The sequence below is a fragment of the Actinopolymorpha sp. B9G3 genome, from assembly GCF_040120725.1.
Taxonomy (GTDB): Bacteria; Actinomycetota; Actinomycetes; order Propionibacteriales; family Actinopolymorphaceae; genus Thermasporomyces.
Genome location: NZ_JBEEAB010000005.1, coordinates 343,460 through 400,704, shown reverse-complemented (window position 1 = coordinate 400,704; position 57,245 = coordinate 343,460). Strand labels below are relative to the sequence as shown.

General features: G+C 69.6%; 52 protein-coding genes and 2 riboswitches (2 of these 54 running past the window's edge). Of the genes, 25 read left to right on the top strand and 27 right to left on the bottom strand.

The genetic code is table 11. The annotated features are described in order from the left end of the window. A protein-coding gene (locus ABNF93_RS12400) for a substrate-binding domain-containing protein (RefSeq protein WP_349328103.1) crosses the window boundary here: on the top strand, positions 1-1,557 show its 3' portion. It extends 141 nt beyond the left edge of the window; 1,557 of the gene's 1,698 nt are visible here — the last part of the coding sequence; its start codon lies off the left edge, out of view; the stop codon is at positions 1,555-1,557. Between the two features lie 49 nt (positions 1,558-1,606). Here the strand turns inward: ABNF93_RS12400 and ABNF93_RS12395 are convergent, their stop codons facing one another. Further along, a complete protein-coding gene (locus ABNF93_RS12395) occupies positions 1,607-2,416 on the bottom strand; it encodes a TrmH family RNA methyltransferase (RefSeq protein ID WP_349328102.1) in 810 nt (269 codons plus the stop codon). 249 nt (positions 2,417-2,665) lie between these two features. Between ABNF93_RS12395 and fdhD the strand changes: the two genes are divergently transcribed. Next, the gene (gene fdhD, locus ABNF93_RS12390; protein WP_349328101.1) at positions 2,666-3,589 is read left to right on the top strand and encodes a formate dehydrogenase accessory sulfurtransferase FdhD; all 924 of its coding nucleotides are present in this window, start codon (positions 2,666-2,668) and stop codon (positions 3,587-3,589) included. On the opposite strand, the gene ABNF93_RS12385 is transcribed toward fdhD, so the two are convergent. From ABNF93_RS12385 to ABNF93_RS12375, 3 genes are all read right to left on the bottom strand, one after another. Then, positions 3,586-4,152, bottom strand: coding sequence for a GNAT family N-acetyltransferase (locus ABNF93_RS12385; RefSeq protein ID WP_349328100.1), 567 nt, complete (start codon positions 4,150-4,152; stop codon positions 3,586-3,588). The two genes, fdhD and ABNF93_RS12385, sit on opposite strands and share 4 nt — an antisense overlap. A gap of 29 nt (positions 4,153-4,181) precedes the next feature. Further along, positions 4,182-6,836 (bottom strand): ATP-binding protein, encoded by a 2,655-nt coding sequence (locus ABNF93_RS12380; RefSeq protein ID WP_349328099.1) that lies wholly within the window; start codon positions 6,834-6,836, stop codon positions 4,182-4,184. 61 nt (positions 6,837-6,897) lie between these two features. Next, positions 6,898-8,073, bottom strand: coding sequence for a metallophosphoesterase family protein (locus ABNF93_RS12375; protein WP_349328098.1), 1,176 nt, complete (start codon positions 8,071-8,073; stop codon positions 6,898-6,900). Positions 8,074-8,221: 148 nt separating this feature from the next. Between ABNF93_RS12375 and ABNF93_RS12370 the strand changes: the two genes are divergently transcribed. The 8 genes from ABNF93_RS12370 to ABNF93_RS12335 all read left to right on the top strand — a co-directional run bounded on the left by ABNF93_RS12370 (position 8,222) and on the right by ABNF93_RS12335 (position 17,541). Then, the gene (locus ABNF93_RS12370; protein WP_349328097.1) at positions 8,222-8,767 is read left to right on the top strand and encodes a phosphatase domain-containing protein; all 546 of its coding nucleotides are present in this window, start codon (positions 8,222-8,224) and stop codon (positions 8,765-8,767) included. A 162-nt stretch (positions 8,768-8,929) separates the two neighbouring features. Continuing rightward, positions 8,930-9,093, top strand: a riboswitch (cyclic di-AMP (ydaO/yuaA leader). A gap of 4 nt (positions 9,094-9,097) precedes the next feature. After that, the gene (locus tag ABNF93_RS12365) at positions 9,098-9,826 is read left to right on the top strand and encodes a transglycosylase family protein (RefSeq protein ID WP_349328096.1); all 729 of its coding nucleotides are present in this window, start codon (positions 9,098-9,100) and stop codon (positions 9,824-9,826) included. Between the two features lie 269 nt (positions 9,827-10,095). Further along, entirely contained in the window at positions 10,096-11,238 is a 1,143-nt protein-coding gene (locus tag ABNF93_RS12360; protein ID WP_349328095.1) for a LacI family DNA-binding transcriptional regulator, read from the top strand. After that, positions 11,235-12,530 carry an ABC transporter substrate-binding protein gene (locus tag ABNF93_RS12355; RefSeq protein ID WP_349328094.1) on the top strand — a complete coding sequence of 432 codons (1,296 nt, stop codon included), beginning with the start codon at positions 11,235-11,237 and terminating at the stop codon, positions 12,528-12,530. The genes ABNF93_RS12360 and ABNF93_RS12355 overlap by 4 nt, the downstream gene beginning before the upstream one ends. A gap of 38 nt (positions 12,531-12,568) precedes the next feature. Next, the gene (locus ABNF93_RS12350; protein WP_349328093.1) at positions 12,569-13,450 is read left to right on the top strand and encodes a carbohydrate ABC transporter permease; all 882 of its coding nucleotides are present in this window, start codon (positions 12,569-12,571) and stop codon (positions 13,448-13,450) included. 4 nt (positions 13,451-13,454) lie between these two features. After that, positions 13,455-14,357, top strand: coding sequence for a carbohydrate ABC transporter permease (locus ABNF93_RS12345; RefSeq protein WP_349328092.1), 903 nt, complete (start codon positions 13,455-13,457; stop codon positions 14,355-14,357). Then, the gene (locus ABNF93_RS12340; protein WP_349328091.1) at positions 14,354-15,475 is read left to right on the top strand and encodes a glycoside hydrolase family 130 protein; all 1,122 of its coding nucleotides are present in this window, start codon (positions 14,354-14,356) and stop codon (positions 15,473-15,475) included. Before ABNF93_RS12345 ends, ABNF93_RS12340 begins: the two co-directional genes overlap by 4 nt. Next, positions 15,472-17,541, top strand: coding sequence for a hypothetical protein (locus tag ABNF93_RS12335; RefSeq protein ID WP_349328090.1), 2,070 nt, complete (start codon positions 15,472-15,474; stop codon positions 17,539-17,541). The genes ABNF93_RS12340 and ABNF93_RS12335 overlap by 4 nt, the downstream gene beginning before the upstream one ends. Before the next feature lie 9 nt (positions 17,542-17,550). Here the strand turns inward: ABNF93_RS12335 and ABNF93_RS12330 are convergent, their stop codons facing one another. Beyond that, positions 17,551-18,507, bottom strand: a complete 957-nt coding sequence (locus tag ABNF93_RS12330) for a LysR family transcriptional regulator (protein ID WP_349328089.1) — start codon at positions 18,505-18,507, stop codon at positions 17,551-17,553. Between the two features lie 71 nt (positions 18,508-18,578). Between ABNF93_RS12330 and ABNF93_RS12325 the strand changes: the two genes are divergently transcribed. The 5 genes from ABNF93_RS12325 (at position 18,579) to ABNF93_RS12305 (ending at position 24,142) form a co-directional block, all read left to right on the top strand. Beyond that, the gene (locus ABNF93_RS12325) at positions 18,579-19,055 is read left to right on the top strand and encodes a hypothetical protein (protein WP_349328088.1); all 477 of its coding nucleotides are present in this window, start codon (positions 18,579-18,581) and stop codon (positions 19,053-19,055) included. Next, complete coding sequence (locus tag ABNF93_RS12320; protein ID WP_349328087.1) at positions 19,052-19,828, top strand: class I SAM-dependent methyltransferase; 777 nt, start codon at positions 19,052-19,054, stop codon at positions 19,826-19,828. The genes ABNF93_RS12325 and ABNF93_RS12320 overlap by 4 nt, the downstream gene beginning before the upstream one ends. Before the next feature lie 79 nt (positions 19,829-19,907). Then, complete coding sequence (locus ABNF93_RS12315) at positions 19,908-21,419, top strand: TldD/PmbA family protein (RefSeq protein WP_349328086.1); 1,512 nt, start codon at positions 19,908-19,910, stop codon at positions 21,417-21,419. Beyond that, positions 21,416-22,819, top strand: coding sequence for a metallopeptidase TldD-related protein (locus tag ABNF93_RS12310; protein ID WP_349328085.1), 1,404 nt, complete (start codon positions 21,416-21,418; stop codon positions 22,817-22,819). Before ABNF93_RS12315 ends, ABNF93_RS12310 begins: the two co-directional genes overlap by 4 nt. A 156-nt stretch (positions 22,820-22,975) precedes the next feature. Then, positions 22,976-24,142: an alpha/beta hydrolase gene (locus ABNF93_RS12305; protein WP_349328084.1), complete on the top strand. Its 1,167-nt coding sequence runs from the start codon at positions 22,976-22,978 to the stop codon at positions 24,140-24,142. A gap of 6 nt (positions 24,143-24,148) precedes the next feature. Here the strand turns inward: ABNF93_RS12305 and ABNF93_RS12300 are convergent, their stop codons facing one another. Beyond that, positions 24,149-24,928, bottom strand: coding sequence for a dihydrodipicolinate synthase family protein (locus ABNF93_RS12300; RefSeq protein WP_349328083.1), 780 nt, complete (start codon positions 24,926-24,928; stop codon positions 24,149-24,151). Between the two features lie 164 nt (positions 24,929-25,092). On the opposite strand from ABNF93_RS12300, the gene ABNF93_RS12295 reads away from it, so the two are divergent. The 4 genes from ABNF93_RS12295 to ABNF93_RS12280 all read left to right on the top strand — a co-directional run bounded on the left by ABNF93_RS12295 (position 25,093) and on the right by ABNF93_RS12280 (position 29,480). Further along, positions 25,093-26,919, top strand: coding sequence for a S9 family peptidase (locus ABNF93_RS12295; protein ID WP_349328082.1), 1,827 nt, complete (start codon positions 25,093-25,095; stop codon positions 26,917-26,919). A gap of 90 nt (positions 26,920-27,009) precedes the next feature. Beyond that, positions 27,010-27,903, top strand: a complete 894-nt coding sequence (locus ABNF93_RS12290; RefSeq protein ID WP_349328081.1) for an NAD(P)-dependent oxidoreductase — start codon at positions 27,010-27,012, stop codon at positions 27,901-27,903. A gap of 27 nt (positions 27,904-27,930) precedes the next feature. After that, positions 27,931-29,154 carry an SAM-dependent methyltransferase gene (locus ABNF93_RS12285; protein ID WP_349328080.1) on the top strand — a complete coding sequence of 408 codons (1,224 nt, stop codon included), beginning with the start codon at positions 27,931-27,933 and terminating at the stop codon, positions 29,152-29,154. An 89-nt stretch (positions 29,155-29,243) separates the two neighbouring features. Beyond that, on the top strand, positions 29,244-29,480 hold the full coding sequence (locus ABNF93_RS12280; RefSeq protein WP_349328079.1) for a GntR family transcriptional regulator: 237 nt from the start codon (positions 29,244-29,246) through the stop codon (positions 29,478-29,480). 50 nt (positions 29,481-29,530) lie between these two features. Here ABNF93_RS12280 and ABNF93_RS12275 read toward each other — a convergent pair whose 3' ends face one another. Continuing rightward, on the bottom strand, positions 29,531-29,809 hold the full coding sequence (locus ABNF93_RS12275; RefSeq protein WP_349328125.1) for a DUF6221 family protein: 279 nt from the start codon (positions 29,807-29,809) through the stop codon (positions 29,531-29,533). Between the two features lie 226 nt (positions 29,810-30,035). Here ABNF93_RS12275 and ABNF93_RS12270 point away from each other — a divergent pair, with 226 nt between their 5' ends. Genes ABNF93_RS12270 through ABNF93_RS12260 form a run of 3 tightly spaced genes read left to right on the top strand, consistent with a single transcriptional unit; the run spans position 30,036 to position 31,699 of the window. Further along, on the top strand, positions 30,036-30,374 hold the full coding sequence (locus tag ABNF93_RS12270) for an ArsR/SmtB family transcription factor (RefSeq protein ID WP_349328078.1): 339 nt from the start codon (positions 30,036-30,038) through the stop codon (positions 30,372-30,374). Then, on the top strand, positions 30,371-31,195 hold the full coding sequence (locus ABNF93_RS12265) for a VOC family protein (protein WP_349328077.1): 825 nt from the start codon (positions 30,371-30,373) through the stop codon (positions 31,193-31,195). Before ABNF93_RS12270 ends, ABNF93_RS12265 begins: the two co-directional genes overlap by 4 nt. A gap of 48 nt (positions 31,196-31,243) precedes the next feature. Further along, entirely contained in the window at positions 31,244-31,699 is a 456-nt protein-coding gene (locus ABNF93_RS12260; RefSeq protein ID WP_349328076.1) for a CoA-binding protein, read from the top strand. A gap of 132 nt (positions 31,700-31,831) precedes the next feature. Here ABNF93_RS12260 and ABNF93_RS12255 read toward each other — a convergent pair whose 3' ends face one another. From ABNF93_RS12255 to ABNF93_RS12195, 13 genes are all read right to left on the bottom strand, one after another. Then, positions 31,832-32,326 carry a hypothetical protein gene (locus tag ABNF93_RS12255; protein WP_349328075.1) on the bottom strand — a complete coding sequence of 165 codons (495 nt, stop codon included), beginning with the start codon at positions 32,324-32,326 and terminating at the stop codon, positions 31,832-31,834. Between the two features lie 594 nt (positions 32,327-32,920). Then, positions 32,921-35,818: an aminomethyl-transferring glycine dehydrogenase gene (gene gcvP / locus ABNF93_RS12250; protein ID WP_349328074.1), complete on the bottom strand. Its 2,898-nt coding sequence runs from the start codon at positions 35,816-35,818 to the stop codon at positions 32,921-32,923. Between the two features lie 78 nt (positions 35,819-35,896). Then, positions 35,897-36,026, bottom strand: a riboswitch (glycine riboswitch). A 240-nt stretch (positions 36,027-36,266) separates the two neighbouring features. Beyond that, positions 36,267-36,854, bottom strand: a complete 588-nt coding sequence (locus ABNF93_RS12245; RefSeq protein WP_349328124.1) for a MerR family transcriptional regulator — start codon at positions 36,852-36,854, stop codon at positions 36,267-36,269. A 306-nt stretch (positions 36,855-37,160) separates the two neighbouring features. After that, positions 37,161-37,631, bottom strand: a complete 471-nt coding sequence (locus tag ABNF93_RS12240; RefSeq protein ID WP_349328073.1) for a bifunctional nuclease family protein — start codon at positions 37,629-37,631, stop codon at positions 37,161-37,163. A gap of 47 nt (positions 37,632-37,678) precedes the next feature. Then, the gene (gene ftsR, locus ABNF93_RS12235) at positions 37,679-38,419 is read right to left on the bottom strand and encodes a transcriptional regulator FtsR (protein WP_349328072.1); all 741 of its coding nucleotides are present in this window, start codon (positions 38,417-38,419) and stop codon (positions 37,679-37,681) included. A 52-nt stretch (positions 38,420-38,471) separates the two neighbouring features. Further along, entirely contained in the window at positions 38,472-39,035 is a 564-nt protein-coding gene (locus ABNF93_RS12230) for a zinc-ribbon and FHA domain-containing protein (protein ID WP_349328071.1), read from the bottom strand. Between the two features lie 172 nt (positions 39,036-39,207). Next, positions 39,208-39,597, bottom strand: a complete 390-nt coding sequence (gene gcvH, locus ABNF93_RS12225; RefSeq protein WP_349328070.1) for a glycine cleavage system protein GcvH — start codon at positions 39,595-39,597, stop codon at positions 39,208-39,210. A 78-nt stretch (positions 39,598-39,675) separates the two neighbouring features. Further along, positions 39,676-40,479, bottom strand: coding sequence for a DUF881 domain-containing protein (locus tag ABNF93_RS12220; RefSeq protein ID WP_349328069.1), 804 nt, complete (start codon positions 40,477-40,479; stop codon positions 39,676-39,678). Next, entirely contained in the window at positions 40,479-40,811 is a 333-nt protein-coding gene (locus ABNF93_RS12215; protein ID WP_349328068.1) for a small basic family protein, read from the bottom strand. The genes ABNF93_RS12220 and ABNF93_RS12215 overlap by 1 nt, the downstream gene beginning before the upstream one ends. After that, a complete protein-coding gene (locus ABNF93_RS12210) occupies positions 40,808-41,737 on the bottom strand; it encodes a DUF881 domain-containing protein (protein WP_349328067.1) in 930 nt (309 codons plus the stop codon). Before ABNF93_RS12210 ends, ABNF93_RS12215 begins: the two co-directional genes overlap by 4 nt. A 157-nt stretch (positions 41,738-41,894) precedes the next feature. Then, positions 41,895-44,378 carry a sugar phosphate nucleotidyltransferase gene (locus ABNF93_RS12205; RefSeq protein ID WP_349328123.1) on the bottom strand — a complete coding sequence of 828 codons (2,484 nt, stop codon included), beginning with the start codon at positions 44,376-44,378 and terminating at the stop codon, positions 41,895-41,897. 35 nt (positions 44,379-44,413) lie between these two features. After that, the gene (clsA, locus tag ABNF93_RS12200; RefSeq protein WP_349328066.1) at positions 44,414-45,037 is read right to left on the bottom strand and encodes a cardiolipin synthase ClsA; all 624 of its coding nucleotides are present in this window, start codon (positions 45,035-45,037) and stop codon (positions 44,414-44,416) included. Positions 45,038-45,186: 149 nt separating this feature from the next. Continuing rightward, complete coding sequence (locus ABNF93_RS12195) at positions 45,187-47,505, bottom strand: HelD family protein (RefSeq protein ID WP_349328065.1); 2,319 nt, start codon at positions 47,503-47,505, stop codon at positions 45,187-45,189. A 266-nt stretch (positions 47,506-47,771) separates the two neighbouring features. Between ABNF93_RS12195 and ABNF93_RS12190 the strand changes: the two genes are divergently transcribed. Further along, entirely contained in the window at positions 47,772-48,155 is a 384-nt protein-coding gene (locus tag ABNF93_RS12190) for a phage holin family protein (RefSeq protein WP_349328064.1), read from the top strand. A gap of 18 nt (positions 48,156-48,173) precedes the next feature. Continuing rightward, positions 48,174-49,304 carry a mandelate racemase/muconate lactonizing enzyme family protein gene (locus ABNF93_RS12185; protein WP_349328063.1) on the top strand — a complete coding sequence of 377 codons (1,131 nt, stop codon included), beginning with the start codon at positions 48,174-48,176 and terminating at the stop codon, positions 49,302-49,304. A 27-nt stretch (positions 49,305-49,331) separates the two neighbouring features. Here the strand turns inward: ABNF93_RS12185 and ABNF93_RS12180 are convergent, their stop codons facing one another. Next, positions 49,332-50,150 (bottom strand): class I SAM-dependent methyltransferase, encoded by an 819-nt coding sequence (locus ABNF93_RS12180; protein ID WP_349328062.1) that lies wholly within the window; start codon positions 50,148-50,150, stop codon positions 49,332-49,334. Between the two features lie 138 nt (positions 50,151-50,288). Here ABNF93_RS12180 and ABNF93_RS12175 point away from each other — a divergent pair, with 138 nt between their 5' ends. Continuing rightward, a complete protein-coding gene (locus ABNF93_RS12175; protein WP_349328061.1) occupies positions 50,289-50,639 on the top strand; it encodes a hypothetical protein in 351 nt (116 codons plus the stop codon). A gap of 18 nt (positions 50,640-50,657) precedes the next feature. Here ABNF93_RS12175 and ABNF93_RS12170 read toward each other — a convergent pair whose 3' ends face one another. The 6 genes from ABNF93_RS12170 to ABNF93_RS12145 all read right to left on the bottom strand — a co-directional run. Next, positions 50,658-52,664, bottom strand: a complete 2,007-nt coding sequence (locus ABNF93_RS12170; protein WP_349328060.1) for a hypothetical protein — start codon at positions 52,662-52,664, stop codon at positions 50,658-50,660. Positions 52,665-52,698: 34 nt separating this feature from the next. Next, a complete protein-coding gene (locus ABNF93_RS12165) occupies positions 52,699-52,905 on the bottom strand; it encodes a hypothetical protein (RefSeq protein ID WP_349328059.1) in 207 nt (68 codons plus the stop codon). Positions 52,906-52,951: 46 nt separating this feature from the next. Beyond that, positions 52,952-53,755, bottom strand: a complete 804-nt coding sequence (locus ABNF93_RS12160; protein ID WP_349328058.1) for an inositol monophosphatase family protein — start codon at positions 53,753-53,755, stop codon at positions 52,952-52,954. 268 nt (positions 53,756-54,023) lie between these two features. Next, positions 54,024-56,132, bottom strand: a complete 2,109-nt coding sequence (gene uvrB, locus ABNF93_RS12155) for an excinuclease ABC subunit UvrB (protein ID WP_349328057.1) — start codon at positions 56,130-56,132, stop codon at positions 54,024-54,026. A gap of 63 nt (positions 56,133-56,195) precedes the next feature. Continuing rightward, on the bottom strand, positions 56,196-56,819 hold the full coding sequence (gene coaE, locus ABNF93_RS12150) for a dephospho-CoA kinase (RefSeq protein ID WP_349328056.1): 624 nt from the start codon (positions 56,817-56,819) through the stop codon (positions 56,196-56,198). A 41-nt stretch (positions 56,820-56,860) separates the two neighbouring features. Next, positions 56,861-57,245 carry the 3' portion of a hypothetical protein gene (locus tag ABNF93_RS12145; RefSeq protein WP_349328055.1) on the bottom strand. 185 nt of this gene lie beyond the right edge of the window, so 385 of the gene's 570 nt are visible here — the last part of the coding sequence; its start codon lies beyond the right edge, outside the window; the stop codon is at positions 56,861-56,863.

The following is a 57,245-nucleotide window of genomic DNA, read 5'->3' as shown; positions in this document are numbered from 1 at the left end:
GATCCCTGCAGTGGCACTCTCCGAGTTCACCTCGCCGCGCCGCCGGAGATCGCGGGACCGTTGAAGCGGATCGCCATGCGGGTCGAGAACGACCGGGTTCCGGTGGACGGCGCCTGCGTGACCTACTCCGTGACCCCCGCGGCCTCGCGCGACGTCTACGCCCGACTCTCCGGGGACAGCGCGACGAAGACGCCTGACCTGTGGATCCCCGACACCTGGGAATGGGTGGCGCGCACCGGCATCCCCAAGGACCGGCTGCTCTCCCTCAGCCCGTCCGTCGCCACGTCACCGCTGGTCCTCGCCACCAGCCAGACCCAGGCCGACGACCTGCAGGACGACGCGGGGAGCTGGGCCACCCTGGCGACCGCCGGCCGGATGGCCCTCGGCGACGCGGAGGAGTCAGGGGTCGCGCTCAGCGCCCTGCTCGCCCTCCGGCGATCGTTCACCGACGAGCCAGCGACGGCCCGGACCAACCTCGGCACCAGCATCCTCGCGCTGACCAAGGAACGCGTCGACGATCTCGACGTCGAGCTCGACCGTGCCACCGGTGACGGTCTGATCCGTGGGGTCCCCGCCACCGAGCAGCAGGTACTCAATGTGCGGCGCCAGAACCCGAAGGCCGACATCGTCCCGGTCGTACCCGCTGGTGGAACCGTCCACCTGGACTATCCCCTGGTGGCCGTCCTGCACGAGAAACGGAACGGTGCGCGGTTGATCGAGGCCGGCGCCACCCTGATGCGGTACGCCGACGCCACGAGCGGCCGGGCGGAGTTCCGCAAGGCCGGCTTCCGCGACTACCGCGACCAGGCACCTCCCCCAGACGCCGACGCCGCGGGCGAGGTCACCGTCCTGCCGCCCAGCACCCTGGACGACGCCGACGAGGTGCTCAGAAGCTGGGCCGCCATGAGCCTCGAGTCGCGCCTCCTCACCGTGGTCGACGTGTCCCACTCGATGGTGGTCGAGGCTGGCGAGCGCACCCGGATCGAGCTGGCCCGCGATGCCGCCAAGACGGCGTTCACCTACCTGCCGAACACCGCGGCAGTCGGCCTGTGGCAGTTCTCCGAGAACCGCGACGGTGCCCGGCCCTACCTCCAGCTGTCGCCCACCGAACCGCTCACCCCGCAGCACCGCGCCGACCTCAACGCCGACCTCGACGCGTTGCCTGGACAGACCGGAGGGAGCGGCGCGCTCTACGACACGGTCCTCGCCGCCTACCGGACCGTCCAGGCCGGCTACGACCCGACCCGCGTCAACTCTCTCGTACTCCTCACCGACGCCTGCCCGGGTGCCTCGGCAGAGACCGAGGCCTGCCGGAACGAAGCGGCCACCGGCATGACGATCACGCAGCTGCTCAGCACCCTGGACGCCGAGGCAGACCCTGACCGGCCGGTCGCCCTCACCCTGGTCGGCATCGGAGCGCAGGCCGACCTCGCCGCACTCGACCAGATCGCCGAGGTGACGAACGGCAGGGCCCACCGCGCCAAGAACGCCGGCGAGGTGGAAGGGATCATCATCGACTCGCTCCTACGCCGGCAGTGCGGTCCAGCCTGCGGCTGACGTGGCTGACGTGAACGGACGTGGCTGACGTGAACGGACGTGGCGGACGTCACCAGCCAGCTCGGCGGGCACGCGCCTCGAAGAGCAGGATCGCCGCGGATGCCGCGACATTGAGCGAGTCAGCGGCGCCGAGCATCGGAATCGACACCGCGGTGACGTTCGGCTCCGACCACTCGTGGGACGGGCCCCGACCCTCCGACCCCACGACCACGGCCGTCCGCGGGGTTCGATACCCGCAGTCGCGATAGGTCCGGGCCGCGCGCGGGTCGGCAAGGATGATCTCGAAACCCTGCCGGCCGAGCCATTCCGCCACCTCCCATCCGTCGGCGAACTCCAGGACCGGCATCGACAGAACCGTCCCGCGACTCGCTCCGAACACCCGCCGGTGCGTGAGCCGGACGCGGCGGTTCACCAGGACAAGGCAGTCGGCCCGGCACGCGTCGGCCGTACGGATCAGGGTGCCCAGGTTCCCCGCGTACTCGATGCCGTCAGCCACCAGGACGAGTGCGGACTCGCCGAACTCCCAGGTCCCGGCGTCCCAGTGCGGGAGCTGCGCGAGTGACACCAGGCCGTCCGGCTTCTCGCGGTCGCTCAGGCGGGCGAGGACCTTCTCCGAGATCTCGTACGCAGTGCTGGCCGTCGCGCACATCCGGTCGGCGCAGACGCGGGCCCGGGTGGTCCGCGTGGCGCCGGGGCACCACAGGAACGTGTCGGCCTTCGTACCGGAGGCGAGCAACATCTCGTGCGCCCAGGCTCCCTCCACGACGATGGAGCGAGGCGGGGCGGCGGTGGAGTTCTTCGCTGTCGCCAGGGTGAGGCGCACCTGGGGATGGTGGAGACCGACGCGTTGCAGCGTCATCGTCGTACTCCGGACGTGGGGCGGCGGCGCGCCAAGATCCGCGCGGCCGCGGGGAGACGGGGACACAGCTGGACGCCTGAGGGCCAGCACGACGAACCTGGCCCGCGTGATCCTTCGTCGTCGAGGAACCGGCAGGCCGACAGTCAGGCAGAGGCGCTAGGTCCCCCACATCTCCATGGGCGTGATGCTAGGACCGCGGTCCTACGTTCGGCACCTGATTTTTCCCCGCGGGGAAGGGAGGATGGGGTCATGCAGGAGGAGGGCAGGGACGCGTCCAGGCGACGGCCCGGCAGCACGGTGCGGGTCCGCGTGCGCGACCTCGACGGCGCCTCGACCCGTGACCGCGACGACCGGCTCGCCACCGAGGAACCCCTGGAGATCCGGGTCGCCTGGCCGGGTGCCGCACCCCGGCCGATCGTCGTGACCATGCGGACGCCCGGCGCCGACTTCGAGCTCGCGGCCGGGTTCCTCCGCTCGGAAAGTCTCGTTACCAGGGCCGACGATGTGGTCCGGCTCGCGTACTGCACCGATGCCAGCCTCACCGCCGAGCAGCTGTACAACGTCGTGACGGTGGACCTCGCACGGGCGCCGGCCGAACCGCCGTCGGCGAGGTACGGCGCCGCCACGGCCGCATGCGGGGTGTGCGGCAAGGAAAGCCTTGCCGAGCTGGAGATCCGCGGCTGTCAACCTGTCCTTGCGGGACCCGTGGTCGAGGCGTCGACGCTGTGTGCCCTGCCGGATCGGCTCCGTGCGGCGCAGGATGTCTTCAGCCGGACCGGCGGACTCCATGCGGCGGGCCTCTTCTCGCCCGATGGCGAGCTTCTCTGCGCCCGCGAGGACATCGGCCGCCACAACGCGGTCGACAAGGTGGTTGGCTGGGCGTTTCTGCAGGATCTCCTCCCGCTGTCTGGCCAGCTGCTCGTCGTCAGCGGACGAGCGGGATACGAGATCTGCCAGAAGGCCCTCGCGGCCGGGCTACCGTTCGTCGCCGCCGTCGGCGCACCGTCCAGCCTTGCCGTCGACCTGGCCGAACGCTTCGAGATGACCGTGGTGGGATTCCTGCGCGGCGAGCGCTTCGTGGTCTACAGCCATCCCGAACGCACGACCGGCCTGCCCGCCGATGCCGATGACCGCCGTGAGGCCGGTGGCGAAGGCGGGACCCGGCCGGTCTAGCCGTCCGCTGAGATCGCCCCGTCAGAGGTCGTGAAGGTGAGTTGGGTGCAGGGATGGTCCACCTCGGGTGGTCCGAGATCGCGGCTACCCATCGGACCGTCCGCCACCTCGGCCACCACCGCGGGCCAGAACTGACCGGCCGCGGCGTTCGCCTGGTCGAACTCCAGGCACCATCGGCCGGGGAACCGCCGGAGCAGTGCGCGGGCGGCCGCCCTGCCGACACCGTGCCGGCGATGCGCCCTCAGGACGAAGAACTCCGCCACCTGGTTGGTCCCGTCGTCCAGTCGCCGCATCAGAGCGAAGCCCGCGATCTGGTCGCCCGCCACGATGAACGACGCATGCCGCCCGGCCTCGACGAAGTAGTGGTCGAGATAGCGGTACGGGTACGTGCCGTGCGGAGTCAGCTCCAACGTCCGGATCTCGGAGAAGTCGTAGAGGTACAGCTGCAGCAACCTGTCGAGGACCGGCTTGTGGCCTTCCCTGACCGCGACCAGCCGAACTTCGGGCGGTGCCGGTGTGCCCGAGGTTCGGCCGCCCGGTGCCTCGACCGCGTCCTCGCTCATGGGGCGGAAGCCTGCCACGCGACTCGCGCTCAGGTGTCGTCCACCCGGACGATGCGGGCGCCGGCGACCGTTCCGGCGTAGCGATCGGGTACGCAGGTGAGAAGGATGACCTGGTTGCTCTCCCCCGCCCTGGCCAGCAGCGACCCCATCGCCTCGAGCCGGGTCGGGTCCGACCAGCCGAGCGCGTCGTCGAGCACGACGGGGACGCCGCTCCCGTCCGTGGCGGTGAGCCCGGCGATCGCCAGGCGTACGACGGTCGCGAGCTGCTCCCGTGCGCCGGTCGACAACGACGACACGGGCACGGTCACCCCGTCACGGGTCCGGGTCCGCACCTCGAGGTCATCGCCCAGCGCGATCCCGAACGACGGGCCGTAGACGACCCGGCCCAGAGTCTCGATCCGCTCGCGCAGTGGGGCGGAGTAACGCCGGCGGGCTTCGGTACGGTGCCGCACGAGCGTCTCGCGGAGTCGACTGGCCGCCAACGCACGGCGTTCGACGGCCTCGGCGCGGGTCTCGGCGTGGGCGAGTTCGGCGTGCGCGCGCTCGACCGCGGACGCCAGCCCTTGGACACCTGCCATCTCGAGCCGACCCTCGACCCGCCGCAGTTGGCCGGCGAGATCGTCGACCTGGCTGGCGAGCTGCCCACGTAGGGCGGCCGCCTCGACCAGGCGCTCCTCCAGCCGGTCGACGCCGCTCGCGGCCAGCGCGTCCTCAGCCTGGGCGAGCTGGCCGGCGAGGACGGCGAACTCCGACTCGACCTCCGCTACCGCCGCACTCAGGTCGTCGTCGGAAGCCGTCTCGCGGGCGGCCGCTACCGCCGCGTGGAGATCGTCGCGACGTTCCAGCTCCTGTTCGGCGCGGACCCGGGCGGCGGTCGCCTCGCCACTCGCCGTTTCGTACTGCTTGCGGGCCTGCGCCTCGCGCTCCTCCACCTCGGCGAGGTCCCGGGCGCCTGCCGCCTCAGCCTCCTGTGCCCTGACCAGAGCGGCACGCAGCTCGTCGGAGGACTCCGCCGCCGACCCGTCCGCGTCGGGCGCGGCCCCACCGTCGTCCTGGCCCGCCACCGCGGCGTCCAACCGCGCGCGGAGCAGGTCGCGGTCCGCGATCAGGTCGTCGGCCGATGCACCGTCGAGCCGGCGGGCCAACGCGTCGCGGGCCGCGGCCAGGGCCTGTGCAGACTCCGCACGGGCGCGTGCCGCCCGGCGGACGTCGGTGATGTCGGACACACCGAGATCGGCGAGCAGGTCCCGCTCGTGATGTTCGGCGTCGGCGCACGCGGCGGCCAGCTCGGCGGCACCAGCCCCGGGCCGTACCGTCACCTCCACGATGCCGCGCACCGCGACCGTCGTGTCTCGCTCGACGACGACGTCGACCGTCGGATCGGTGAACGGGTCGCCCCCGACCTCGACCTCGCCGGCGCCCAGCCGCTCCACGACGAGCTTCGGCGAGCCCGCGTGCAGGGCCGCCCGGGCGGTGAGAACGTCGCGATGCGCGGCCTCGGCCGCTTCGAGGACGCCGTCGTCGATCGTGGCCTGGGCCAGCTGGGAGGCCAGCCGACGCTCGTCGGCGCGGGCCGCCTCGACTTCGGCCAACCGCCCTTCCAGAGCTGCGAGGTCGGCCCGGTCGCGTAGCCGGGCCAGGTCCGCTTCGAACCGGCGTACGGTCGCGCGGCGGTTCGCCAGGTCCTCCCGGGCCGTGCGCAACGCCGCGGTCCGCTGGTCGAGCTCGTTCTCGGCCGTACGCAGGACACCGCCGGCCTGGCGGGCGACCTCCACGGCTGCCGCCGCAGTCTCCTCGCGCTTCGCCGCGTCGTGACGGAGCTGGTGACGGCGCGACAGCTCGCCACGGGCCGCGATACGACGCTCCCTCGCGAGATCGGCGTCCCGGCGCAGCCGTTCGACCCGTCCGATCAGCTCCGAGGCGGAATGCCGGCGGGACTCGAGCTCGCCGACCCGTGCCGCCTGCTCGGTCAGCCGAGACGCGAGGACCTCCCGGTCGCGGCCGAGACGCTCGGCCCGTTCCACGTCCTGCTCGACCTCGCCGAGCTTTGCTTCCGCGTCCGCCACCGCCACCCGAGCCCTGTCGCGGTCGTCGAGCACGTGGGCGTATTCGCCGGTCGGGCGGCCGGTCGGGGTGAAGTAGCGCAGGAACTCTGCCTCGACGGCACCGACCAGAGGGACCGCGGCGCCGTGGTCGACCTCGCCTCCGGCCACGTCGTCCAACGCGGTGAGCACGGCCGTGACCCAACCGGCGACCGGAACGGCGAGGCTGTCCTCCTGCCCGACGGACAGTGCGGCCCAGAGCGTCCGGTCGACGTGCTCGCCGAACAACCGGGCCGCCTCGTCGTGGGCCTCCCGACCGGTCAACGCCCGGTCGTCCGGCTCGACCCTGAGCTCGGTCGCGCGTTGCCGGAACCATTGTTTGCGATAGTGCAGGCGGACATCGCCGAAGCTGACCTCGGCGGCGACCTCAGTGCCGACGTCCCGCCCCACCGGCTGCACGGCGCGTACCTTCGCCGCCTTCGAATCGTCCGGCAGCTCGAACAGCAACGCGAGCGCTTCCAGCAGGCTCGACTTCCCGGTCTCGTTGTCGCCCACGATGACCGTGACCCCGGAGGTGTCGAAGGCGAGCTCGCGTTCGGTGACGCCCCGGAAGTGCCGCAACGAGATCCGGTGCAGTCTCACCCGGCGCCTCCTGTCGTGCGTCCTGCCCGTGCGGGCCGATGCGTCCGCCCAGAGCCGTGGCTCATGCGACACCACCCGCGAGCCGGTGGAGCAACGCGAGCGCGTCGGCCGCCTGGGTGTCCCCGCCACCTGTCGCGATCCGAAGCTCCTCCAGGGCCGCCCGCGCGGGGCCCGTCACCGGTAGCTCGTCCAGGTCGCCGTCGTCGGGGAGAACCGTCACCGCCCAGTGCCGGTTCCAGCGCTGGATGGCAGCGTAGACCTCCTCCTGCGCCTCGAGCAGCATCTCCAACCTGGTGAGACCGCCGACCGTCAGGCTGCCCTGGACACCAAGGCGTACGACGGTGCGAGACTTGTCCGGCTGTGCTCCCAGCCACGCGGCGAGCTCGTCGAGACCGTCGTCGACGTCGACGTCCACCACGTGGGACCGAAGCCGCCAGGTGCCGACTGACACGGGCGTGACGGTGCACGCGTCGCCAGGACCGACCTCGACCACGAGGACCTCGCCTGGCCGTTCCTCTTCCGGCCGGGTCGGCTCCGGGGTGCCGGAGTACCAGATCCGCCCCGTCTCCCCGACCGACGTGAGCGAGTGCCGGTCCCCGAGCGCGACGTAGTGCAGCCGACCCTCCTCGATCGCCTGCTGCAGCGGTTCCAACCGGATCAGGGCCGGGTCACCCGAGCTGGCCGCGAGCGACTCGACCTGGCCGTGACCGACGAGAATCCGCACGGCGCCGGCGTCCGGAACCTCCGCCCACCCCTCCACCGCGCCCAGCGGATCGCTCACCGACCGGCGCGTACGCCAGGGAACACCGACCACCTCGACACCGGCGACCGGCCGGCGGGGTGTGGAGTCGGTGAGGATCTCGACCTGGCTGGGAAGGTGCGCCGCCAGCATCGGGCTGGACCAGACCGTGCCGGGCTCGAGGGAGTCATGGTTGCCCGGCACCATCAGCACCGGACACGCGATGGCGCGAAGGGCGTCACAGGCGCGCGAGACCACCTGCCGGTCGACCTGGTTGGCGTCGAAGACGTCGCCGGCCACCACCACGAATGCGGCCTTGTGCTCGCGCGCCACGGCACCGATCCGCTCGATGGCGTCGATGCGGGCCTGGCTGTAGCGCGCGCCGGCCTCGGGACCGAGAAACCGCCGCATCATGCCGAGCTGCCAGTCGCTGGTGTGCACGAAGGTGACAGGCGTGCCCTGCGGGCCGGGACGAGTCATCGCAGAGGTGATCGCCATGATGTACCGCACGCTAGCGGGGACCGCCGACGATGCGCGCGCCGCCACGCCCGCAACCGGCGGCACGAGCGGCTCCGAACTCCCGAGCGCCAGCCCAAGGGGTCAGCGCGGGTACGAAGCGGCTGGCCGACCTGGAAGGCTTCTCCGCATGCCGGACCAGCAGCCCACTCCGCCGGACGTGCCTCCCGCCTCCGGACGTGCGTACGCCGTCGTCGACATCGACGGTGTCCTGGCCGATGTCCGACATCGGCTACGGCATGTGGAACGACGGCCGAAGGACTGGGACGCGTTCTTCGCTGCCGCGGCCGGCGACCCGCCGTTCGCCGAGGGTCTTGCCGTCGCCCGGAGGCTCGCCTCCGAGCACGAGGTGGTCTACCTGTCCGGCCGTCCCGAACGGCTCCGGCATACGACCGAACGGTGGCTGGCCAGGCACGACGCACCGTCGGGGCCCCTCCACCTGCGCCGTGACGGGGACCGCCGCCCGGCCCGACAGGTCAAGCTCGGAGTGGTCCGCCGGCTCGCCGCGGCCGCTCCCGTGGCTGTCGTCGTCGACGACGACCCGGAGGTGTGCGCCGCGGTGAAGGCCGCAGGATTCTCCGTCTTCCAGGCGAGCTGGGCATTTGTCGACGGAACGGATGACAACGGTGCGAAACGGACTTTGCGTGAGGCCCAGGAGGGCGACGGACGAACCTGACGCACAGCCCGGATCGCCCGATTTTCCATGGGTTTCGGTGGTAATGACCGCGCCAATAGTCCGCGATCGGTGATTGTTAACGAATTGGCCACACCGTTAGAGTCTGTCCGGTCGCGCCGCGCCAGGCGCGATTACGACCCGCTTCGCCGAGCTCCGCCCAGCGGTGTCGTAAGGCCGATTTCCATCGAGAGGGCGGAGTCGGAGGAACCAACGACGGACCCGCGCAGGCTACGAGGGTCCTTGGGGTGAAGCCGCTTTCGTGCGGCCGGGCATTCCTCTCGCCCGAACCCGACAGCTCACTCCGCAGGCGACGAGAGGGAGCACTCCAGCATGCCCAAGAACGCACGACATCGCGGCGCGAGCCGACCCAGCAGGACCGCAAAGAAGGTGACGAAGACCGCCGCGCTCACCGGTGTGGCGGCCGCCGTGCCCGTCGTCGGATTCACCGGCCTGGCTCAGGCCGCGACGACCGACACCTGGGATCGTCTCGCTCAGTGCGAGAGCAGCGGTGACTGGCAGATCAACACCGGCAACGGCTACTACGGCGGCCTGCAGTTCGCCCAGACGACCTGGGAGGAGTTCGGCGGTACGACCTACGCCGAACGTGCGGACCTCGCCACCAAGGCGGAGCAGATCGAGATCGCGGAGAAGGTGCTGGACGTTCAGGGGTGGAACGCCTGGCCCGCCTGCTCGGCCGAACTCGGTCTCGATGAGAGCGACAAGGCCGGCGACTCGACCACCTCGACGGACACCAGCGAGGACACCGCCAGCCAGGACACCACCAGCGACGACTCCGCTGACCAGGATGCCGCTCGCGACGAGGCGGCTGACCGGACAACCCGCAGCGGGGAGCGCACCGCGGTCTCGGAGGGCACGACCGCGACCAAGCCTTCCGAGCGGGAGACCTACACGATCCGTACCGGCGACACGCTCTGGGACATCGCGATCTCCCACGACGTCGACGGCGGATGGCCGTCGCTGTGGTCGCTCAACCGGGACTCCCTCTCGAGCGGCGACCCGGACCTCATCTTCCCCGAGGAGAAGGTTCGGCTGCGTTGATCCGGCGCCGCTAGCGGCCCCACAGACCGAGCGCCCCGCCTGTCCCCCCGCAGGTGGGGCGCTCGCCTTTCCTGGCCAAGGTTCCCGGCCCCGGGACGGGCACAGGTCGGTCGAGGTCCACCCCGGCCGGCCAGCAGCCAGCTCCCCCTCGACAACTGACCCTTCGCCGACGACAGACGCACGCCCTTGACAACTGGTTCCTGAACCGGTTTAGATCTGAACCGGTTTTGTGAACGACAGATGTCCGGATCCTCACCTCGGGATGTGTGATGGCCAAGCGGCGCCCCACGATCGCGGACGTGGCGCGCCGTGCCGGCGTCTCCAAGGGGGCCGTGTCGTTCGCTCTCAACGACCGGCCCGGCGTCGCCGAAGCCACCCGCGTACGTATTCTCGAAGCAGCTGACGCGCTGGGGTGGCGACCGAGCCAGCGGGCGCGGTCGCTCTCGGTCTCCCGGGCGTTCGCTCTGGGGTTGGTCATCGCACGGGAGCCGGCACTTCTCGGGTCCGACCCGTTCTTCCCCGCGTTCATCGCCGGCGTCGAGACGGTGCTCGCCGGTCAGGGCCAGGCGCTCGTCCTGCAGGTGGTCGGTGCCGGCCCACCGGAGGAGGAGGGCTACCGGCGCCTCGCGCAGGACGCCCGGGTGGACGGCGTGTTCCTCATCGACCTCCGTCGGGGTGATCCGCGGATCGCGCTGGTGGAGGACCTCGGTCTGCCCGCCGTGACGCTCAACCGCCCGGACACCCCGTCCTCGTTTCCAGCAGTGTGTCTCGACGACCGGCCGGGCATCACCGCGGTGGTCGACCACCTCGCCGGGCTCGGTCACACCAGGATCGCGCACGTCGCCGGTCCGGATGACTTCCTGCATGGGCACGGACGCCGGCAGGCGTTCGTCGACGCGCTCGAGACCCACGGTCTGCCGGAGGCTCCGATCGAGGTCGGCGACTTCACCGCCGCCGGCGGTACCGCCGCCACCCGCCGCCTGCTGGAACTCCCAGACCCACCTACGGCGATCGTGTACGCCAACGACCTGATGGCCATCGCCGGCATCAGCGCGGCCCATGGCCTCGGCCGCACCGTGCCGGACGACCTGTCGGTCACGGGCTACGACGACACCGAGTTGTCCGCCCACATCCACCCGTCCCTCACGACCGTACGTACGGACGTCTTCGGCTGGGGCCAGGTCGCGGCCCGCACCCTGCTCGCCCTCGTCGACGGCGAGCCCGCGAGCGACGTCGCGCTCGACCCGGCCGAACTCGTCGTACGGAACTCGACCGCACAGTGCCGATCAGCAGGCAGACCATCAACGGGCAGCCGATCAGCAGGCAGACCATCAACGGGCAGCCGATCAACGGGCAGACCATCAACGGGGAATCCACCAGCGGAGCACAGCTCTACTCCGGAGGACTCATGAAGCGCACCACCCTCGCCACGACATCCGCCGCAGCGCTCGCCGCGACCCTGCTGGCGGCCACCGCCTGCGGTGGCGGCGACACGACGAACTCGGACGCGGCCACCGCCCGCGGACCGATAAAGGTCTGGTACTCCAACAACGAACAGGAAGTCGCCTGGGGCAAGCAGATGGTTGCGGCCTGGAACTCCGCCCATCCGAAGGAGAAGGTCACCGCGCAGCAGATCCCGGAGGGCAAGAGCTCGGAAGAAGTGATCGGTGCCGCGATCACCGCGGGCAACTCACCCTGCCTGATCTTCAACACCGCGCCCGCCGCCGTGCCGCAGTTCCAGAAGCAGGGCGGCCTGGTGCCGCTCGACGACTTCGACGGGGCGACGGACTACATCGAGGAGCGCACCGGCGACCGTGCCGAGCAGTACCGCTCCCCCGACGGCAAGTACTACCAGCTGCCCTGGAAGTCCAACCCCGTGATGATCTTCTACAACAAGGAGATCTTCGCCAAGGCCGGGATCGACGCCGACAACCCGCCGCTCCAGACCTACGACGAGTTCCTCCAGACCGCCAGGACCATTGTGAAGAGCGGCGCGGCCGACTACGCCATCTGGCCCTCACCGACGGCGGAGTTCTTCCAACCCTGGTTCGACTTCTACCCGCTGTTCGCGGCCGAGACCGGAGGCGAGCAGTTGGTCGACGACGGCAAGGCGACGTTCGCCTCCGACGAGGGCAAACAGGTCGCGGCCTTCTGGAAGAGCCTCTACGACGAGAAGCTCGCCTCGCAGGAGACCTACAACGGCGACTCGTTCGGCGAGGGCAAGGCGGCGATGGCGATCGTCGGGCCGTGGGCGATCGCGTCGTACAAGGACTCGATCGACTGGGGCGTCGCCCCGGTGCCGACCTCCGGGGGCACCTCGCCCGAGGACACCTACACGTTCGCCGACGCGAAGAACGTCGCGATGTACTCCGCCTGCAAGAACCGCGGCACCGCCTGGGACCTGCTGAAGTTCGCCACAGCGGAGGAACAGGACGGCAAGCTGCTCGAGATGACCGGCCAGATGCCGATGCGGGCCGATCTCTCGGAGGTATACCCGGACTACTTCGCCGCGCACGAGGAATACGCCACCTTCGCCGCACAGGCCGACCGCACGGTCGAGGTGCCCAACGTCGCGAACTCCATCGAGATCTGGCAGGCGTTCCGCGACGCGTACTCGCGTTCGGTGATCTTCGGCAAGCAGCCGGTGGACGCCGAACTCGACCAGGTGGCAACAAAGATCGACGGCCTCGCCGGCCAGTCCTGATTCAGGACCGGGGCAGGGTCGGACAGGATCGGGCCGTCATGATGATCGGTAAGCCCAGTGGGCGAGCGTCGTTGGGGGCGGTGTTCGTCGCGCCCTACGTCGTGTTCCTCGCGGCGGTCTTCGCCTACCCGCTGGGCTTCGCGGTCTACATGTCGTTCCACGACTACTTCTTCGCCGCACCCGGTGCGATCGTGGAGCGGCCGTTCGTCGGGTTGGCCAACTACGCCACGGTGCTGGGCGATCCGGCGGTGTGGCGGTCGTTCCGGAACGTCGGGGTCTTCCTGGTGATCAACGTCCCGCTCACGGCGGCGCTCTCGCTGGTGCTGGCGACCGCGCTCAACGCCAGCATGCGGTTGCGGGCGTTCTTCCGGGTGAGCTACTACGTCCCCTACATCACCGCGAGCGTCGCCGTGGTCGGCGTGTGGCTGTTCCTGTTCAATTCCGGCGGGCTGGTCAACAAGGTGCTCGGCCCGCTCGCACCCGACCCGTCGTGGCTCGTCAACGAACGGTTGGCGATGCCGACGATCGCGTTGTACGTCACGTGGAAGGGGCTCGGCTTCTTCATTCTTCTCTACCTCGCGGCCCTGCAGAACGTGCCGACCGAGTTGTACGAATCGGCCGCAGTCGACGGTGCGGGTCGGTGGCGGTCGTTCTGGGTGGTGACGGTGCCGGGAGTTCGGCCGGCCACGACGCTGGTGGTGCTGCTGGCGACCATCACCGGGGCGAACCTCTTCACCGAGCCGTACCTCCTCACCGGGGGCGGCGGACCCGACGGAGCCTCGGCCTCACCGGTGCTGCTGATGTACCAGCGCGGCATCGAACAGGGCAATCCTGACATCGCCTCGGCGATCGGCGTCATCCTCGTCGTCGCCGTCCTGCTCGTCGCGCTGCTGCAGCGCCGGCTGCTGGACGAGAGGTGAGAGCATGACCGTCAAGGACACCTTGACGCCCGGTCGGCATCGTACGGCCAGTGCCATGCGGGACCGTCGCACGAGGTCCCGCCGGCCAGCGGTGCTGCGGTTCGTCCTCCTGCTGGTCGGGGCGTTCGTATTCCTGTTTCCCTTCTACTACATGCTGGTCGGCAGTCTGCAGGACGAGCCCGACACCTCTCCCGCGGGCGCGTTCCCGGCGCCGGGCAACCTCACCCTCGCCAACTACCGCGAGATCGACGGGGCCATCGACCTGCTCCGCTCGCTCGTGAACTCCGGCCTCTTCACCGGCGGAGTCATTCTTGCCACGGTGGTGTTCGGCGTCCTGGCCGGCTATGCCCTGGCCCAGTTGGAGTTCCGCGGCCGCGGTGTCGTCTTCCACGCGATGCTGCTCGTCCAGGTCGTGCCGTTCCAGCTGCTGATCATCCCGCTCTACGTCCTGATCGCCCGCAACTACGGGCTGGCCGACAACTACCTGGGAATGATCCTTCCGTTCGCGATCAACTCGACGGCGGTCTTCATCTTCCGGCAGTACTTCCTGCAGCTCCCCGCCGAACTCTTCGACGCGGCACGCATCGACGGGGCCGGCGAGTTGGCGATCCTCGTCCGGATCGCTGTTCCCCTTGTCAAGCCCGCCTTGCTCACCGCGGTGCTCCTGACCTTCATCGGTCCGTGGAACGAGTTCCTGTGGCCGTTCCTCATCACCAAGGAAGCGGACATGCAGCCGCTCGCGGTCTCCTTGGCCAGCTACATGGACAGCGTCGCGGCCCGGGCGGCCAACCCGTTCGGCGCGATCCTGGCTGGTGCGTGCGTGCTGGCCGCTCCGGCCGTGGCGCTGTTCCTCGCGTTCCAGCGCCACTTCGTCTCCACCAACCTCGGCAGCAGCGTGAAAGGTTGAGCAGTTTGACACAGCAGGACACCTCCCCCGTTTCCACGAACGGCCCCGCCCTTTCGGCGACATCGGTTCCGTACACCCTCACCCGCCTGGGCGTGGTGATGGCGCCCGAACCTGGCAACGACCTCGAAGCCGACGGCGTACTCAACCCCGCCAGCGGTCGTACGCCGGACGGCCGGCTGCACCTGCTCCCCCGGCTGGTCGCGTCCGGCAACGTGTCGCGGGTGGGGCTCGCCGAGGTGGTGCTCAAGGACGGCGTACCGGTCGGCGTCGAGCGCCGCGGCGTCGTACTCGCCCCCGACCAGGGATGGGAACGCGGCCTCGCCAACGCCGGCGTCGAGGATCCCCGCACGACGTGGATTCCACGGCTCGGCGTGCACCTGATGACCTACGTCGCCTACGGCCCCCTCGGCCCGAAGCTCGCGCTGGCCGTGTCGGAGGACCTGTGCCAGTGGCGGCGGCTCGGGCCGCTGCACTTCTCCTATCAACCTGACCTTGACACCGACCTGAACCTGTTTCCGAACAAGGACGCGGTCTTCTTTCCCGAGCCCGTACCAGGTCCTGACGGCGAGCCGGCGTACGCGATGTTGCACCGCCCGATGTGGGACCTTGGCTGGTTCCGCCCGGGCGAGGGCGTCCACCTGCCGGCGGGGGTCACCGACGAGCGTCCCGGGATCTGGGTGTCGTACGTCCCGGCAGCGGCGGTGGAGCGCGACCTCGGCGCCCTGGTGCACCTGCGCGACCACCGGCTCGTCGCGCTGTCGGAGTACGCGTACGAGGAACTCAAGATCGGCGCGGGTCCACCGCCGATCCGGGTCGAGGAGGGCTGGCTGCTCCTCCACCACGGCGTCGCCGGACATATTCCGCCCGGCTGGGACCCGACCACCCAGCAGGTGCGCTACGGGGCGGGCGCGATGCTGCTGGACCCGTCCGACGTCACGAAGGTCCTCGCCCGCACACCCACGCCGATCCTCGAACCCGAGACGGCGGACGAACTGACCGGCACCGTCGCGAACGTCGTCTTCCCCACCGCCGTCGAGGAAGTCGACGGCGTGCGTTACGTCTTCTACGGCATGGCGGACGCCAAGATCGGCGTCGCCCGGTTAGAGCGGATCCCATGAACCTACGCACGGCCCCGCGCGTACGCACGGCCCAGCAGGTACGAAGGAAGCTCCTTGCCGGCATCGCCGTCGCCGGAGTCCTGGCGGTCGGAGCGGTCGGAGCGATCGCCGGCGCACCCGCCACCGCACCTGCCCGTGCGGCCGAGCCGCTGACCAACCTCGCGCATCTGGACTGGCTCCGCGACGAGGTGGCCCCGCCACGGCAGGCGCGGCACACCACCTACCGGCTCGGCGAGGAGCCCGACCTCGGAGTGCTGTGGACCTACGCCGACCGCCAGGCGGACGGTACGTACAAGCGGATCGGCGGCGGCACCTACGACCCGGCGACCGACACCTACGGGCAGGGTGCGTACAACGCCGACGACATCAGCCGCGCCGCCGTCGTCTACCTGCGGCACTGGCGGCAGACCGGGGCGACGTCCAGCCGAGACGCGGCGTACGACCTCCTGCGCGGGCTCACCTACCTGCAGACCGAGACCGGGCCCGACGCCGGCAACGTCGTGCTGTGGATGCAGCCCGACGGCACCCTCAACCCGAGTGCCGAGCCCAAGGAGGAGCCGGACCCGTCCGACAGTGCCGATTCGTACTGGCTTGCCCGGACCCTCTGGGCGCTGGGCGAGGGATACGCGGCGTTCGAAGGCTCGGACGATCAGGAAGACTCCGCCTTCGCCGCGTTCCTGCGCGACCGGCTCGAACTCGCGCTGGACGCAGTCGACCGTGAAGTCCTCAACCACCACGGCGACTGGCTGGACATCGACGGCACCCGCGCACCCGCCTGGCTCATCGCCGACGGGGCCGACGCCACCGGGGAGGCGCTCCTGGGCCTTTCCGCGTACGTGCGGGCGAGTGGTGACCCGCACGCCCGCGGAGTCCTCGCGAAACTGGCCGAAGGCGTCGCCGCGATGCGGGCCGGTACTCCGCGCACGTGGCCGTACGGAGCGGTCCTTCCCTGGTCCCTGTCCCGCGCCGTGTGGCACGCCTGGGGTGGACTCGCCCCGGCGGGTCTTGCCCAGGCGTACGACGTGCTCGGCGAGAAGCGCCTACGTGACGCCGCGCTGTCCGACACTGCGTCGTTCACGCCGCACCTGCTGATCGCCGCCGGCCCGCAGAACGGCTGGCTGCCCACGCCTGCCGACCAGGTACAGATCGCGTACGGCGCACAGTCGCGGGTGGGGTCGCTCCTGGCCGCGGCCGACGCCGGACGCCGGCCAGCCCTGCGGACCGTCGCCGGCGTCGCGGCCGCGTGGTTCTTCGGGAACAACCCCGCGAGGACGCCGATGTACGACCCTGCGACCGGCCGCACCTTCGACGGCGTGGACGGCACCGGCACGGTCAACCGGAACTCCGGAGCCGAGTCCAGCATCCACGGCCTGCTCGCAATGCTCGCCCTCGACGCCGCACCCGAGGTGGCCGCAGTCGCCCGGTCAGCCGATGTCGCCGAACGCCACACCTGGCAGCTGGTCGAGGCCGAGTCCGGCGTCCTGGCCGGCGACGCGAGCCGGCACGAGCCGGCCGAGGCCTGGACCGGCGAGAGCCTGTGGAGCGGAGGCGCAGGCGTACGCCTGGGCCGGGGTGGCAGCGTCACGTTGGACGTCGCGATCACCGGGCCGAGCGTCCTGATGCCGGTGGTCGAGCTGACGCCGGGCGCGGGCTCGAGTACCTGGGATGCGAGCGCCAGCGGTCTGGGAACGGTCGACCATGGCAAGGTCGGTGCCCAGGGCGACTCACCCGCCCCCGGCCTCCTCGCGGTCCGGACCCTGCCGCGGACGGTCGACAAGGTGACCACCGTCACGGCCACCGGCGCCGACGGACCGGCGCTCGTCGACGCCCTGCTCGTCCAGCCCGAGGTCGAACATCTCGTCGTCGAAGGAGAAGGGCACGCCACGGCGCTCCTGCGCAGCTTCGCGACGAAGACCAGGACCACCACCGTCGAGGTCCCGGGTTCCGGCACGGCCGCCGTCACGGTCCTCGACGAGTCCGGTCGAACCCTGCGTACGCACACCACGACGGACGCCACTGTCAAGGTCACCTTGCCGGCAGGGTGCACTGCGGTCGTCCGCCGCTGAAGCCGACCCTCACTCGGACGGCTCGTGACTGGTGGCGAGGGCGGTCAGCACGGCCAGCATCGCGGTGACCGCGGGTGGCCGGAAGGGTGGTTCGGCGACGGCGGCGTACAGGCGGCGGGACGGCAGTGTCGGCGTGGTCGGTCGTAGCACGACACCGCTGTGGATCGCGCCGCTCGCCAAACTGGGCACGAGGCTGATGCCCACACCGGCGGCGACGAGCGCCTGCTTGCCGTTCCAGTCGTCACACACGAAACCCACCCGCGGCTGGTCGCCGAGCGCCTCGGCCAACGGAACGATCGGCCCCAGGCAGTCGGGGTGCGCCCCTTCGATCCACGTCTCGGCGCGCAGGTCGGCGAGCCGGACCCGCCGTTGTCGGGCGAGCGGGTGGTCCCGCGACAGCGCCAGGCGCAGGTCCTCGTCGAGGAGCCGGACCAACTCGACACCGTCCTGCCGCTGCGGCGCGAGCTGCGAATGGTCACTCGCACCCTTGGCGGCGTGCGGGTCGGCGAACAGCTCCCACGCAGTGACCAGCGCGACGTCGACGCGCCCTTCTCGGACCGCGTGAAGAGGTCCGGACGGGTCGGCCTGGACCAGGCTGAGAGCCACGGCCGGATGGGCGTCGCTGAACTGGCGGATCGCCTCCGGTACGAACGATGTGTTGGCGCTTGCGAAGGCGGACAGCCGCAGGTGACCTGCGTCAAGACCAGCATACGCGCCAAGGCTTGCCTCCATCGCCCGCAGGCGGGCCAGCACGTCACGGGCAAGGTCGACCGCCACGCTGCCGGCGGACGTCGGCACGACCCCTCGGGGCACACGCCGGAAGAGGCGCACCCGCAGCCGCTGCTCCAGTCCGGCGATCTGCCGCGAGATCGCCGGCTGTGTCATCGACAGCGACTCGGCCGCCGCGGAGAACGACCCCCGCTCGCCGACCTCGATCAGCACCCGGAGCGACCACACGTCTAACATGCACACAGCTTATGGCAGATCCAACAAACCTGCATTTGTGCTCATGGCAGCGTCGCCGCACGCTGGACCGTATGAGTGTCACGAACGTTTCCACCCAATCCGTTCCCTCCCTCCGATCCGGCCCGCCGATCGGGCTCGTCACGGTCGTCTTCCTCACCACGCTGATCCACCACGTCTACGGCGGGATCAGCTACGCGAGCGTCGAACGGATCGTCCTTGCCGCCGTGTTCTCGGCGGCGTACGTCCTCACCGCCGGGCTCTTCCTCGCCGGGCGGACCAGGCGATGGGCGCGCTGGCTCTATCAGGGGCTTGTGCTGGTCTTCTGGATCGTCCTGATCGGCGTGTACGAAGGCGGCTACAACCACACGCTCTACGTCGCTCTTCGACTCCTCGGAACCGATCCGCACGACCTGGAGCAGATCTATCCCGGCGGGGGCGATCTGGTGGTCCCGAACGACCTCTTCTTCCAGGGGACAGGGATCCTCACCCTCGCGACGGCACTGTGGGTCGCGTTCGCCTGGGCACGCCGAAAGAGGGACGCGTCATGACCTCCAAGGCGAAGTCTCGTGCCGGCAACGGACAGCGTCGGCCCAGCACCGCCCTCGCCGCCGAGCAGGCCGACGTGCTGTCCGGACACCTGCCGGCACCACCCGCCCGCGTCCTCGACGCCGGCTGCGGGACCGGCGATCTCGCGCTCGCCCTGACCCACAGGGGCTACGACGTGACCGGGGTCGACGTCGACCCGCAGGCGGTCAGGTCTGCGGCGGGCCGGGGGGTACGCGCGGTCGCGGCCGACATCGCCGAGTATGCAGGTGACCAACCGTTCGACGCGGTGGTGTTCTCGCTGTCGCTGCACCATGTGGCCCGGCTGGACGACGCGGTCGCACGTGCCCGGCAACTGCTGGTGCCTGGTGGACACCTGGTGCTCGACGAGTTCGCCTGGGAACGCGCCGACCGGCCGACCGCCGGCTGGTTCTACGACATGGCCGCGATTCTCGGAGCAGCCAACGTCCTGGCCCATGCCGACGACGCCGACGTCTCCGCTGATCCGTTGCGCCGCTGGCAGTACCAGCACCACGACCGCGAGCCGATGCATCCGGGCACCGCACTGACGGCGGCGGTCACGCGACGCTTCGGCGCCTGCGACACCGTCGAGTTCGCCTACCTGTACCGCTACCTGGGCGGATGGGTCCAAGACGACGAAACCGGCCTCCGCATCGTTCGTACCCTGCGCGACATCGAGGAACGCGAGATCATCAACGGCGGCTTCGCCCCGGTCGGCCTGCGCGTGGTCGCTCGGCGCCCCGGCCCTCCCAGATGATCAGCCCAAAGATGATCATGATCATGGGATGGGGCCGGGATGGGGAGGGCCGTCCACGGCGCGTACTAGGCTCGGCCTCGTGCCGCATGACATCGATCACGACTTCCTCAGCCTGCCGCTGCGTACCCTCGCCGACGCCGCCCTCACCCGGGCGCGGGAGTTGGGTGCCGAACACGCGGACTTCCGGCTCGAACGCATCCGGGCCCAGAACCTCTCCCTTCGCGACGCCAGGCTCGTCGGCAGTCGCGACGGGGAGGACACGGGATTTGCGGTCCGGGTGATCAAAGACGGCACCTGGGGGTTCGCCGCCAGTGTCGTCCTCACCCCCGCCGAGGCGGTCCGCGTCGCCGAGCAGGCCGTCGAGGTGGCCGGTGTCGCGGCCGGGATGAACGCCGAACGCATCGAGCTCGCCGACGAGCCCGTCTACAGCGACGTCACGTGGGTATCGGCGTACGACATCGACCCGTTCACGATCGACGAGCCCGACAAGGTGGCGCTTCTCGCCGACTGGAGCAACCGGCTGCTGACCGCCGACGGTGTGGCGCACACGAGTGCGACGCTCTACCAGGTCAAGGAGCAGAAGTTCTACGCCGACAGCAGCGGCACGGTCACGACCCAGCAGCGGGTCCGGCTCAACCCGACACTGGAGGCGTTCGCCAACGACCCTGAGTCCGGGCGCTTCGACTCCATGCGTACCCTCGCGCCGCCGGCCGGGCGTGGCTGGGAGTTCCTCACCCCCGCGTCGACCTGGGACTGGGACGCCGAACTTGCCGAGCTGCCGGACCTACTCGCCGCCAAGCTCAAGGCTCCTAGTGTCGAGGCAGGCAGCTACGACCTCGTCATCGACCCGTCCAATCTCTGGCTCACCATCCACGAGTCGATCGGACACGCAACCGAGCTCGACCGTGCGCTCGGCTACGAGGCCAACTACGCCGGCACGTCGTTCGCCACACCGGACAAGGTCAACACGCTGCGGTACGGCTCCGACGTCATGCACATCACCGGTGACCGGACCGTCGAGCACGGCCTCGCGAGCATCGGCTACGACGACGAGGGCGTGGCGGGTCAGTCCTGGGACATCGTGAAGGACGGCGTTCTCGTCGGCTACCAGCTCGACCGCAGGATCGCGAAGTCGTTCGGCTACGACCGTTCCAACGGGTGCGCATTCGGCGACTCGCCCTCGCACATCGCGATCCAGCGGATGGCCAACGTCTCGCTCCAACCAGCGGCGAACGGACCATCGACCGACGAGCTGATCGGCCGCGTCGATCGAGGGATCTACGTCGTCGGCGACCGGTCCTGGTCGATCGACATGCAGCGCTACAACTTCCAGTTCACCGGGCAGCGCTTCTACAAGATCGAGGGCGGGAAGCTCGCCGGGCAGCTGCGCGACATCGCCTACCAAGCGACCACCACCGACTTCTGGGGCTCGATGGAGGCGGTCGGCGGACCCGCGACGTGGGTCCTCGGTGGCGCGTTCAACTGCGGCAAGGCCCAGCCCGGGCAGGTCGCACCGGTGAGCCACGGCTGCCCGTCGGCACTGTTCCGCGGCGTACGCATCCTCAACACCACACAGGAATCCGGACGGTGAGCACACCAGTGAGCAGTGACCTGACCCTGCAGGAGACCGTCGAGCGCGCGCTGGCGAGGTCCAAGGCCGACGGGTGCGTCGTCCTCGCCACGGAGTCCTCCAGCGCCAACCTTCGCTGGGCCAACAACACCCTCACCACCAACGGCGTCATGCTGACCCGCTCCCTCACCGTGATCGCGACCGTCGCCGGCAAGACCGGGACCTCCTCCGGCGTGGTCACCCGCAGCGCGCTGACCAGGGACGGGATCGACGCCGTCGTGAAGGCCGCCGAGGAGGCTGCCCGAGCAGGCGATGCCGCCGAGGACGCCCAGCCGCTGATCGAGGGCGCTGCCACCTCCGACTGGAACGAACCGCCCGCCGAGACCTCCATCCGAGTCTTCGACACCTTCGCCCCCGCCCTCGGAGACGCTTTCGGCAAGGCCCGCGACACGGGCCGGCACCACTACGGCTTCGTCGAACACGACCTGAGCACGGTCTACCTCGGTTCGTCCACCGGCCTGCGCATGCGCCACGTCCAGCCGACCGGCTTCGTCACCATGACGGGCAAGTCCGCGGACCTCAGCGGCTCGGCCTGGGTAGGCCAGGCGACGCGGGACTTCACCGACGTCGACGCGACCACGCTGGCCGGTGAGCTCGACCGCAGGCTGGACTGGTCCGAGCGCAGGATCGAACTGCCCGCCGGCCGGTACGAAACGCTGCTGCCGCCGACCGCGGTCGCCGACCTGCTCATCTATGCGTACTGGACCATGTCGGCGCGGGACGCCCACGAGGGGCAGACGGTCTACAGCAAACCCGGTGGCGGTACCCGGGTGGGCGAACGCCTCTCCCCCAGCAACCTCGCGATGTACTCCGACCCGGCGTACTCCGGGTTGGAGTGCGCGCCGTTCGTGGTGGCCCATTCGTCGTCGTCCACCCAGAGTGTCTTCGACAACGGCCTCACCCAGGGCGGTACGCACTGGATCCGCGATGGCGAACTGTCGGCGCTCGCGACCAGCCGGTACTCCGCCGAGCTCACCGGTCTGCCGGTCACGCCGTACGTCGACAACCTCATCCTCGACATCCCGGACCCGGCCGGATCGATCGACGACCTGGTCGCCCGGACCGAACGCGGATTGCTGCTGACCTGCCTGTGGTACATCCGCGAGGTCGACCCACAGACACTGTTGCTCACCGGGCTGACCCGCGACGGTGTCTACCTCGTCGAGAACGGCGAGGTCGTCGGTCTCGTCAACAACTTCCGGTTCAACGAGAGTCCGGTCGACCTGCTGGGGCGCTTCGCCGAGGCGGGCGGTACGGTGCCGGCGTTCTCGCGAGAATGGGGCGACTACTTCCCTCGCGTGGCCGCTCCCGCCCTGCGGGTCCCCGACTTCAACATGTCGAGCGTGAGCCAGGCCAGCTGAGGCACCCCTGATGACGGGCCTGGTCCTGCGGCGGACGGCGTGGTGGCTCGTGGTCGTCGCCGCGATCCCGCTCGGGGTCATCGGCGCGTTGACAGCCCTGGCGGCTACGGCCTCTCTCTCCGGCAGTCGGTGGGCCGCCGTCGTCGCAGCGCTGGGGTGTCGGTCTGTACCGGTCACGTGGTCCGCCCGGCGGTCCGCCGGATCGCCGAAACCCGCAGCTGGCGTCGTGGGCTGACCGGCGGAGTCTCTGTTCTCACGACCGCCATCGTCACCGCGAGCACAGGTTCGCTGCTCCTCGCTCCCGCACCGCCCTACAGCCCGGCCGAGCCGACCGCGGAAACGAGGTTCTGGGACCTCCCCACGGGTTCTCGTCTCGCCTACACGCACACCGCCGCCACGGGCGAACGCCGGCCCACGCCGGTCATCCTGGTCCACGGCGGCCCCGGCGCACCCGCCTCACGCCAGGACTCGCTGACGCGGGCACTCGCCGACGTCGGTTTCGACGTGTACGACTACCACCAGGTCGGGGCCGGCTTGTCCGAACGCCTGCCAGACGTCCGCGAATACACGGTCGCCCGGCACGTCGCCGACCTGGACGGAATCCGGGAAATCCTGGACGCCGACCGGCTGGTCCTTGTCGGAGCCTCGTGGGGCGGCACGCTGATCGCCCACTATCTCGCTGCCCACCCGCATCGGGTGGCTCGAGCCGTGATCGACTCGCCAGGGGAGATCTGGCCGCCGGCATTCCCTGATCGCGGGCGGCTCACCGAAGCGGGACAGAGGAACCAGCAGGAGGTGCTCGGACGTTACCCGCGCTTCCTTCTCGCTGCTGTGCTAGCCGGCACAGTTGGTCCGCGTACCGCTCACACCCTTCTTCCCGACTCCCAGATGGACGGCGTCTTCGAGGCCTTCGTGAGCGAGTTGGACATGCGTCCCGGGTGTTCACCGGCGGCTGCCGCAGCCGATGATCCAGCCGACAGGGACTCACCGGCCGCGGACTCAGCGGAACGGCCACGCGGGCTCGGCTTCTGGGCCAACGTCGCGACGACAATGGACGCGGCTCAGGTCGCTGATCCGAGGCCCGCACTCCAGCTCGCCACGGCACCCGTCCTCGTGCTCCGGGCGGAGTGCGACTACCTCTCCTGGGAGGCGACGCGGGAGTATCGGGATGTGCTCCCCGTGGCAACGCTGCTTGCCGTCGATGACGCCGGACACACTGTCACGACGAGCCGGCCGGATGTGCACCGCCGACTCGTGCTTGCATTCCTCCTAGGAGAGCCGCTGCCCCAGCCGGCCTACACCGATGCCGATCCGCCCTGGTGACGCCCGTTACCGCAGCGCCAGGCGGAGGACGTCGGACACGCCGTACCTCGCGGCTGCGGCCCGCTTGATCGCGCGCAGACCGGATCCGCGGACCTCGACGACCAGATCGGCCAGGGACCGCTGAGCCTTCGCGTCGCCGCCGAACGCCGCGATGCAGGTCTCCGGTTCGGCGTTCGCGAACGCCAGCAGGGCGCCGGTCGCACCGACCGGGCCAGCGAGAGCGATGAGCGCGCCGGAGCCGACGTAGACGTTCCCGTCCCACGTCGACAGCTCGTGGAGCAGCCGCGCCGGGTCGGCCGAGGAGTCCTTCACCGCGCCGATGGGCAGGTCCGACAGCGCGGAGACCTCGATCCCGGGCACGCCGAGAGGCCCGGGATTGTGGTAACCGATCACCCGGCTTGAGTCGCCGACCGCCTCGGCGACCGCGGAGAAGAGCGCTACCTGGTCCACACCGGCACGAGCCGGGCTGACCAGCACGGCGTCGGCACCGGCTTTGCGCGCCGCCACTGCCCGGGCGGCCGCTGCCCGCGCCCACGATCCGCTGGCGCCGGCGATGACGGTGACGTCGTCCGGGAGTGCGTCGCGGGTCGCCGCGATCAGCTCCTCCCGCTCCGACTCTTCCAGTGTCTCCGCCTCGCCGGTAGTCCCCGCGACCAGGACGGCGCGGACTCCGGCGTCGACCAGTCGCTGGGCGTGGGCCACTGTGCCGGGCACGTCAACGGACCCGTCGGGGGCGAAGAGAGTGATCAGGGCGACGCCGACACCACGAAACGTTGGATCTGCCATCAAGTCTCCTCGTTCGTACCGGCCAGACATCGGGCATCTTCCGCACCCATTCTGTCTGACATCTGATGACTCGCTCAGGCCGGGCGGCCGTCAACCGGTGCCCTGACCGGGACCGGGCAGGGCGCGGTTCCACGGCTGGGCGCCGGGATTGTTACGGTCCTCCCATGGCGACAGGCGTCCTCCCAGCCCATGAGCTCCTGGTCAGGCTCATCACCGCTCCCGCCGTCGCCGCCCGCGACGTCGATGACACCGGCCGGCTGCTCCTGGGCAACGACACGTCCGGCACGATGCAGCTCTACGAGGCCGGAACCGACGGATCATGGCGGCAGCTGACCGCTCTCGACGGTCCCGCGAACGGCCGCTATCTTCCGGACAGCCGGACCGTCGTCGTCGAACACGATGCCGGCGGCAACGAACGTGCGCAGCTCTCCCTCCTCGACCTCTCCGAGGAGGTTTCGTCCGAGCTGCCGACCCTGCGCCCGTTCGTCCACGATCCGCGTTGGCTGCACCGGCTCGCCGGCGTCCAGCCCGGCCGCGTGCTCTACCTGACCAACCGCCGCAATGGCGTCGACTTCGATCTCGTCATCCGCGAGGTCGCGACCGACGAGGAACGAGTTCTCTACGACGGTGGCGGCTACGTCCTGGAGGCTGAGGCTTCACCCGACGGCCGCTGGGTGGCCCTGACCCGGCCCAACGCTCCCGCAAACTCCTACCAACTCGTCCTCGTGTCGACGGCCGACGGTCAGGCCGAGGAGATCACCGCATGGGACGACGACGCGTTCATGCGTACGCCCTCGTGGCTCCCTGACTCCAGCGGGCTGTTGCTGTCCACCAACAGCGGCCGGGAGATGACCGCGGTCGTGAGGTACGACCTGGCGGGCCGCACATGGAGCGAAGTCGTCGCCGACGACGCCCATGACCTCATCGGATGGGCGTCCCCGGACGGTGAACACGTTTTGGTGGCGACGAACGACGACGGAGCGATATCCCTGGCGATTCACCGGCTCGCGGACGGTGGCCTGGTGCGCGTGCTCGACCTCCCACCGGGCGGATGCCCCGCGCTGGTCCGTGTTCCCGACCCGGTGTGGTCAGGGTCTGGTGCGGCGTTGGCCGTGACCTACTCCTCTCCAGCCGGACCCGCGTACGCGATCCGGTGCGACCCCTCCACCGGTGTGCTGACCCCGGTCCGCGCACCGGACGCGCCGCCGCTGCCGGAGGATCTCCCGCGCCCGACCTCGCACCGCGTCCCGACGCCGGACGGCGAACGGATCCCGGTGTTCGTCTACCGACCGGCCGACGGCGGTGACGGCTCCGCGGTCCTCGTCATCCACGGTGGTCCGGAGAGCCAGTCGGTCCAGCAGTGGAATCCGATCGTCGCCGGGCTCGTCGCGCAGGGACACACCGTCCTCGTGCCCAACGTGCGAGGTTCGACCGGGTACGGAAAACGGTGGTACGCCCTCGACGACGTACGCCGCCGGCTCGACTCGGTGGCCGACCTCGCCGCCATCCACGACTGGTTGCCGACCGTCGGCCTCGACCCGGCGCGGGCAGCGCTCTACGGCGGTTCGTACGGCGGCTACATGGTCCTCGCCGGACTCGCGTTCCAGCCCGAGCGTTGGGCGGCCGGGGTGGACATCGTGGGGATCGCCTCCCTGGTGACGTTCCTGGAGAACACGTCGAGCTACCGACGCAGCCACCGCGAACGCGAGTACGGCTCCCTGGAACACGACCGTGAGTTCCTGCACGAGGCGAGTCCACTCGCCAGGGTCGACGCGATCCGCGCACCGCTCTTCGTCATCCACGGCGCCAACGACCCGAGGGTGCCGCTGTCGGAGGCGGAGCAGTTGGTCGCAGCGTTGCAGGCCCGCGACATCCCCTGTGAGCTCCGGGTGTACGCCGACGAGGGGCACGGCCTGGCCCGCCAGGTCAACCAGCTCGACGCGTATCCTCCGGCGCTGGAGTTCCTCGCCAAGCACCTCGCCCGGACGTGACCGTGACCTGGCAGACGTGGACCGAGACAATGCAGACGTGCCTCGCGAGACTGCACGTGACCGTGATCGAGCAAGGAGAAGGACGACCGCATGAGTGAGCCAGTGGGTTTTGTCGGACTCGGCATCATGGGCGCCGGGATGGCCGGCAACCTGCTCCGCGCTGGATTCGACGTCGTGGTCTACAATCGCACGGCCGCGCGGGCCGAGCCATTGGTCACGGCCGGTGCCCAGGTGGCCGACTCGCCGCGTGCGGTGGCCGAGCGCTGCCCCGTCGTCTTCACGTGTGTGAGCGACACCCCGGACGTCGAGCAGGTGCTGTTCGGCGACAACGGTCTCGCCCAGGGGGTCAGCGACGGATCCCTCATCGTCGACGCGAGCACCGTCAGTCCCGAGGCGACCCGCGGGTGGGCGGCGACACTCGCCGAACGTGGCGTCGGCTTCCTCGACGCACCGATCTCCGGCGGCAGCGAGGGCGCGGCCAAGGGCACGTTGTCGATCATGGTCGGCGGCGACGCGGCCAGCGTCGACCGCGTACGCCCGTACCTCGACGCCATGGGCAGCACGATCACCCACGTCGGGCCGGTCGGCGCCGGGCAGACCTGCAAGCTCGTCAACCAGATCCTCGTCGTCGTGTCCATGCTCGGCGTCGCCGAGGCGCTGGTCTTCGCCAAGGCCGGCGGACTCGACCTGGAGAAGACCATCGCGGCCGTCGAAGGCGGTGCCGCCGGTTCCTGGATGCTCGCCAACCGCGGACCGCAGGTGATCCGCGACGACTGGCGGCCGGGCTTCACGATCGACCTCCAGCAGAAGGACCTGCGCCTGGTGATGGAGGCGGCCGACGAACTCGGCGTACCCACGATCGCGACGAGCACGATCTTCCATCTCTATCGCACCCTCCAGCGCGACGGCCTCGGCGCCGAGGGCAACCACGCACTCGTCAAGGCGCTGGAACGCCTGTCCGGGATCCAGGCGCGCCAGGAGTAGGCCAGGACGATGCCGACGTGAACCACCATGCCCACTGAACCTCTCGGCGCCGCGCTCGACCGCGTGCGTGCCATGCTGCTCGACCCCGAGCGCCTTGTTCGCGCCGTCGCGGCCGGCCGCCGCCGCGGGCACACCGTGCCGTGGCGGCGGGCCGAGCTGCGCTACGTCGACCTCAAGGCGGGCCGGGCTCTGCAGGTGACGACGTACGACGAAGCCCAGGCCCACACCCACAACAGCGCGGTGGGAAGCGACGCCGCCGGGGCCGTCGAGGAGCTGCTCGAGCTGCCCTTCGGAAACTGGCACGTCGACACGCTCGACGAGGTGGTGCAGGTTCGGGTCACCAAGAAGGGTGAGGCGCAGGTCCACACAAAGCCGCGTGAGGCCGGCAGCGACGCCGAGGTGGCCGTACGCCGGGAGCATGACCGGGCGAAGCCACGACTCCTGCCGGTGGACGATCCGGTGCTGCGCGCGGTGGGCATCGCCGACCATCGCGGCCAGATCAAGCCCAGCCGGCAGTCGAAGTACCGCCAGGTCGACGAGTTCCTCCGGATCCTCGAACCCGCCGTCGACGACGCCGTGGAAACCGGTCGCGTCCCCCGACCGACGCCCACGCGGCCGTTGCGAGTGGTCGATCTTGGCTGCGGGAACGCCTACCTCACCTTCGCCGCGGTCAGCTACCTCGCCACGGTCCGTGGATTCCCGTTGCAGATGGTGGGCGTCGACGTGCGCCCTCAGGCGCGGCAACGCAACACCGAGCTGGCCGCGTCTCTCGGGTGGGATCGGCAGCTGACCTTCGTCCAGTCCTCCATCGAGGCCGCCACGGTTCCCGATCCGCCGGATGTCGTGCTGTCCCTTCACGCCTGCGACACGGCGACGGACGAGGCGTTGGCTCGGGCGGTGCGTTGGGAGGCCCCGGTCATCCTCGCCGCGCCGTGCTGCCATCACGACATCCAGACCCAGCTGAGCCAGGCCGAGGTCCCGGACCCGTACGCGATGATCACCCGGCACGGCATCCTGCGCGAACGCTTCGCGGACGTGCTCACCGACGCGTTGCGCGCGTCCATCCTGCGCCAGCACGGCTACCGGGTGGAGGCGATCCAGTTCGTGGGCAGCGAACACACGCCCCGCAACGTGCTGCTCCGCGCCATCCGGACGGGTGCCGTGTCTGGAGCGAACGTCGCCGAGGAGTACGCCACGATGGTGGAGCAGTGGGGTATACGCCCGGCCCTGGCCAGCATGCTGGAGACCTGATCGGCCCAGCGGAGCGGTCACAATCGAAGCCGACGCGTGGGCATGCAGCAGGGGACTGTAGGTATGCACGGCTACCTACTCTCCGGAGCATGATCAGCGAGGTAGATCACGACTCGCCTGTGCCTTTGTGGCGGCAGGTCTTCGAGATCGTCACGGCGAGGATCGAAGACGGCACCTACCGTCGGCGACTGCCCTCCGACCGGTCGCTCGCCCAAGAATGCGGCGTGTCCATCGGCAGCGTCCGCCATGCGCTCGACGACCTCACCGGTCAAGGCGTGATCTACACGGTCAAGGGCAAGGGACGGTACATCGCCGAGCGCACATAGCTGGATCAGGCGCGGTGCGTGGGGAGCACCAGGCGTAGTGCTGACAGATGTCAGGAGAGGTGAGCCGCCTCGACGACTCTCATCGGCCGCCAGCGTTGATCGTAATCCGGATGATCGCTATACAACTCGGCGACGACCGCCAGGCACAGCGCATACGCCGCATGTGCCTCGCGCGGTTCCCGAGTTGCCCGATACATGGTGACCAACTGGCGCCGTGCACGGCACGTTTCGAGCACCCACTCCAGTCGCTCCTGGCTCAGGTCCCGGTTGTACTCCGCGAGCGCGCGCCGTTCGTCTTCGACTACCCGCTTCAGGACGAAGTGGTCCATGGTCTCCACGGCCTTCGACCGTACGTAGTGGACCATCCGCCCGGTGAGGGGCTAAGGACCCAGAGCCCTGGGCCGTCGACTCCCGGACGCGAAAGCAGCGGACCGCTGGCCTGTGTGCGTTGGAGGTTCGTCGGCTTCTAAGGCGACAAACCTCCAACAACTCGACTCGAATCGAGCGCCACCGAGGGCTTGCCAATAGTTAACAGATGCTGCAACTATTGCGTCCGTGACCGATGAACGGGCCGACAGGCTCTTCGAGACCCTCGCCGACCACACGCGCCGGGAGATCGTCCAACTGCTCGGCCAACGCCCCCATCGCGCGGGTGAGCTGGCCAAGGCGACCGGAACCTCCGCGCCCGCCATGAGCAGGCATCTGCGCGTCCTCCTCAGTGCCGGTCTCGTCACCGACGAACGGGTGCCCGACGACGCCCGCGTGCGCATCTTCCGCCTCCGGCCCGAGTCCCTGACAGCTGTCCAGGCCTGGCTCGACCAGGTGCAGGCCCACTGGAACGAGCAACTCCAGTCCTTCAAGCGCCATGCCGAACGCAAGGAGCCCCGCCCGTGACCAGGACATCGGCCTCGGCCTCGGTGGAGGTGGATCTCGACCCTCACACGGCCTTCATGGTCTTCACCGAAGAGATCGACCTGTGGTGGGTACGCGGGCCGATCAACTTCCACGACGCGTCACGGCTGGCGGAGCTTCGGATGGAACCCGGTGTCGGCGGCCGGATCCTCGAGATCTATGACGAGGCCAGCGGGGACATGCTGGAAACCGCACGGATCACCGTGTGGGAGCCAGGAATCCGGCTGATCCTCCGCGGCACCGTCCAGGACACCGAGACCGACATCCGCTTCGAGGCCACCGACCACGGGACGCGCGTCAAGGTCGAGCAGTACCTCCTTCCTGGCGGCAACCCAACCACGATCGGCTTCGGCTGGGTCCACATGCTCGGCACGTTCGTGGCCTGGTGCACGCGCCGCGGCTCCGCGCCGCGCACGCCGCGCGAGCAGGGTCGGCTCGGGATCGTCCTGTCCTACGAAGATCCGCCGGCAGCCGCCCGCTGGCTTCGTACCGTCTTCCAGCTCGGCTCCTGGGACGTCGACAGCCCGCCGGAGGAAGGCGCCAGCCCGTCGTGGATCGAGTTCCACGTCGGAGACAGCATCGTGATCCTTTCACCGCTGGAGAATGCCCCATCGAAAGACCTGCCGGTCACCCACATGACCCGCGTGTACGTCGACGACCTGGACGCGCATTTCGCTCACGCGAAGGCGAACGGAGCGACGATCGTGCGCGGCATCCACCTCCACGGCGAGCGCACGTACATCGCCGAAGACCTCGAGGGCCAGCGGTGGGTCTTCGCCCAGGCCCGCCCAACCATGCACTGACACCCACGACCACGCCAGCCGGTGAGAACGGCAGGAGAGGGGAAAAACATGCCAGTTCGCTGCGAGGAGATCCTCCGAGAGGCCCGCACCGTCGTGTTGCACGACTGGCCGTCGCGAGATGTGCCAGACACGTTGACCCGTGCAGGCTATGAGGTAGTGGTGTTCGGCGGGCCCAAGCCAGACGACGTGTTCGCCAGTGAGCTTCGCGACGGCGAGATCGTAGAGACGCGGATCGGCGTCCCTCCTGGCCGCGGCGACCTGGTCTATGTCTTCCGGCCGATCGAGGAGCTCCCCGGGATCGTCGCCGACGCCCAACGGATGGGCGCCACCGCCGTGTGGTGCCAGTCCGGACTGTCGGCGGAAGGCGTCACGGATCCACGCGGCTGCTGGACATCGGAGGCGGAATCTCAGGAGGCGCGCCGCATCGTCGAGTCTGCCGGGCTGACCTACGTCGCCGACGCGTACATCGCCGACGCCGTGCGCACGCTGCAAGGCCAGGTCTGAGCGGGCCGGTCCGGCCACGACCGGCGACCGGCGACCGAGCCATCGAAGGTGGAGTAGGGGCTGACCGCCAAAGGGCCCGGCCGGTCAGCCCCTACCCAGCACAGTCACATCACGCCGCAAACCCCGGCGGGCTCAACCGCAGGACTCTTGGTAGGCCCCGAACATGTAGGCGTTGACCGGTTCCACCTTGATGGATGTCCAGACCACGACGACCTGGTCCTGGAGCTTGTCGAACGCCTGCTTGCCGCTTCTCTTGATCCCGTCCATGTCGAGTGCGGCGGTCGCGACGACCATGCATCGGCCGAAGGTGTCGACGCTTCCGAGAGCATGATGGGCGCTGATCTCCGGGATGCCGAAGCTCATGGCTTCGGCGATCTCGTCGGCGTTCTGCTCGATGAGCTTCCTGGCGGCCTCGGCGGACGCCTCGTCCCGGTAGGCGAACACTCGTTGGTCGATCCAGAACAGTCCGGATCCGTGTTCCATGGCGATCTCGATGCCGTAGAGGCAGCCACCATTGTCGAAGGCTTTCCGGCCCAAGGCGCTCCGGCCCGCGCCAGCACAGCTTTCATGGTCCCAAGTGCCCTTCACGTGCATCGTCGCCTCGGCATCACCATTCGAGTACGCCACTGTCTTGTCGTCGCCGTACCAGTCTCGTGCAGTGAGCTTGTCGGCACGAGCACTCTGCTTCGGGGCCTCGGCCGTCTCCGTCGGTACCCGTGAGGGAGTCCGGGTACCGGTCGGAGATGCTTTCGGTCGGGTCGTACCCACTGGCTTCGACACGGTTTCGGTGTCTGGCCCGTCGCCAAGCGGGAGGTACCCGTGTGCGGACGCAATCACCGCACCAATGACGACGTGGGCCGCGGTTGCCGCAGCCACGATGAGCGCCGTTCGGCGCCGAGACTTCTGCGGCTGGATGACCGGGGGCATCGGCGAGTACGACTCTGCAGCCCCCGGACTTTCCGGCGGCATGAAGTCTGGTCCCGAGCGGTGGCTGGCTGGGGGTTCGAATGGCGACATGGCACCTTCTTTTCTCCCGTTTGATCCCATTGGCGCCAGCCCAGGGGCAAAGGTAGTGGATCATGTGACAGAGTCGCCGGCCAGGTCAGGCTCAACTCGGTCACACCCGTACCGAGTGGGCAGCGGAGTTGTGGTTGACCATCCGGGCCGGATGGTCAACCACAACTCCGCGCTGAAACGTCAGATGTGCGCGGTGCCTGAGATCTACTCTGCGAAGGCGTCGGGCGGCGGGCAGACGCAGACCAGGTTGCGGTCACCGTAGGCCTGGTCGATCCGGCGGACCGGCGACCAGTACTTCCGTCGCCGAAGGGGCGCCACCGGATAGGCCGCCTCCTCCCGGGAGTACGGATGGTCCCACTCCCCCGCCAACATCTCGATCGTGTGCGGCGAGTTGCGCACCGGGTTGTCGTCACCCGGCCATTCGCCGGCCGCCACCCGGTCGATCTCCCCCTTGATGGCGATCATCGCGTCACAGAACCGGTCCAGCTCGGCCAGGTCCTCGGACTCGGTGGGCTCCACCATCAGGGTGCCCGCCACCGGGAAGCTCATCGTCGGCGCGTGGAAGCCGTAGTCGATGAGCCGCTTCGCCACGTCGTCGACGGTGATGCCGACCTGCTTCGTGATCGGGCGTACGTCGATGATGCACTCGTGCGCCACCAGCCCGTCGCGGCCGGTGTAGAGCACGCGGTAGTGCGGCGCCAGCCGGGTGGCGACGTAGTTGGCGGCGAGCACAGCCGACTCGGTGGCGAGACGCAGCCCCGGCCCACCCATCATCCGCATGTACGCCCACGAGATCGGCAGGATGCCTGCCGACCCGAACGGCGTCGCCGACACCGGCCCCACACCTGTCGCCGGTCCCGCCTGGGCGAGCAACGGGTGGTTGGGAAGGTACGGCGCGAGGTGCTCGCGGACGGCCACGGGACCCACGCCCGGACCGCCGCCGCCATGAGGGATGCAGAACGTCTTGTGCAGGTTGAGATGTGAGACGTCCCCACCGAACTCCCCGATCCGCGCCAGACCGAGCAGGGCGTTGAGGTTGGCGCCGTCGACGTAGACCTGGCCGCCACCCTCGTGCACGATGTCGCACAGCTCGCGGATGTCCTCCTCGAAGACACCATGCGTCGACGGATACGTCACCATGATGGCGGCGAGCCGATCCCGGTGCTCGTCGACCTTGGCGCGGAGGTCCTCGAGGTCGACGGTCCCGTCGTCGGCCGCCCCGACCACCACCACCCGCATGCCGGCCATCACGGCCGACGCCGCGTTGGTCCCGTGCGCGGACGACGGGATGAGGCAGATGTCGCGATCCGCCTGAGACTGGGCGCGGTGGTACGCACGGATCGCGAGCAGCCCAGCGAACTCGCCCTGCGACCCGGCGTTCGGCTGCAGCGACACCGCGGCGTAGCCGGTCACGTCGGCCAGCCACGACTCCAGCTGGCGGATCAGCGCGAGGTAACCCTGTGCGTCCTCGATCGGCGCGAACGGATGAATGCCCGCGAACTCCGGCCAGCTGATCGGCTCCATCGCCGCTGTCGGATTGAGCTTCATCGTGCAGGACCCGAGCGGAATCATCCCCCGGTCGAGTGCGAAGTCGTCATCAGCGAGGCCGCGCAGGTAGCGCAGCATCGCCGTCTCGGAGTGGTGCTGCGCGAACACCGGGTGAGTGAGATAGGGAGTCGTACGCAGCAGCTCGACCGGAACGGCGTCGGGCGTCGCCGCGGCGATCTCGTCCACGTCGTACGGACCCACGCCGAACGCAGCCCACACAGCGGCGAGCTGCTCCGGACCAGTCACCTCGTCGCAGGCGATCCCCACGTGGTCGTCGTCTGTCAATCGGAGGTTGACGCCGCGCTCCCGTGCGCCGGCGACCACCTCGGCCGCCCTGCCCGGCACGCGGACCCGCACGGTGTCGAAGAAGTGCTCGGTGACGACGTCGACGCCGCCCTGCCGGAGACCCTGCGCGAGGACCGCCGCCAGGCGGTGGACCCGCGCCGCGATACCCCGGAGCCCGTCGGCTCCGTGGTAGACGGCGTACATCCCGGCGATCACGGCGAGGAGAACCTGTGCCGTGCAGATGTTGCTCGTCGCCTTCTCCCGCCGGATGTGCTGCTCCCGCGTCTGCAACGCCAACCGGTAGGCCGGTCGACCGGCGGCGTCGACGGACACCCCGACGAGGCGCCCGGGCAGGGAGCGTTCCAGCCCCTTGCGTACAGCCATGTAGCCCGCGTGCGGACCGCCGTACATCAGCGGAACGCCGAACCGCTGGGCACTCCCCACCACGACGTCGGCACCCATCTCCCCGGGCGGCCGGAGCAGCGTCAGCGCCAGCAGGTCGGCAGCCACCACCACCTGCGCATCCCGCTCGTGCGTGGCACGCACCACCCCGGTCAGGTCCCGCACCGTCCCGTCGACGCCCGGATACTGCAGGAGTACGCCGAAGAAGTCGCCCTCTGGCAGGCCGGTCGTGATGTCTGCGACCTCCAGGGCGAGACCGAGCGCCTCGGCCCGCGTACGCACCACCGCGATCGTTTGCGGCAGGCACCCGGCGTCGACGAGGAACCGGTCGCTGGAACTCTTCCGGTTGGTCCTGCGCAGCAGCATCATCGCCTCGGCCGCCGCCGTCGCCTCGTCGAGCAGCGACGCGCCCGCGACCGGGAGACCGGTGAGGTCACCCACCACGGTCTGGAAGTTGACGAGCGCCTCGAGCCGACCCTGGCTGATCTCCGGCTGGTACGGCGTGTAGGCGGTGTACCAGGCGGGGCTCTCGAGGATGTTCCGGCGGATGACCGGCGGCGTCACCGTGTCGGAGTAACCCAACCCGATCATCTGGGTCATCGGACGGTTCATGGCCGCGAGCGCCCGCAGCTCCGCCAACGTCTGCGTTTCGGTCGCGGCCGGCGGAAGGTCGAGGGGGCGCCTGGTCCGGATCGACCGCGGCACCGCCGCCGACGTGAGCTCGTCGAGCGAGCCGAACCCGCAGGCCGCGAGCATCTTGGCCCGGTCCTCGCCGGACGGGCCAATGTGGCGATCGGCGAAGTTCGCGGCAGGCGGCGGAGCGCTGATCCGCTGGGAGCCGATGCTGGACGAGATCGAGGCGTTCATGGGAGCTCCCCGGTCGAGGCAGGTGGCCTGTCAGGTCGAGTCCCCCTCTGTCACGCCACCGTGGCGCTCCAGAGTCGCCTCGCCCGCATGGTCCGTGAGCCTGAGAGGTTCCGGGGGGTTGCCCCTTCGGCGCTCCACGACCTACGAGGAGTAACCGCCCTACTTCGGCCGGTTCATCCGGTCGTGGAGACTCTCCCACGCGGGGTTGTCAGCTCGACCCACGCTACCAGCGTCCGGACTGGAGTTCGGTCAACCCCGCCAGCAGCTGCCGGCTTCGCGGCAAATGACCACGCTGAGCTGGCATCTGATTCCTGGGCGAGGCATCGGCACCGTACAGGCGACCACAGACCTACCGGGCGTGGTCATTTCCCGCCGAAACGGCCACCGGAACAGCGTCCGGACGAACCTTTTGCACCGGGAACTCCCGATCCGAACGCCTCCGCGAACGTCAGCCCGTGAGCCGGGCGCGGCGGCGCAACGCGAGCTCGTCACCTGGGTGCTCGTGGTCCTCGGGGGCATCGGGCCGCTCACCCGGGAACTCCGCGAGGGTGCCCTCGACCTCACGGGACACCCGCCCGAGAGCGATGCCGAACACGCCCTGGCCACCCTGGAGCAGGTCGATCACCTCGTCGGGCGAGGTGCACTCGTAGACGCTCGCACCGTCGCTCATGAGCGTGATCTCCGCCAGATCCTGGGCGCCCCGCTCGCGCAGGTGCATGACCGCGGTGCGGATCTGCTGCAACGAGACGCCGGCGTCGAGCAGGCGCTTGATCACCTTGAGCATCAGGACGTCGCGGAAAGAGTAGAGCCGCTGGGTGCCCGAGCCGGACGCCGGACGGACGGTGGGCTCCACCAGACCGGTGCGCGCCCAGTAGTCGAGCTGTCGATAGGTGATGCCAGCCGCGGCACAGGCGGTGGCACCGCGGTAGCCCAGGCCGTCCTGGGGCGGATCCGGAACGCCGTCAGCAGGTCCGAACAGCAGACCCTGCGCACCAGCCGTACGGCGGGCTTCGGTCCGCTCGGGACTCTCGCCCATGGCGGCGCCGGTGGCACCGCCTCCCGCCTGGTCACCCGTGCCTGTCACGGCCGCCTCCCACATTGTTGGGGTCGCGGTGAGCGCGACACCCTCTCCAGTCCTACCCGACCCCGACCCGGACGAGACCGCTGGTCATGCGGCAGAGCCGCATGCTGGCGCCTCCTGCGAGAAGCGCCCCTCATGGAAGCCGAATGACATCCACGAAGTTTTCCTCGTCACGGTAGGCCCGCGCGTCGTGACGGGTCAACGCGACGGCCGGCGTGTCGCCCTGAAACCTCAACCTGAGGTCGAGACCGAAAGGGGACCTCAGCCTGGGGTGTCGAAGTCCTCCGGTGTCACCTGGTCGAGGAACTCACGAAACTTCTGGACCTCGGCCTCCTGCTCGTCCGGGATGGCGATGCCGGCCTCGGTCAGAACCTCGTCCGAGCAGACGATCTTGACGTTCAGGCGGAGTGCCAGGGCGATCGAGTCCGATGGCCTCGCACTGACCTCGACACCGCTCGCGAAGGCGAGGATGCCGTAGAAGACACCGTCGCGGAGGTCGGTGATCCGGACCTCGGTCAGTTCCTGGCCGGTCGCGATCAGCACATCGCGGAACAAGTCATGGGTCAGCGGCCGCGCCGGGACGATCCCCTGCTGGGCGTGAGCGATGGCACTCGCCTCAGCGGGCCCCACCCAGATCGGCAAGAACCGTTCGCCGTCGACCTCCCGGAGCAGGACAATCGGCTGGTTCGAAGGCATCTCCACCCGGACACCAACGACGTCGAGCTCGCGCACTCGTCCACACTACCCCGGTCGGTTGGTGGCCAGTCGACCGACGCACTTCACCGCCCGAGCCCGGTCTTCACCAGGAGCGCGTGCAGGCGTACCGCCAGCGCCGCCAATTCCCGGATCCGGTCCTCCGTACGCGCCCGCGAGTCCATGCCGCGCTGCCGCGCCAGCGGAGCCACCACCTGCTCGATCAGTCCCACCTCACGGTCGGCGGCCGTACGAAAAGCACGAAGGTGGCGCGGCTCGAGCCCGAACCCCGCGAGCTCACCTGCGGTCTTCGCGATCTCGAGTGCATCCTCGTCGTAGTGGTCCCTGCCATGCCGGGCCGAGACGAGGCCATACGACTCGAGCTGGTCCAGCAGGTCCGAGTCGATCCCCGCGTCCTCGACGAGCTCCTTGCGTGACAACCGCACGTCGGAACCATTGGCCCCGAACGCCTCCGCGCCCACCTGGTCCGCACCGCCGAGCAGCACTCTCGGAGACGGCGCGGACGGAAGTGCCCGACCCGGAAGCTGCGGCGGTTCGAAGCCCCGGTCGAGTGCGTCGAGGTGGTCCTTGATCACCCGCAACGGGAGATAGTGGTCGCGTTGCGCGGTCAGCACGAAGCGCAGCCGCTCGATGTCGTCATGGCCGAACTTGCGGTAACCCGACGGAGCTCGCTGCGGTTCCACCAGACCTTCGGCCTCGAGAAAACGGATCTTCGAGATCGTGACGTCGGGAAACTCAGCGCGCAGCCTCGCGAGTACCTCACCAATGGAAAAGCTGTGGGACCGCGCGGACGCCGCGCCACTCACCGAAGGAATCCTTGCGGGTACAGCTCTTGGACCCCCCGAAGGAGAGCGTCGCTCACCGTCTTTCCCCCTCCGGCCCCCCGTCCCAACCAGCACCGGTCCGTTCGGGTGCGCCCGTCATGCCGAAACCGCGCTGGCTGGCGAAGTAGACCAGGCGGAACTTGCCGATCTGCACCTCGTCGCCACCGATGAGCAGGACCTCATCGATGCGATCGCGATTCACGTAGGTGCCGTTCAGGCTGCCCACATCGCGTACGACAAAACCTTGCGGCCGGCGGCGGAACTCGGCATGCCGACGGGAGACGGTGACGTCGTCGAGGAAGATGTCGCTCTCGGGATGCCGACCCACGGTCACCACGTCGGCGTCGAGCAGGAACCGGCTCCCGGCGCTCGGACCGCGCTGCACGATGAGCAACGCGCAGTCGTAGGGCAGGGCGTCGACGGCGGCCTGCTCCTGCGGACGGAGCTCGGCCTCCGCCCGGTCGTATTCGGGCTCGAGGCCGAGTGAGATCGTCGCGGTCTGCTCGACAGGTCGTTCTCCCCCCAGCGCTCTGCCGCACTGCGAGCAGAACCTGCTGTTCTCGGCGTTCTCATGCCCGCACTGAGTGCAGAAAGGCATCGACCCTCCCGTGGCGGAACTCTCTCGTCGTCTGAGTTGAACTCGTCCACCGCACACACCCTAACTCTTGACCAATGGTCGAGGTGGGCAGCCCGCAGCGATTGCGTCCATCCGCGACCCAACCGGGCGAAACGGCGAATGAGCGGCTACTCGGACAGTGTGGAACGCGTGATCAGGTCTGCTCGACCTGCGCCTTGTACGCCGCGGCGTCGAGGAGCGATCCGAGTTCGTCCGGATCGCTCGGCTGTAGCTCGATCATCCATCCCGCGGCGTACGGCTCGGCGTTGACAAGCTCGGGGCGCTCGTCGAGCGCGTCGTTGCGGGCGACGACCGTGCCACTCAGTGGTGCGTACAGCTCACTTACGCTCTTGGTCGACTCGAGCTCACCGACCACCGCACCGCGCCGCACCTGTTCACCCACCGGTGGCAGGCTGACGTAGACGATGTCGCCCAGCGCGTCCTGGGCGTAGTGGGTGATGCCGATCCGGACCGAACCCTCGGTGTCTCCGGGATCGCGTACCCACTCGTGCTCGCTCGTGTACGTGACGTCGTCCGGGAACACCACTGTCTCCTCGCTGTCGACATTTCCTGGGCAGCACCACCGCACGCCGCGCCAGCACACCCCGTCTGAGGAGACAGGCTAGTCGCCGGACTTCGCTGTCTCCTCCGGGGCCGGCCGAGCGTAGCGAGGCGTCACCGGACGGTGCAAGGAGTCGATCTGGATGTTCGACTGTTCCAGGACGGTGACCAGCCCGCCCTTCTGGCCCACCTCGTCGACGACACCGCCGGGGATGCGCATCGCGGTCGCGAGTGTCCTCGTCTCCCCGATCGCATCGATCGTGTACGGAGGTGGGATGAGCGTGCCGTCGACCAGGATGCCGCCCTGGCCGTCGAGGACGTAACTGCCGGCGACGAGTCGGACACGATCGTTCACCTCGATCGACTCGGCTCCCGCATCGCGCAGCTCCTCGATCGTGTTGAGAACCAACGACGCCGTTACGGCCGATCGGGTGTCGGAGATCGTGAGCCGGATACCTGGGCCGCTCGCCGGGAGAGTGCCGGCGAGGATGCCAAGGGTTTCGGCGCGCGCCTGGGCCTGGTTGACCGCCGCGCGGGTCCGGTCGGCACCCGACAGCAGCTCCGCCCGCGCCGACTCGAGCTCGCTGATCTCCGCCTCCAGCCGGCGGGTGCGCTGCTGCAGACCATCGAGCATCTGGATCAGCTGTGGCCTGTTGGCACCGGAGAACTCGTCGTCGGTGCGCAACGCCTGCACCTGAATGGTGGCGGCGAAGCCGAGGATCGCCAGCAACAGCGCCCCGGCCAACTGGGCGCGGGAGATGTAGAGGCGGAACGCGCTGTTGAGCCGTCGCCATGCGGGATTACGCGGCTTCTTGCCACCAGACGCCTTGGGCTTCTGCTCGGCCATCGCCTTCGTACCACCCATCAGGCCTTGAACAGGCGCCGACGGATCGCCGCCATGTTGGAGAAGATCCTGATGCCCAGGACGACGACGACACCGGTCGACAGCTGTGCGCCGACGCCAAGCTGGTCCCCCAGGTAGACGATCACGGCGGCGACCAGCACGTTGCCGATGAACGACACGACGAAGACCCGGTCGTCGAAGATGCCGTCCACGAGCGCGCGCAGTCCACCGAAGACCGCGTCGAGGGCAGCCACGACCGCGATCGGGAGGTACGGCTGCAGCCACAAAGGCACTGCCGGTTGGAGCAACAGCCCCACGATGATTCCGACGAAGAGGCCGATCGTCGCGATCACTGGGCGCCTTCCGTCCGCGCGTATCGGAGTTTGTTACCGGAGTCGGCGGGCAGTAGGAGCTCGTCAACCGCCGCCGTTCCAAGTGCTATATGGTGCACTGCCTTGAGGTTGAACAGCCACTTGCCACCCGGACTTTCGGCGAACTGCGCCTCCAGGGTGTCGGGATCGCCGATCGCCTCGACGACGTACGGACGGGCAAGCGGTCGGTAGTCGACGGTGATCGACTTGTCGGCGCCGCGGATCGCGGTCAACGCGGTGAGCCGTTGGCCGTTGATGGCGATCGCCTCGGCGCCGGCCGACCACAGACCGTTCACGACCTGCTGCAGGTCGATGTCGAGGATCCGTCCTTCTGCACTGCTCGCCCCGGAGACCTCGTCGACGGGCGCGTCGTCGATGACCAGGCGGAGCCCCGGACCCTCGACCCGACCTGTTCCCGCCAGCACGTCGAGCGCGGCGAGGCGTTCGCGCAGGTTCTGGCCACTCGCCGTGCTCGCCAGGACGTCGTTCTGAAGGACGGTGACCTCCTCCTGCAGTACGCCGGCGTGGGTGCGCATGTCGTCGTTGCGGGCGGTCTCGGCCCGGATCCGCTCCAAGAGTTCCGCCTTCTCCTGCGCCACCGCCGGAGCGGACTGTCTGGTCTGGACCGCTGCCACGGTGAGGAGCAGGCCGAGCAATGCTAGCGCCACCAGCGTCGCGCCCAGGCCGCGGCGGGAACGGGAACGACTGGGACCGCGGCGCGCGGCGGCCGCCGCGTAGCCGTCGTCGAGGGCATGCGTGACGAGCTCGCGCATGAGCGACATCGAGTCGTCACGCTTGAGGATCGTGCCCGCGCGCGGCCAGGCGCCTGGTGGCGCCGCCGGGCGGCCAGGCGCCGCAGGCGTACCCTCGAGACGCACCGTCGGCGCCTCCCGCTCCCCTGAGGCCATGCGGACCATGGTGTCATGACGTGCTGGGTGTGTGTCCCGCGCGGTGATCACAAAAAACGATCATCGGCGGCTGACAGGTCGACCACGACCGTTCGGCCACGGATCCAGCTGTTCTGTCTGCCTCGACATCGGCTGGCCTGCCCATATCCCGAGCGCGCTAGCGGCCGGCTCGGGTCACCAGGTCCGCCCACCGGTGCGCGAGGGTTGTCGCGGCCTCCGTACTCCGCCCCTCTGCCCACACCCGCGTCACCGCCTCGGTCGGATCCGGGAGGACGAGTGCCCACGAGCCGTCGGGTTCCAGCACGCGTACGCCGTCAGTCGTGTCGAGCGGACGCCCGTCGGCGGCCTCGATCGCGGCTCGCATCACCGCACCCTTGCTCGCCCACGGCGTCGGGACCGCGAGTTGGACGACGTGGGCCCGCGGGATGCGGGCGTTGATCTCCGACAGCGGAAGCCGGGTGCGTGCCACCACTCCGAGCAGGCGTACGAACGCGGCGAAGCCGTCGACCGCGTTGGAGAACTCCGGGACGATGAACCCGCCCCGACCGTCGCCGGCCAGGAGCAGACCGTCAGCGGCCGCGGCCGTGGCCAACGCGTCCGGTGCGGTCGTGGTCCAGCGGATCCCGACGTTGTGGAAAGCGGCGACCTGCTCGGCCACCCGGGTCGTCGTCACCGGTAGCGCGACATGTCCTTCCGACGCCTCAGCCGCGATCAGGTCGACGAAGACGAGCAGCGCCCGCTCGTCGGCGATGACGTTGCCGGTCTCGTCGACGAGTGAGATCCGCTCTCCCAGCGGACTGAACCGCACACCGAACGCAGCCCGCGACGACGCCACCACCTCCGCCAGGTTGGCGATCGCGCGAGTGCGCTGCTCGGCCGTTTCGGTCGGGCTGCGCTCGTCCACACCGGAGTTGACCGTGAACGCTTCGACCGCGAGCTTCCCGAGCAGGCTCGGCAGCAACAGGCCGGCAGTGCCGCGGCCGGCGTCCACCACGACCTTGAGACCCGTCCCGGCGACGCCCGACGCGTCGATGTTGGCCAGCAGGTCATGGACGTAGGTCTCCGCCACCCGCGACGGAAACGTGAGGTCACCGATCTCGCCGGGAAACGCCCGGCGGAACTCCTGCCGGCCGAGCACGCGCTCGACCTTCCGCCGCGCGGCGAGTGAGAGGTCCGCGCCCGTCTCGTCCATGAAGATCAGGTCCACCGAGTCGGGACGGCTGGGAGTCGTACGAATGAGCAGCCCACCGCCGGCGTTGCTCCTGGACGTCTCCAGCCGGGCGACCGGGTTGGGCGAGACCTCGAGGTCGCAGACGTTCAGGGCGCTCGAGGTGAACGCCGCGATCGCCGCCCGCTTGAGCGCTCTGGCCGACCGCGAGGTGTCCCGCGCGGTGAGCACGGTCGCTCCCTTGCGCAGCGTCGTCGCGTAGGCGCTCGCCAACCGGACCACCAGCTCAGGGGTGATCTCGACGTTGACGATCCCGCTCACCCCGCGCGGGCCGAAGAGTGCCTGGCGGCCCTGCGACTCCCAGATCACGCTCTGGTTGACGACCGCGCCGGCCTCGATCGTCTTGCTCGGATAGACCTTGATGTCGGGATGAAGGACGGCCTCCTCCTCGATGACGCAGTCGTCGCCCACGACCGCACTGTCGTCGATCCGGGCCCCGCGCATCACATCGGTGTTCTTGCCGACCACGCAACCGCGGAGGTTGGAGTGCGCGCCGATGTAGGCGTTGTCGTGCACCACGGCTCGGTGCAGGAACGCGCCGCTGCGGATGACGACGTTGTCGCCGACGACGGTGTGGTCACGCAACTCGGCCCCGCCTTCGACCTTCGCGTAGGCCCCGACGTACAACGGGCCCTTGAGGGTCGCGTCGGGGTCGACGTCGGCGCCCTCGCCGACCCAGACCCCCTTGGAGACCTCGAACCCGTCGATGTCGATCGCGATCTGCCCGTCGAGGACGTCGTAGTTGGCCTTGAGATAGCTGCGATGGGTGCCGACGTCCTCCCAGTAGCCGTCGGCGACGTAACCGTAGAGCGGCGCACCCGCCTCGAGTAGGCGCGGGAACACCTCGCTTGACCAGTCGACGTTCTCGGCCGCACCGACGTGGCTCAGCATCTCCGGCTCCATGACATAGATGCCGGTGTTGATGGTGTCGGAGAAGACCTGGCCCCAGGTCGGCTTCTCCAGGAAGCGCTCGATCCGGCCGTCGTCGTCGAGGATCGTGATGCCGAACTCCAGCGGGTCGGGGACCCGGGTGAGGCACACGGTGGCGAGGGCGCCTGAGCGCCGGTGATGCTCCACCAGCGCGGTCAGGTCGATGTCGGTGAGCGCGTCACCGGAGATGACGACGAACGTGTCGTCGGACAAGGCGGCAGCGGCGTTCTTGACGCTGCCGGCGGTGCCGAGCGGCTTCTCCTCGGTGGCGTAGGTGAGGTCCATGCCGAGGTCCTCGCCGTCACCGAAGTATGCCCGGACCATCGAGCCGAGGAAGTGGACCGTGACCACCGTCTCGGTCAACTGGTGCCGCTTGAGCAGCCGCAGGACGTGCTCCATGATCGGCCGGTTGACGACGGGGAGCAGAGGTTTGGGCATGCTGGTGGTCATGGGTCGCAGGCGGGTACCCTCGCCGCCTGCCATGACGACGGCTCTCACATCCCCTCCCCTCCCGGCCCCTACCCGTGGAGCTGATCTTCGGCCGATACCGGTTGGACCGGCGGGGATCGGCGAAGCAGCTGAGACGCCTGGAAGCCGTAAAGGACCCCTGCCCACCAGTAAAGTCCGGTGCCCCAGATCGCGAACGCCCACCCCGCGACCTTGGCCACCGCGGCGAAGGCACCCCCGCCGTCACCGAGGAACAGCAGGGGGAACGCATACAGCAGACAGAAGGTCGCGGCCTTGCCGAGGAAGTGCACGGGAAGCGTCCCGTGACCGCGCTGGCGCAGCAACAGGATCAGCCCGAAGAGCAGGACGTCACGCAACGGGATGAGGACGGCGAGCCAGATCGGGATGACCTCGCGAAGGGCGAGACCCACCAGGACTGCCAGGATGTAGAGCCGGTCGGCGAACGGGTCGAGCAGTTTGCCGAGTGCGCTGACCTGGCCGAGCCGCCGGGCGAGCTGGCCGTCGAGCCAGTCGCTGAAACCGGACAGGCCGAGCACGATGATCGCCCAGCCGTCGGCCTTGGGTCCGAGCACCAGCCAGAGGAACAACGGGACCCCGGCGAGCCGGGCGAAGCTCAGGAGATTGGGCAGGGTGAACACGCGAGCCCCGTCACGCGTCTCGACCGGCTCCGCCACTGCCGCCCCCTCCGGCCCACCATCCACCACGGTGGGCCTGCCGAAACCCTATTACCCGCGGGCCACACTGGCCCCGATCCGCACATTTCCGCCGGACGGCGGCCTTCGTGTCGAAACCCGTCGTTCCTTTGAGACTGGTGTCGGCCGCGTCAACCGGCCGGTGCCAGGCCCTGGTGCCGCTCCGGCGGATGCGGCGAATCTGGCTGCCGGGCGGCGTGGTGGGCGGGCCACCCGGCGTCAGTACCGACCGTAGCCAGGCGCTGCGTCGCCCGGGTGAGCGCGACGTAAAGAGTCCGTGTCCCGACCGGGGTCTCCGCCGCGATCTCCGCCGGCTCCAGCAGGGCGACGGCATCGAACTCGAGACCCTTGCTGGCGATACCGGTCGTCACGACGACCCGATCGCCCTCGTACCCGGTCTGTGTCCGCTCGCCGCCTGTCGCACCGTTCGCACCGTTCGCTCCGTTCGCCGTGTTCGCGTCGTCCACCCAGGTGGACACCCAGGTGGACACCGTCTCAGCCATGGCTTGTGGGGCGATGACGCCGACAGTGCCCTGCACGCTGGCGAGCAGGTCCAGGATGGTCCGGCGCAGCGCGTCGGGCAGGCCAGCTTCCGTCGCGACCACATGGTCGGGGGCGTGGCCGGTGGCGCGGACCGCCCGTGGGAGCGGCCGGTCGGGGATCTCGGGCCGGATCACACTCGCGGCGAGGTCGAAGATCTCCTGGGAGTTCCGGTAGTTGGTGCTGAGATGGAACGTCCGCCGTGTCCGCCTGCCGAGAGCCGTGTCACGGGAAGCCTCGGCCTCGTCGATGTCCGGCCATGAGCTCTGCGCCGGGTCACCGACGACCGTCCAGCTGGCATGCCGGCCGCGCCGCCCGAGCATCCGCCACTGCATGGGCGAGAGGTCCTGTGCCTCGTCGACCAGGACGTGCGCGTATCCGTCGTACTGTGTCGCCCGCTCGGCCCGCGCCCGCGCGGCGTAGTCGCGGTCAGCGGCGGTCGTGACCTCGCGTACACCGTCGATCTCGAACGGATCCCGCGGTGCCGGCCGACGCGGAGGCTCACCCAGCAGGGCGTGGAGTTCGTCGAGCAGGGGGACGTCCTCGACGGAGAATCCGTCCTTGCCCGCGTCGGCGCCGCCGGCCCACGTGGCGGCCAGCGCGTCGACCTCGGCTGGGCGGAGCACGCCCTTGGCGGCCTGGCGCAGCCTCTCAGGGTCGGCGAGCTGGCGGAGCACCTGCACCGGCGTGAGCACCGGCCACCAGGCGTCCACGAACTCCTCGAACGCGTCGAGATCGGTGACGGACTCCTCGAAGTCCGACCGCGCACCTCGCCCGTTGGCCGTCGTACTGTCGGCGGACGCCTTGCGCCACAGGGCTGCGACCAGACCGCGAACGGCGTCGCCGCGGGCCCGGTTGCGGCGCGCGCCGCGCTGCAGGACGGTACGCCGGACCTCGGCCAACTCCTCGGCGTCCAGCCGAAGAATCCGGCCGCCGACGTAGATCCGGAGCTCCTCGGGCGCACCGGGTGCCGGCCCTCGCGCCGCCCGGCCGAGCACCCGGCGCATCCGCAGCGATCCCTTGATGAGCCCGACGTCGAACGGATCGGTCCGGGTGGCAACGATCCCGTCGACGACCTCCCCGAGCGAACGCAAGGTCGCCTCGTGCTCACCCAACGTCGGCAGTACGCGCTCGATGTAGCTCATGAAGACCGGTGACGGCCCGACGACGAGCACGCCACCGCCCGCGATCCGGCGCCGCTCGGAGTAGAGCAGGTAGGCCGCCCGGTGGAGCGCGACGACGGTCTTCCCGGTGCCCGGCCCTCCGCTGATCAGCGTGACGCCCGGCGATGGCGCCCGAATGATCTCGTCCTGTTCGTGCTGGATGGTGGCCACGATGTCGCGCATCTGCCGTCCACGGGCAGCGGTCAGCGCCGCCATCAGCGCGCCGTCGCCCACGACGGGCAGATCGGACGGAGCCGCTTCCGGGTCCAGCAGGTCGTCCTCCACCCCGACGACCCGCTGGCCCTGGCAGCGCAGGATCCGTCGGCGTACGACGTCCTTCGGGTCGGCCGCCGTCGCCTGGTAGAAGACCGCGGCGGCAGGCGCCCGCCAGTCGATGACGAGCGGCTCGTGTTCGGCATCACGTACGCCGATCCGCCCGACGTAGCGGATCTCGCCCCCGCGGTGGTCCAGCCGCCCGAACACCAGACCCTCGCGCTGGGCGTCGAGAACGGCGAGCCGGCGGACCGCGTGGTCGACGAGCACATCTCGTTCGAAGAGGCTGCGGTAGTCCTCTTCCTTGATCTCGCCGGTGTAGTCCAGCAACCCACGGTCTCTGCCGTCGCGACCCACCTCTGTCGCGCGGGCCACCATGACGGCCAACCGGTCGTAGACCCGGTCGACGTAGCGTTGCTCCTGCTCGATCTCCGCGCGCTCCGACGAGGTGGCGGGGTCAGAGAAGGCTGCCAACGACGCATCCCCCTTATCCAGGGCCCCCATATACAGGGCCCCCATATACAGGGCCCCCATATCCAGGGCCCCCATATCCAGGGCCCCCATTTACAGGGCAAGGCCCGGACGACTGGTGCGAGACGCTGCCCAGGAACCAGGGCAACCGCACAAGTCTAGATGGTCAGTTCCAGGGGGCGCCGGTGAAGCGAGCCGGTCTTGCGAGTGAGGTGACCGACCACACATGGGTGTTTTCACGGCGGGGCCGACCGTGGAAGGATCGGCGGGTGATCCCCATCGTCGTACGCATCCTCGTCAATGCGGTGGCGCTGTTCGCGGCCACGCTGGTCCCGGGAATCGAGCTCACGTCCAGCTCGACCGGTGGCAAGGTCGGCACGCTCCTGGCCGTTGCCGTCATCTTCGGCATCATCAACGCCGTCCTCAAGCCGATCATCAAGGTGGTCGGCTGCGGCTTCTACATCCTGACGCTCGGCCTGATCTCGTTCGTGGTCAACGCGTTGCTGTTCCTGCTGGTGGGCTGGCTGGCCGGCGAGCTGGACCTCGAGTTCGTCGTCGACGACTTCTGGGCCGGCTTCTGGGGCGCGATCATCGCCGCCCTGGTGAGCTTCGCACTGAGCGTCGTGATTCCGGACAAGTACGACAATCGCTGATCCGCGGGCTTCGAGGCCATGAAGATCACCGAGGTACGCGTCGCTGGGCTTCGTGGCGCCACTCCCGAAGGCGGCTGGAGCCACGAGCTGCGACCCGACGATGTGGTCCACACCCTGCTCGCGGTCCACACCGACGAGGGGCTGGTCGGAGTCGGCAGCGTCTTCACCTCAGAGTCGCTGGTACGCGCGGCGCTCGAAGTGCTCGAACCGCTCTACCGCGGCGAGAACGCCCTCGAGCCCGAGCGGGTCAGCGAGAAACTGCACCAGCACTCGTTCTGGATGGGCCGCGGCGGCACGCTGACCCACGCGATCAGCGGCATCGACGTCGCGTTGTGGGACATCCTGGGTCAGGCGTGCGGTCAGCCGGTCGGCCGGCTGCTGGGTGGCCGCTTCCGCGATCGGGTGATGCCGTACGCCTCCCTGCTCATGACCGAACCCGGTCCGCTCACCGAGACACTGGACCAGCTCACGGCACAGGGGTTCCGGGCGTTCAAGATCGGGTGGGGCCCGTTCGGTCGGGTCGGAGCCCGCACGGACGAGGCGATCGTGTCGGCCGCCCGCGCCGCCGTGGGTGACGACGCGATCCTCGCCGTCGACGCCGGCGGGTCGGACGCTTTCTGGGACGGCGACTACGCGTGGGCGCTTCGGACGTCACGCATGCTCGCCGATCACGGGGTGGCGTGGTTCGAGGAAGCGCTACGACCCGATGCGCTCGACGATTTCGTGGCCCTGCGGCGGTCGTCTTCCGTGCCGATCTCGGGCGGCGAGGTCCTCACCCGGCGGCAGGCGTTCGCGCCGTTTCTCTCGGCTGGGGCGTTCGACATCGTCCAGCCCGACACCACGAAATGCGGTGGTCTGAGTGAGGCCCGGCGGATCGGCTGGTCGGCGCAGGAGCACGGCGTGCGGCTGATCCCCCACGGGTGGAACACCGCCGTCGGTCTGGCCGCTGACCTCCAGCTGGCGTCGGCGCTGCCGGACACGTATCTGGTGGAGTACCGGACCGGCTCGCCGTACATCGACGACATCGTGACCGGACATTGGACTCTCGACGGCGCCGGCATGCTGACGATCCCGGACGCACCGGGCCTCGGCCTCGCACTCGACCCCGACCGGCTCGCGCGCTACGCCGGTGGCGCCCAGATTCTCTAGCGGGACATCCCCAGGCCCTGTCTCCCATCACGCCTCACTCGCGACGCCCCGCATCCCGGCTGGCTGGGGACGTCCCCAGGCCAGGGTGGCGACGATCGCCAGCTCGAGCATGTCGTCGTGCGCCCAGGGCCGGACCACCTGCTCGACCGCGAGATCGAAGTCCCTTGCCTCCTGCTCCGACATGTGTTCCCGGGCGAGGGACGACGTCGAGTGGAACTGCTCCACGTAGTCGCTGACCGACTGGCGGAACGGCGTCGGGGAACTCTCGGCGCTGCCGCTCAGCTCGAGGAGGCCCCGCTGCTGAAGAGCCCCGACGACGGAGAACCGGGGATCGTAGTCGGGGTAACGTGAATGGCGCTTGATGACGGTGACCAGATCGTCCTGCCAGGGGACGTCACGGGGGCCGTGCTCGACGATGGCAAGGTACGCGTGCGGAGTCATCACTCGGGCCAATCGGTTCAACGTCGGTCCCCACCGCATCCAGTGCAGGCTCGCCCCGGCAGTCACGAGTGCGTACGGCCCGCCCAGCTCCGCCGTCTCCACCGCACCGAGAATCCAGCGCAGATTGGGTCGCTCTCCTCCTGGCCGCCGGCGGCCCGCCTCGATCATCGCGGCCGAGACGTCGAGGGCGTCGACCCGGCCGACCCTCGAGGCGAGCGGACGGGCGATGGCTCCGTCTCCCGCGCCGATGTCGAGCACCGCGCGCGGTTCCTCGGTGACCAGTTTCTCCAGGATGTCGAAGACCTCTGGCGGGTAGGGCGGGCGGTGTACGTAGGCCGCCGCGACCCCCGGGTTCGAGAAGACCTCGCCGAGTTCCGGGCGCGTGTGTTCCGCAGGCTCGCTCATGCGCGGATTCTCGCCCCTTTTCGGATCCACGGCACCAACCATCTCGGACCCTTTCCGGTGCGCGGCCCACCGGAAGCGCTATCATTCGAACGTCAGTTCGATCTGCCCTGCCCAGGTCATGATCGAGAGGGACAGCACATGATCGACCGGTTCGCCGTACGCAAGACAACCAAGGGTTACGGCGTCTGGGACGCCGCGGTCAATGGTTGGCACAGCCGGCAGGACCTCGGCCAGCCCGAGGCGACCGAGTTGGCGGCCACCATGAACTCCGGCCAGTCCCCGCAGGAGGCCGGTGCCACCGTCTCGCGGAAGGTCAACCCGGCCAGGCCGATCCTGGTCCTCGTCGACGGCCGCTGGTGGCCGGCCCAGCTCGACTGGTGGGTACGCGAGTCCGACGGCTGGTACGGCCGGGCGAGCCTCGATGCCACCGGCGCGACCAACTGGTACCCGGCCGCCTCCCTGCGACCCGGTGAGGCGTCGTCGGCCTGAGAGGCGTCGTCGGTGTGATCAGAGGAAGAGCTTCGGCAGGTACTCCGGCTCGCGCGCATACGCCTCGCGCTGGCCAAGCGCGACCGGATACATCGCCGCGTGGCTCTCCCGGGCCGCGGCCACGAGAGGTTCGTACTCCCGGTGGCAGATGTCGACGAGGCCGATGTTGTAGTTCTCGCCGTCGAAACGGCCGATCGCCGACTGGTCGTAGAGCGTGAAGTAGTGCGCGCCCACGCACCACGGCTGTGCCGCCGCGTCCTCCAGATAGAGCCGGAACGCCTGCCCCCGGGCAGCCTGGTCGGGGACATGGCCGATCCCGCTGGCCGGCAGTCCTGCGTCCAGGGCACCGAAGTGCCACTCGCCGATGAGAATCGGGCGCTCGAGGGCGTCGCTCACCTTGGCGAGGTCGGCCGCCGGCACCCGCTCGCGGTAGCAGTTCATGCTGAAGACGTCGAACGACGCCATGCCCGCGAGCGCCCAGGCCGGCGGCACCGTGTAGTAACGGGCGCCGAGGTTCAGATGGTGAGGGTCGACCGCCCGGCAGGCTCGGCTCAACGTGTCGAACAGCTTCGCCACCATGACTGCGCTGAAGTCGGCGAGGTCCTGCTCCGCCTCGGTGGTCAGCTCGCCCGACCAGGGGCGCTCGCCGATCGCTGTCAAGCTCGCCTTGCCTCCCCAACGCGCGGACAGTCCGGCGTCGTCGCCGTACCGGTCGGCGAGCCAACCGACGAGCTCCCGTCGGGTCGCCGAGTTGCCGGGGCTTCGTACCATCCCGGCGGCCGGCGTCTCGGTCGCGAAGCCCCAGGTCGGCTCGTTCATGAGGAAGTAGCCGATCAGCGCAGGGTCGTCCGCGGTGTCGCGCAGCTGCTCGGCAAAGGTCTCCGCGTCGGTCGCGAACCCCGGATGGAAGACGTCGGGGAAGTCGCGGTAGACGGTCGGCGTCCGTCGCCACCTCGGCTGGAGGGGTCGTACGTACGGGAAGCCGGCGGCCCGCGCGATCTCCCAGTCCGACCAGTTCGCCACCGTGTTGAACCCGGCCCGCCGCAGGGTCGCGAGTGCGAGCTCGGACCATGCCGACCACCAGCCACCGGCCCCGAACGCGCGGATCAGGTTCGTCCCCAGATAGTTGACGACCAGGGAGCCGTTCCGGCCCGTACGAATCGCATCCGCATAAGGGCCGGCGCGGTGCGGCGTCCACTCGAGTGCCGCCTCGAGGCCGGTACACGTACTGTCAATGACGCCTTGCACGCAGTTGGGCCCACTGGACCAGAAGAGGTGCCCGTCGGGGTCGACCAGCCACCACCGCCGCCCGTCGTGCTCGGCCCGAAAGTAGCCGGTGGCCGCGCGGCGGCCCTCCGCCCACCCGCCCCACGAGGAGTAGCCCGCAGGCCAGCGCGCCTCCCCCGCGGCGGCCAGCTGCCGGCGGAGCCGACCGCTCGCCTCGGCGACACTGCGGGTCTTCGACGGCCAGTCGTGCAGGGTGCTCTGACCGAGTTCGTCGAGCAGCGGGCCGCGAGGCAGCAACGGCTTGTCGAGCAGAGGCGGCGCGTCCGGCGCCATGCACAGCGGCGACATCGACCAGCGCACCGGGTCGGGCCCCTTACGGTGCACGGTCAGCTCGATCCGGTCGACCCGGGCGACGTCAACGGCGTCGCCCCAGCACAAGGGCTTGAGCCAGGCGCCTTCGCGGCCGAGGAGCCACTGTTTCTGGTCGGCAGCGGAAAGCGGGATCCGCATCCGGGCGGCGCACTGGTTGAGCAGGCCGAAGCTCACGACGAAGACCGGCCCGTGCCCGCCCTCGCGCAGGGTCAGCTGGAAGACGGCGAGGTGGACTCCGTCCAGCAGCAGGTCGGCCGTGAGGTACGCCGACGCGTCGAGTGACCCTGGCTCGACGCGATAGCTGAGCCCGTCGCCGACGTCGACAGCGACGTATGCCGTCGCCTCCGGCAGCGTCTCGGCCGGCCCCTCGTCGCGCAGTCCCCCAAGGAACTCGCCGACCACCAATGCGGATGAAGCGGATGACATGCCTGCTCGCCCCACGACCCGGACCGACCCGCCCCTAGCCGAGGGCCGGGACGACCGTGTCGTCGTACCAGCCCTCGCTCGCGGCGAACGCCTTCAGCGGGCTGCGTCGGCTCGTGCCACCTCCGCAGGTGTGGAGCGCCGCCGGACCCGCAACGCCAGGAAAGCTCATCTCGACCCACCGTTCGTCTGCGAATGCGAGGGCGGCACCGCAGGAACGCACGCGACCTACCGCGGGCGGCACCGTGTCGACGCTGACGCGTCAATGCTCGCCCAACGACCTCGATCTCTCAACAAGATCGTGCGGCCGTAGCCGGCACCCACGCGTTCCACATCGCGGTCGCCACACCTGGTGCGGCGACCGCGATGCCACCGGTGGCCGGAAACAACGTGGCACTGCCGTCCTCCGCGCGTACGACGGCACCGGCCCGCGCCGCGATGAAGACCGCGGCGAGGACGTCGATCGGGTGGAACTCACCGATCACCCCTGCCGCCGCCCGCCCCGCCGCGACACTCACCAGGGAGAGGGCCGAGGAGCCCATGATGCGGGTCGTGCAGTGCTGCGCGGACAGCCGCTCGAGCATGACGTCCATGCCGGGCCACGGGCGGTAGGACGCCCACTCCGTGACCACGACCTCGCCTGCCAGGCTGGACACGTCCCGGCAGCGGAGGGGAACACCGTTGCAGGTGGCGGGTCCGCCCCGGGTCGCGCTGAAGACCTCGTTCCGGAACGGATCCGCGACGACACCAACGACCGGTCCGGCACCGTCGGCCAACGCGAGACTGAACGAACACCACGGCAGGCCACTGGCGTAGTTGGTGGTGCCGTCCACCGGGTCGACGTACCACGTCGGGCCTCCGCCGTCCGCGGGCTCGCCGCCGTACTCCTCGCCGACGACGGCATGGTCGGGGAACCGGGCCTCGATCACCGCCCGGACATGGCGTTCGATCTCGCGGTCGGTTTCCGTCACGAGGTCGGCGTCGTGCGCCTTCGTCGTCACCGCGGTCGGGCGGCCGCGGACGATCCGCTGGCTGGCCCATTCGGCGAGTTCGAGTGCCGTCGCACTCTCCTTGTCGTACGAGCGTGCACTCATGGCTGTCCGTCTCCTACCGCTCGCTCGTGCCTGCCATGGGAGGTGTGGGTGCGATGAGACGATGATCGCATCGCCGTCGGCCCCCGTCATGCGAATCCTCCCAGCGGTCTGCCGACCGTCGTCTTCACGGTCCGGTTCCGCCCGTGCGCCGGTCCGGCAGTGTCCGGCCCGCCCAGATGAAGCCGTCGTCGCGGGCGATCGTCACGGTGGAGACGAGCCGCCTCATCTCGCATCGGGGCGAGAGCTACCGCGCTCGTCGCGCGTCATCTCACTTCACGCCGGCCTCGTGCATTCCCCGCAACTCGCGCTTCAGCTCGCTGATCTCGTCGCGGAGCCGGGCCGCGATCTCGAACTGCAGCTGCTCGGCCGCGACCCGCATCTGGTCGTTGAGCTGCTGGATGAGGTCGGCGAGATCCGCTGCCGGCATCGCGGCGAGATCGCGGGCGTGGCGCCCCGCCTCCCCCGGGCTGGACAGCTCGGGCACCGGTGCCTTCCCGCGGCTCTGCTGCCGGCCGCCACCGCCCAGAAGTTTCTGGGTGTCGGCGTCCTCGCGCGCCAGCATGTCGGTGATGTCGGCGATCCGCTTGCGCAGCGGGGTCGGGTCGACGCCGTTGGCCGTGTTGTAGGCAACCTGCTTCGCCCGCCTCCGGTTGGTCTCCTCGATGGCGCTCTGCATCGACGGGGTGATCGAGTCGGCGTACATGATCACCTGGCCGGAGACGTTGCGTGCTGCCCGGCCGATGGTCTGGATCAGGCTCGTGCCCGAACGCAGGAAGCCCTCCTTGTCGGCATCGAGGATCGCGACCAGGGACACCTCCGGCAGGTCGAGACCCTCGCGGAGGAGGTTGATGCCTACCAGGACGTCGTACTCCCCCATCCGGAGCTCGCGCAGCAGCTCCACCCGACGCAGCGTGTCGACCTCGCTGTGCAGGTAACGCACCCGGATGCCCTGCTCCAGGAGGTAGTCGGTGAGGTCCTCGGCCATCTTCTTGGTGAGGGTGGTGACCAGGACACGCTCGGACTTCGCCTCGCGGAGCCGGATCTCGTGGATGAGGTCGTCGATCTGTCCCTTGGTGTTCTTGATGACGACCTCCGGGTCGACGAGACCCGTGGGGCGGATGATCTGTTCGGCAACACCGTCGGCCTTCGCCATCTCGTACGGCCCCGGCGTGGCGGAGAGGTAGACCGTCTGCCCGATGCGTTCGAGGAACTCCTCCCAGCGCAGCGGGCGGTTGTCCATCGCCGAGGGCAGCCGGAAGCCGTGCTCGACCAGCGTGCGCTTGCGGGACATGTCGCCTTCGTACATGCTCCCGATCTGCGGCACTGTCACGTGCGACTCGTCGATGACGAGAACGAAGTCCTCGGGGAAGTAGTCGAGCAGGCAGTGCGGTGCCGATCCGGCGGCCCGGCCGTCGATGTGCCGCGAGTAGTTCTCGATGCCGGAACAGGTTCCGATCTGCTGCATCATCTCGATGTCGTAGGTCGTACGCATCCGCAGCCGCTGTGCCTCGAGCAGCTTGCCCTGCCGCTCCAGCTCCTGCAGCCGCTCGCCCAGCTCCACCTCGATGTCGCGGATCGCGCGGGCCATCCGCTCCGCACCCGCAACGTAGTGGGACGCCGGCATGATCATGGTTTCCTGGTCCTCGGAGAGGATCTCGCCCGTCACCGGGTGCAGCGTCGACAGTCGCTCGACCTCGTCACCGAAGAACTCGACCCGGACGGCCATCTCTTCGTACTTCGGGAAGATCTCGAGGGTGTCGCCCCGGACGCGGAAGGTGCCGCGTGCTCCGGAAGCGTCGTTGCGGGAGTACTGCATCTCGACCAGCCGGCGCAGGAGCTTGTCGCGCTCGACCTCGTGGCCGACCTTCAGGGTGGTCATCTGGCCGAGGTACTCATCCGCCGAACCGAGGCCGTAGATGCACGAGACCGAGGCGACGACGATCGTGTCACGCCGGGTCAGCAGCGAGTTGGTGGCGGAGTGCCGCAGCCGCTCGACCTCATCGTTGATCGAGGAGTCCTTCTCGATGTAGGTGTCGGACTGCGGGACGTAGGCCTCCGGCTGGTAGTAGTCGTAGTAGGAGACGAAGTATTCGACCGCGTTGTCGGGAAAGAAGTGCTTCAGCTCGTTGGTGAACTGCGCGGCCAACGTCTTGTTGGGTTCCATCACGAGAACCGGACGCTGGAGCTGCTCCACCACCCAGGCGATGGTCGCGGTCTTGCCCGTGCCGGTCGCGCCCAGCAGCACGACGTCCCGCTCACCGGCCTCGATCCGGCGGGCGATGTCCTCGATCGCCTGGGGCTGGTCGCCGGAGGGCGCGAAGTCGGAGACGACCTTGAAGGGGGCGACGTTGCGCCTGATGTCGTTGAGCGGACGCATGAAGCCACCGTAGCCCGCCCCTCCGACAATGCGCCCCGCACCGGCTGGGAAGGCCCGCCACGGTCAAGCTGACGCGGCGCGCTTCTCCAGCTCCGCCCACACGCTGTCGGCCTTCGTACGGAGATCATCCAGGTCGCTGGCGTTGTCGATCACGATGTCGGCGGCGGCGAGGCGTTCGTCCCGGCCGGCCTGGGCGGCGATCCGGGACCGGGCGTCCCCGGCGGTCATCCCGCGGGTCTGGCGAAGGCGTTCGACCTGGACGTCCTCGGGCACGTCGACCACGACCACCACGTCGAAGCGGTCGGCCTGCCCGGTCTCCACCAGGAGCGGGATGACGTGGACGACGACGGTCCCGCGGTCCGCGGCCGCCTCGATGTCGGCCGCCCGGGCCCGCACCCTTGGGTGCACGATCGCTTCCAGGCGCCTACGTGCCTCGGCGTCGGCGAACACGATCTCGCCAAGAGCCGCGCGATCAAGAGAGCCGTCCGGACGGACGACCCCGCCGCCGAACTCCTGAACGACGCTCGCCAGCCCATCCGTGCCCACCTCGACGACCTCGCGGGCCAACCGATCCGCGTCGACGACGAGGGCGCCATGCCCCGCCCACACCCGGGCGACTTCACTCTTGCCCGACCCGATCCCACCGGTCAGCCCCACCCGCAGCACGCCGCGGAGACTACCGGACATCCGTGATCAGGACAGGTCGACCTGGCCGAGCTCGGCTGGGCTCAGCCGTGCGCCACGACCTGGGCCATCGCCCGCCGGGCGCGCTCCAGGCTGACCGCCAGGGGCTCGTCGAACCTCGCCGGATTGAAGGGCGCTCTGGTCGACACGTAGAGACCACCGCCGACCTGTTCGACGTGGGCGCCCGAGTAGGCCTGAGCAACCCCCACATGCAGCCTGGACAGGTCGAACCAGGCGTCCAGGAACAAGTCGGGCTCAGGCGTCACCAGCAGATCCTTCGGCGACAGGAACGGAGCTTCGAGGACGACCGAGGCATACAGCGGCCGCAGCGTCACCGCGAGCGCGATGAGCAGGTCCCGCAGGCGGTCGCCGAGTTCGTAGGCGACCTTCTCGTCGGTGTAGGGACGCTCGAACACCGAGCCGTCCACG

Bases quoted from the DNA above. Each gene is read 5' to 3' on its own strand.
- ABNF93_RS12395 (WP_349328102.1), bottom strand. From the start codon at position 2,416: ATGACGCTGCAACGCGTCGGTCTCCACCATCCCCAGGTGCGCCTCACC.
- fdhD (WP_349328101.1), top strand. From the start codon at position 2,666: ATGCAGGAGGAGGGCAGGGACGCGTCCAGGCGACGGCCCGGCAGCACG.
- ABNF93_RS12385 (WP_349328100.1), bottom strand. From the start codon at position 4,152: ATGAGCGAGGACGCGGTCGAGGCACCGGGCGGCCGAACCTCGGGCACA.
- ABNF93_RS12375 (WP_349328098.1), bottom strand. From the start codon at position 8,073: ATGGCGATCACCTCTGCGATGACTCGTCCCGGCCCGCAGGGCACGCCT.
- ABNF93_RS12370 (WP_349328097.1), top strand. From the start codon at position 8,222: ATGCCGGACCAGCAGCCCACTCCGCCGGACGTGCCTCCCGCCTCCGGA.
- ABNF93_RS12365 (WP_349328096.1), top strand. From the start codon at position 9,098: ATGCCCAAGAACGCACGACATCGCGGCGCGAGCCGACCCAGCAGGACC.
- ABNF93_RS12360 (WP_349328095.1), top strand. From the start codon at position 10,096: ATGGCCAAGCGGCGCCCCACGATCGCGGACGTGGCGCGCCGTGCCGGC.
- ABNF93_RS12355 (WP_349328094.1), top strand. From the start codon at position 11,235: ATGAAGCGCACCACCCTCGCCACGACATCCGCCGCAGCGCTCGCCGCG.
- ABNF93_RS12350 (WP_349328093.1), top strand. From the start codon at position 12,569: ATGATGATCGGTAAGCCCAGTGGGCGAGCGTCGTTGGGGGCGGTGTTC.
- ABNF93_RS12345 (WP_349328092.1), top strand. From the start codon at position 13,455: ATGACCGTCAAGGACACCTTGACGCCCGGTCGGCATCGTACGGCCAGT.
- ABNF93_RS12335 (WP_349328090.1), top strand. From the start codon at position 15,472: ATGAACCTACGCACGGCCCCGCGCGTACGCACGGCCCAGCAGGTACGA.
- ABNF93_RS12330 (WP_349328089.1), bottom strand. From the start codon at position 18,507: ATGTTAGACGTGTGGTCGCTCCGGGTGCTGATCGAGGTCGGCGAGCGG.
- ABNF93_RS12325 (WP_349328088.1), top strand. From the start codon at position 18,579: ATGAGTGTCACGAACGTTTCCACCCAATCCGTTCCCTCCCTCCGATCC.
- ABNF93_RS12320 (WP_349328087.1), top strand. From the start codon at position 19,052: ATGACCTCCAAGGCGAAGTCTCGTGCCGGCAACGGACAGCGTCGGCCC.
- ABNF93_RS12300 (WP_349328083.1), bottom strand. From the start codon at position 24,928: ATGGCAGATCCAACGTTTCGTGGTGTCGGCGTCGCCCTGATCACTCTC.
- ABNF93_RS12295 (WP_349328082.1), top strand. From the start codon at position 25,093: ATGGCGACAGGCGTCCTCCCAGCCCATGAGCTCCTGGTCAGGCTCATC.
- ABNF93_RS12290 (WP_349328081.1), top strand. From the start codon at position 27,010: ATGAGTGAGCCAGTGGGTTTTGTCGGACTCGGCATCATGGGCGCCGGG.
- ABNF93_RS12285 (WP_349328080.1), top strand. From the start codon at position 27,931: ATGCCCACTGAACCTCTCGGCGCCGCGCTCGACCGCGTGCGTGCCATG.
- ABNF93_RS12280 (WP_349328079.1), top strand. From the start codon at position 29,244: ATGATCAGCGAGGTAGATCACGACTCGCCTGTGCCTTTGTGGCGGCAG.
- ABNF93_RS12275 (WP_349328125.1), bottom strand. From the start codon at position 29,809: ATGGACCACTTCGTCCTGAAGCGGGTAGTCGAAGACGAACGGCGCGCG.
- ABNF93_RS12260 (WP_349328076.1), top strand. From the start codon at position 31,244: ATGCCAGTTCGCTGCGAGGAGATCCTCCGAGAGGCCCGCACCGTCGTG.
- gcvP (WP_349328074.1), bottom strand. From the start codon at position 35,818: ATGAACGCCTCGATCTCGTCCAGCATCGGCTCCCAGCGGATCAGCGCT.
- ABNF93_RS12245 (WP_349328124.1), bottom strand. From the start codon at position 36,854: ATGGGCGAGAGTCCCGAGCGGACCGAAGCCCGCCGTACGGCTGGTGCG.
- ABNF93_RS12230 (WP_349328071.1), bottom strand. From the start codon at position 39,035: ATGCCTTTCTGCACTCAGTGCGGGCATGAGAACGCCGAGAACAGCAGG.
- ABNF93_RS12220 (WP_349328069.1), bottom strand. From the start codon at position 40,479: ATGGGTGGTACGAAGGCGATGGCCGAGCAGAAGCCCAAGGCGTCTGGT.
- ABNF93_RS12210 (WP_349328067.1), bottom strand. From the start codon at position 41,737: ATGGCCTCAGGGGAGCGGGAGGCGCCGACGGTGCGTCTCGAGGGTACG.
- ABNF93_RS12205 (WP_349328123.1), bottom strand. From the start codon at position 44,378: ATGGCAGGCGGCGAGGGTACCCGCCTGCGACCCATGACCACCAGCATG.
- ABNF93_RS12185 (WP_349328063.1), top strand. From the start codon at position 48,174: ATGAAGATCACCGAGGTACGCGTCGCTGGGCTTCGTGGCGCCACTCCC.
- ABNF93_RS12180 (WP_349328062.1), bottom strand. From the start codon at position 50,150: ATGAGCGAGCCTGCGGAACACACGCGCCCGGAACTCGGCGAGGTCTTC.
- ABNF93_RS12175 (WP_349328061.1), top strand. From the start codon at position 50,289: ATGATCGACCGGTTCGCCGTACGCAAGACAACCAAGGGTTACGGCGTC.
- ABNF93_RS12170 (WP_349328060.1), bottom strand. From the start codon at position 52,664: ATGTCATCCGCTTCATCCGCATTGGTGGTCGGCGAGTTCCTTGGGGGA.
- ABNF93_RS12160 (WP_349328058.1), bottom strand. From the start codon at position 53,755: ATGAGTGCACGCTCGTACGACAAGGAGAGTGCGACGGCACTCGAACTC.
- uvrB (WP_349328057.1), bottom strand. From the start codon at position 56,132: ATGCGTCCGCTCAACGACATCAGGCGCAACGTCGCCCCCTTCAAGGTC.
- coaE (WP_349328056.1), bottom strand. From the start codon at position 56,819: ATGTCCGGTAGTCTCCGCGGCGTGCTGCGGGTGGGGCTGACCGGTGGG.